Source organism: Muricoccus vinaceus, from assembly GCF_042433125.1.
Taxonomy (GTDB): Bacteria; Pseudomonadota; Alphaproteobacteria; order Acetobacterales; family Acetobacteraceae; genus Roseomonas; species Roseomonas vinacea.
On record NZ_JBHLVZ010000115.1, the window covers coordinates 1 to 44,940 of the forward strand.

Annotated in this window: 37 protein-coding genes and 2 pseudogenes; 14 read left to right on the forward strand and 25 right to left on the reverse strand. The window is 69.2% G+C overall.

Going from position 1 to position 44,940, the window contains the following annotated elements:
- Nucleotides 1-155: 155 nt before the first annotated feature.
- From ACFFIC_RS29280 to ACFFIC_RS29295, 4 genes are all read right to left on the reverse strand, one after another.
- Entirely contained in the window at nucleotides 156-563 is a 408-nt protein-coding gene (locus ACFFIC_RS29280) for a DUF3489 domain-containing protein (RefSeq protein WP_377057140.1), read from the reverse strand.
- 429 nt (nucleotides 564-992) lie between these two features.
- Nucleotides 993-1,982 (reverse strand): Bug family tripartite tricarboxylate transporter substrate binding protein, encoded by a 990-nt coding sequence (locus ACFFIC_RS29285; RefSeq protein WP_377057142.1) that lies wholly within the window; start codon nucleotides 1,980-1,982, stop codon nucleotides 993-995.
- On the reverse strand, nucleotides 1,979-3,565 hold the full coding sequence (locus ACFFIC_RS29290; protein WP_377057144.1) for a hydantoinase B/oxoprolinase family protein: 1,587 nt from the start codon (nucleotides 3,563-3,565) through the stop codon (nucleotides 1,979-1,981). The genes ACFFIC_RS29285 and ACFFIC_RS29290 overlap by 4 nt, the downstream gene beginning before the upstream one ends.
- The gene (locus ACFFIC_RS29295; protein WP_377057146.1) at nucleotides 3,562-5,577 is read right to left on the reverse strand and encodes a hydantoinase/oxoprolinase family protein; all 2,016 of its coding nucleotides are present in this window, start codon (nucleotides 5,575-5,577) and stop codon (nucleotides 3,562-3,564) included. The genes ACFFIC_RS29290 and ACFFIC_RS29295 overlap by 4 nt, the downstream gene beginning before the upstream one ends.
- 686 nt (nucleotides 5,578-6,263) lie before the next feature.
- On the opposite strand from ACFFIC_RS29295, the gene ACFFIC_RS29300 reads away from it, so the two are divergent.
- The 3 genes from ACFFIC_RS29300 (at nucleotide 6,264) to ACFFIC_RS29310 (ending at nucleotide 9,307) form a co-directional block, all read left to right on the forward strand.
- Nucleotides 6,264-7,247 carry a Bug family tripartite tricarboxylate transporter substrate binding protein gene (locus ACFFIC_RS29300; RefSeq protein WP_377057148.1) on the forward strand — a complete coding sequence of 328 codons (984 nt, stop codon included), beginning with the start codon at nucleotides 6,264-6,266 and terminating at the stop codon, nucleotides 7,245-7,247.
- Complete coding sequence (locus tag ACFFIC_RS29305; protein ID WP_377057150.1) at nucleotides 7,244-8,110, forward strand: amidohydrolase family protein; 867 nt, start codon at nucleotides 7,244-7,246, stop codon at nucleotides 8,108-8,110. The genes ACFFIC_RS29300 and ACFFIC_RS29305 overlap by 4 nt, the downstream gene beginning before the upstream one ends.
- Nucleotides 8,111-8,383: 273 nt before the next feature.
- Nucleotides 8,384-9,307, forward strand: a complete 924-nt coding sequence (locus ACFFIC_RS29310; RefSeq protein ID WP_377057190.1) for a tripartite tricarboxylate transporter substrate binding protein — start codon at nucleotides 8,384-8,386, stop codon at nucleotides 9,305-9,307.
- A 71-nt stretch (nucleotides 9,308-9,378) separates the two neighbouring features.
- On the opposite strand, the gene ACFFIC_RS29315 is transcribed toward ACFFIC_RS29310, so the two are convergent.
- The 12 genes from ACFFIC_RS29315 to ACFFIC_RS29370 all read right to left on the reverse strand — a co-directional run bounded on the left by ACFFIC_RS29315 (nucleotide 9,379) and on the right by ACFFIC_RS29370 (nucleotide 21,472).
- Nucleotides 9,379-10,179: an alpha/beta fold hydrolase gene (locus ACFFIC_RS29315; protein WP_377057152.1), complete on the reverse strand. Its 801-nt coding sequence runs from the start codon at nucleotides 10,177-10,179 to the stop codon at nucleotides 9,379-9,381.
- An 11-nt stretch (nucleotides 10,180-10,190) separates the two neighbouring features.
- Nucleotides 10,191-10,979: an SDR family oxidoreductase gene (locus ACFFIC_RS29320; RefSeq protein ID WP_377057154.1), complete on the reverse strand. Its 789-nt coding sequence runs from the start codon at nucleotides 10,977-10,979 to the stop codon at nucleotides 10,191-10,193.
- 541 nt (nucleotides 10,980-11,520) lie between these two features.
- Complete coding sequence (locus ACFFIC_RS29325; RefSeq protein WP_377057156.1) at nucleotides 11,521-13,065, reverse strand: class I adenylate-forming enzyme family protein; 1,545 nt, start codon at nucleotides 13,063-13,065, stop codon at nucleotides 11,521-11,523.
- A gap of 14 nt (nucleotides 13,066-13,079) precedes the next feature.
- Entirely contained in the window at nucleotides 13,080-14,135 is a 1,056-nt protein-coding gene (locus ACFFIC_RS29330; protein ID WP_377057157.1) for a mandelate racemase/muconate lactonizing enzyme family protein, read from the reverse strand.
- A 2-nt stretch (nucleotides 14,136-14,137) separates the two neighbouring features.
- Nucleotides 14,138-15,115: a Bug family tripartite tricarboxylate transporter substrate binding protein gene (locus ACFFIC_RS29335; protein ID WP_377057158.1), complete on the reverse strand. Its 978-nt coding sequence runs from the start codon at nucleotides 15,113-15,115 to the stop codon at nucleotides 14,138-14,140.
- On the reverse strand, nucleotides 15,105-16,262 hold the full coding sequence (locus ACFFIC_RS29340; protein WP_377057159.1) for an acyl-CoA dehydrogenase family protein: 1,158 nt from the start codon (nucleotides 16,260-16,262) through the stop codon (nucleotides 15,105-15,107). Before ACFFIC_RS29340 ends, ACFFIC_RS29335 begins: the two co-directional genes overlap by 11 nt.
- A gap of 7 nt (nucleotides 16,263-16,269) precedes the next feature.
- The gene (locus ACFFIC_RS29345; protein WP_377057160.1) at nucleotides 16,270-17,247 is read right to left on the reverse strand and encodes a Bug family tripartite tricarboxylate transporter substrate binding protein; all 978 of its coding nucleotides are present in this window, start codon (nucleotides 17,245-17,247) and stop codon (nucleotides 16,270-16,272) included.
- Complete coding sequence (locus tag ACFFIC_RS29350) at nucleotides 17,240-18,031, reverse strand: citryl-CoA lyase (RefSeq protein WP_377057161.1); 792 nt, start codon at nucleotides 18,029-18,031, stop codon at nucleotides 17,240-17,242. Before ACFFIC_RS29350 ends, ACFFIC_RS29345 begins: the two co-directional genes overlap by 8 nt.
- Nucleotides 18,028-19,197 carry an acyl-CoA dehydrogenase family protein gene (locus tag ACFFIC_RS29355; protein WP_377057162.1) on the reverse strand — a complete coding sequence of 390 codons (1,170 nt, stop codon included), beginning with the start codon at nucleotides 19,195-19,197 and terminating at the stop codon, nucleotides 18,028-18,030. Before ACFFIC_RS29355 ends, ACFFIC_RS29350 begins: the two co-directional genes overlap by 4 nt.
- Nucleotides 19,190-20,020 (reverse strand): p-hydroxycinnamoyl CoA hydratase/lyase, encoded by an 831-nt coding sequence (locus tag ACFFIC_RS29360; RefSeq protein WP_377057163.1) that lies wholly within the window; start codon nucleotides 20,018-20,020, stop codon nucleotides 19,190-19,192. Before ACFFIC_RS29360 ends, ACFFIC_RS29355 begins: the two co-directional genes overlap by 8 nt.
- 11 nt (nucleotides 20,021-20,031) lie before the next feature.
- On the reverse strand, nucleotides 20,032-20,490 hold the full coding sequence (locus ACFFIC_RS29365; RefSeq protein ID WP_377057164.1) for a MaoC family dehydratase: 459 nt from the start codon (nucleotides 20,488-20,490) through the stop codon (nucleotides 20,032-20,034).
- 4 nt (nucleotides 20,491-20,494) lie between these two features.
- Nucleotides 20,495-21,472, reverse strand: a complete 978-nt coding sequence (locus tag ACFFIC_RS29370) for a Bug family tripartite tricarboxylate transporter substrate binding protein (protein WP_377057165.1) — start codon at nucleotides 21,470-21,472, stop codon at nucleotides 20,495-20,497.
- A 116-nt stretch (nucleotides 21,473-21,588) separates the two neighbouring features.
- Here ACFFIC_RS29370 and ACFFIC_RS29375 point away from each other — a divergent pair, with 116 nt between their 5' ends.
- Together ACFFIC_RS29375 and ACFFIC_RS29380 are read left to right on the forward strand one after the other, a co-directional pair.
- A complete protein-coding gene (locus ACFFIC_RS29375; protein ID WP_377057166.1) occupies nucleotides 21,589-22,509 on the forward strand; it encodes a LysR family transcriptional regulator in 921 nt (306 codons plus the stop codon).
- 94 nt (nucleotides 22,510-22,603) lie between these two features.
- Nucleotides 22,604-23,779 (forward strand): CaiB/BaiF CoA transferase family protein, encoded by a 1,176-nt coding sequence (locus ACFFIC_RS29380; protein ID WP_377057167.1) that lies wholly within the window; start codon nucleotides 22,604-22,606, stop codon nucleotides 23,777-23,779.
- An 893-nt stretch (nucleotides 23,780-24,672) separates the two neighbouring features.
- On the opposite strand, the gene ACFFIC_RS29385 is transcribed toward ACFFIC_RS29380, so the two are convergent.
- Nucleotides 24,673-27,261: an ATP-binding protein gene (locus ACFFIC_RS29385; RefSeq protein WP_377057168.1), complete on the reverse strand. Its 2,589-nt coding sequence runs from the start codon at nucleotides 27,259-27,261 to the stop codon at nucleotides 24,673-24,675.
- A 535-nt stretch (nucleotides 27,262-27,796) separates the two neighbouring features.
- Between ACFFIC_RS29385 and ACFFIC_RS29390 the strand changes: the two genes are divergently transcribed.
- The 3 genes and pseudogenes from ACFFIC_RS29390 (at nucleotide 27,797) to ACFFIC_RS29400 (ending at nucleotide 31,721) form a co-directional block, all read left to right on the forward strand.
- On the forward strand, nucleotides 27,797-28,588 hold the full coding sequence (locus ACFFIC_RS29390) for an alpha/beta fold hydrolase (RefSeq protein WP_377057170.1): 792 nt from the start codon (nucleotides 27,797-27,799) through the stop codon (nucleotides 28,586-28,588).
- Nucleotides 28,589-28,778: 190 nt separating this feature from the next.
- Nucleotides 28,779-30,395, forward strand: coding sequence for a GMC family oxidoreductase (locus ACFFIC_RS29395; RefSeq protein WP_377057172.1), 1,617 nt, complete (start codon nucleotides 28,779-28,781; stop codon nucleotides 30,393-30,395).
- Between the two features lie 358 nt (nucleotides 30,396-30,753).
- Nucleotides 30,754-31,721 (forward strand): annotated as a pseudogene (locus ACFFIC_RS29400) (benzoate/H(+) symporter BenE family transporter).
- Nucleotides 31,722-31,738: 17 nt separating this feature from the next.
- On the opposite strand, the gene ACFFIC_RS29405 reads toward ACFFIC_RS29400, so the two are convergent.
- Together ACFFIC_RS29405 and ACFFIC_RS29410 are read right to left on the reverse strand one after the other, a co-directional pair.
- Nucleotides 31,739-32,527, reverse strand: a complete 789-nt coding sequence (locus ACFFIC_RS29405) for an SDR family oxidoreductase (RefSeq protein WP_377057174.1) — start codon at nucleotides 32,525-32,527, stop codon at nucleotides 31,739-31,741.
- On the reverse strand, nucleotides 32,527-32,853 hold the full coding sequence (locus tag ACFFIC_RS29410; protein WP_377057176.1) for a nuclear transport factor 2 family protein: 327 nt from the start codon (nucleotides 32,851-32,853) through the stop codon (nucleotides 32,527-32,529). Before ACFFIC_RS29410 ends, ACFFIC_RS29405 begins: the two co-directional genes overlap by 1 nt.
- 102 nt (nucleotides 32,854-32,955) lie before the next feature.
- Here ACFFIC_RS29410 and ACFFIC_RS29415 point away from each other — a divergent pair, with 102 nt between their 5' ends.
- The gene (locus ACFFIC_RS29415; RefSeq protein WP_377057178.1) at nucleotides 32,956-33,327 is read left to right on the forward strand and encodes a winged helix-turn-helix transcriptional regulator; all 372 of its coding nucleotides are present in this window, start codon (nucleotides 32,956-32,958) and stop codon (nucleotides 33,325-33,327) included.
- A 484-nt stretch (nucleotides 33,328-33,811) separates the two neighbouring features.
- Nucleotides 33,812-34,249 carry a hypothetical protein gene (locus ACFFIC_RS29420; protein ID WP_377057180.1) on the forward strand — a complete coding sequence of 146 codons (438 nt, stop codon included), beginning with the start codon at nucleotides 33,812-33,814 and terminating at the stop codon, nucleotides 34,247-34,249.
- 2 nt (nucleotides 34,250-34,251) lie between these two features.
- Here the strand turns inward: ACFFIC_RS29420 and tnpC are convergent.
- The 4 genes and pseudogenes from tnpC to ACFFIC_RS29440 all read right to left on the reverse strand — a co-directional run bounded on the left by tnpC (nucleotide 34,252) and on the right by ACFFIC_RS29440 (nucleotide 37,010).
- Nucleotides 34,252-35,808: pseudogene (tnpC, locus tag ACFFIC_RS29425) on the reverse strand (IS66 family transposase).
- Nucleotides 35,809-35,830: 22 nt separating this feature from the next.
- A complete protein-coding gene (gene tnpB / locus ACFFIC_RS29430; RefSeq protein WP_377057181.1) occupies nucleotides 35,831-36,148 on the reverse strand; it encodes an IS66 family insertion sequence element accessory protein TnpB in 318 nt (105 codons plus the stop codon).
- Between the two features lie 23 nt (nucleotides 36,149-36,171).
- Entirely contained in the window at nucleotides 36,172-36,633 is a 462-nt protein-coding gene (tnpA, locus tag ACFFIC_RS29435) for an IS66-like element accessory protein TnpA (RefSeq protein ID WP_377057182.1), read from the reverse strand.
- An 80-nt stretch (nucleotides 36,634-36,713) separates the two neighbouring features.
- Nucleotides 36,714-37,010, reverse strand: a complete 297-nt coding sequence (locus ACFFIC_RS29440; RefSeq protein WP_377057183.1) for a DinB/UmuC family translesion DNA polymerase — start codon at nucleotides 37,008-37,010, stop codon at nucleotides 36,714-36,716.
- Between the two features lie 236 nt (nucleotides 37,011-37,246).
- Between ACFFIC_RS29440 and ACFFIC_RS29445 the strand changes: the two genes are divergently transcribed.
- Nucleotides 37,247-37,507: a hypothetical protein gene (locus ACFFIC_RS29445; RefSeq protein ID WP_377057184.1), complete on the forward strand. Its 261-nt coding sequence runs from the start codon at nucleotides 37,247-37,249 to the stop codon at nucleotides 37,505-37,507.
- 19 nt (nucleotides 37,508-37,526) lie between these two features.
- On the opposite strand, the gene ACFFIC_RS29450 is transcribed toward ACFFIC_RS29445, so the two are convergent.
- Entirely contained in the window at nucleotides 37,527-38,855 is a 1,329-nt protein-coding gene (locus tag ACFFIC_RS29450) for a hypothetical protein (protein WP_377057185.1), read from the reverse strand.
- An 856-nt stretch (nucleotides 38,856-39,711) separates the two neighbouring features.
- Here ACFFIC_RS29450 and ACFFIC_RS29455 point away from each other — a divergent pair.
- Complete coding sequence (locus ACFFIC_RS29455) at nucleotides 39,712-40,062, forward strand: DDE-type integrase/transposase/recombinase (RefSeq protein WP_377057186.1); 351 nt, start codon at nucleotides 39,712-39,714, stop codon at nucleotides 40,060-40,062.
- A gap of 404 nt (nucleotides 40,063-40,466) precedes the next feature.
- Nucleotides 40,467-41,990 carry an ABC transporter substrate-binding protein gene (locus ACFFIC_RS29460; RefSeq protein ID WP_377057187.1) on the forward strand — a complete coding sequence of 508 codons (1,524 nt, stop codon included), beginning with the start codon at nucleotides 40,467-40,469 and terminating at the stop codon, nucleotides 41,988-41,990.
- Here the strand turns inward: ACFFIC_RS29460 and ACFFIC_RS29465 are convergent.
- Nucleotides 41,977-43,032: a DmpA family aminopeptidase gene (locus tag ACFFIC_RS29465; protein WP_377057188.1), complete on the reverse strand. Its 1,056-nt coding sequence runs from the start codon at nucleotides 43,030-43,032 to the stop codon at nucleotides 41,977-41,979. The two genes, ACFFIC_RS29460 and ACFFIC_RS29465, sit on opposite strands and share 14 nt — an antisense overlap.
- Nucleotides 43,033-43,363: 331 nt before the next feature.
- Between ACFFIC_RS29465 and ACFFIC_RS29470 the strand changes: the two genes are divergently transcribed.
- Nucleotides 43,364-44,473, forward strand: a complete 1,110-nt coding sequence (locus ACFFIC_RS29470; protein ID WP_377057189.1) for a D-alanyl-D-alanine carboxypeptidase family protein — start codon at nucleotides 43,364-43,366, stop codon at nucleotides 44,471-44,473.
- The last annotated feature ends 467 nt before the right edge of the window (nucleotides 44,474-44,940 follow it).

Below are 44,940 nucleotides of genomic sequence, written 5' to 3' on the forward strand. Positions count from 1 at the left end.
CGCTGCTTCATCAACAGCGTCGAATCAGAACCCGCGAGTCCGTGCAAGCCTGAAGTGCTCTAGCCCGAGGCCTGAGTGCCCCTGTTCGGCGGTGGAGACCCGGTACAATGCCACTGCATAGCGGGGCTGAGCGGACGAGCGGCGCAGGGCAGCCATCAGCCCTGCTCCACGGCAGCGATGCGGTAGACGCTGTAGCTGCCCTTTGCGCCCTGAGACCCCGGCCCGACCTGTCGCACCCGCTCCAGCACCTCGACCGCATGGCCCTTCTTCTTCAGCCCTGCGAGAAAGCCTCGGACCGTGTGCTGGGCCCAGCCGGTCGCCTCGATGACCTGAACGATGGTGGTCCCCTCAGGGCGACGCAGGAGGGTGAGGACAGCCTGTTGCTTGGTGCCCTCTCGCGGGCGGCAAGGGGCGGAGGGCTCGCAAGGCGGATAAGCCGCGCCAACCCGGCTCAGAGCGGCCCTGAGCGCCTCCATGGCCCCCGGCAGGGCCGAGCGCTCCACGCCTGCGTCCCAGACCACCAGCAGGGTCGTGGCGGCCGCACGGAGCGAGGTGTGCCTCAATCCTTGAGCAGAAGGGTCGGTCGGCGCCTCCTGGCCTGCTGGTGCGGCGACGGAGACCGACTGCCCTTCGCTGCCCTCCTGCGCGTCCGCAGCAACCCCTCCACCCACTGCCAGGTTCGGAGACGCTTCTGCAAGTTGTATCGGGTAGATGGGCAGCGGCGGTGAGGATCCCCGCCTGTGTGGGGGAGAGCGGCTTCGTCATCGTAAGGTCCCTGGATCGGACCTGATGATCAGGTCCTAAGACCCGAAGCCCTGCCGCGTCCCGGTCAGGGTGCACGGAGCCAAAGTGGCCCCGCGCTGCTGTGCTTCGCTCTGTTCGGTAGCAAAGCCAAGCTGATTGTGAGTAGACCTAGCATTCAGGAAAGATCGGCTCGCACGGATGCCTGAGTGGCTGTCTCCCGTTCAACTCAGGCCCACCTTTTGCTCCAACTATTCCTCCACCTCCACGTTCGCGTCGCGCACCACCTCAGACCAGCGCTGCATGTCGGCGCGCCAGACCGCATTGAACTCGGCGGCGGAGGCCGGCGCGGGGGTGGCGCTGATGGTACGCAAGCGGGCCTGCCCCTCTGGCGAGGCGATGGCCTTCGCGATCACGTCGGAAAGCTGCTGCACGGTGCGGGGGTTCATCCGGGCCGGCCCGAAGATGCCCACCCAACTCGTCACCACGAAGTCGGGAACGCCTGCCTCCGCCATGGTCGGCACGTCTGGCAGCGACGGCAGCCGGCTGCCGCTGGTGACGGCCAGAGCTCGCAGCGAGCCGCCCTGGATCTGGCCGAAGACGTTGGGCAGGTTATCGAACATCACCTGGATGCGCCCGGCCTGCAGGTCCAGCACTGCCGGAGCGCTGCCGCGGTAGGGCACATGGGTCATGGCCAAGCCCGAGCGAAGGCGAAACATTTCCCCGGTCAGGTGGATAGAGGTGCCGGCGCCCTGAGAGCCGAAGTTGATGCCGCTGGGCTGAGTCCGCCCCCAGGCGATGAATTCCTGCACGTTGTGCGCCGGCGAATTCGTGCCAATCACCATCACATTGGGGAACTCGGCGATGCGCCCGATCGCCGTGAAGTCCCGCGCCGTGTCGAACGGCAGGTTGCGGCGGATGGCGGGCGTGACGCCGTGCGAGCCCGCCCCGCCGACCAGCAGCACCGAGCCATCCGGCGACGCCTTGGACACGTAGTCCGAGGCGATGGTGCCGCCCGCGCCCGGGCGGTTCTCCACGATGGCGTTGATGCCGAGCTGCTCACGCAGGGCATCGGTCACGATGCGGCTGTTCACATCGAAGGAGCCGCCGGGCGCATAGCCGACGATCACACGCACCGTGCGCGTGGGGTCGAGCTGCGCCGCGGCCGGCTGTGCGAGCGCCGCGAGCACGAACCCCGGGGTCAGCACGTTGAGAATCAGCGATGCGAAGGCGCGTCTCATGTCGGGGCTCCCCAGCCTCCGGCGCCGGCCGTGCCCATCAGCAGCCGGTCGCCCGTGTTCAACACCGTGGTCAGCTTCGACCGCACTTCCTCCCGCGCGCCGTTGGCGCGGATGATCAGGGCTTCCGCCACCCGGCCGTCCTGTCCGCCGGCGCTGCCCCTTGCCGCATGATAGTGCCGTTCCCCCCGGAAGGTGAGGGTCAGCGGGCCGCGCAGGACCTCGTAGTCCCGGTCGATGCCCGCCCCACCCGGATGCTGCCCGGCCCCGCCGGAGCCGCGCCGCACGCGATAGTGGTGGACGCGGACCGGCGCGTCTGTTTCCATCGCCTCTACCGGCAGGTTCATGGTGTTGCCGACATCGGTGGAAACGCCGTTCACGCCTGGACCGTGCATGGATCCGCCGCTGCCTCCGGAAAGGATCTCCGTAACCACCCACGCCGATCCGTCCGCCCGTCGGCCCGAAAGCGCCATCACCGTGGAGCAGCCGGAGTTCGCGGCGGGAATGCGGTCCGGCAGCGCCTCGGCTAGGGCGCCGAGGATGGCGTTGGTCACCAGCTTCACCGTGCCCGTGCGGGCGTTCAGCGCGGCCGGCATGCGCGGGTTGAGGAGCGACCCTTCGGGCAGGACCACTGTCAGCGGGTGGGAACAGCCGCCATTATTCGGGATGTTCGGCCCCGTCACTGCGCGCAGAGCGAAGAAGCAGCCCGCCATGACGCCGGCCGGGGCGGCGTTGACGGGGCCGCGCACCTGCGGGGCGGTGCCAGTGAAGTCGAAGCGCATCTCGTCGCCATTCACCGTCACGCGCACCCGGATCGGCACGGGAAGGTCCAGCTCCACCCCATCATTGTCCAGCGCGTCCTCATAGGTCCAGCTGCCGTCCGGAATGGCACGGATGGCGGCGCGGGTGGCGGCCTCTGCCCGACGCACCAGCTCCGCCATCATGGCGGCGAGCGCGGCGGCGCCGTAGCGCGTGGCCAGCTCCCCCATCCGCGTCGCGGCCAAGTCGCAGCAGGCAATCTGGGCGTCCAGGTCCCAGGCGAAGGCTTCGGGCGTGCGGGTGTTGAGGGCGATAATGCGCATGACCTGTGCATCCGTGACGCCATCCCGCCGCAGCCGCAGGGGCGGCAGGCGCAGCCCTTCTTGAAAAATCTCGGTGGCGGTAGTGGGGAGCGAGCCTGGGGTCATGCCGCCGAGGTCCTGGTGGTGCACGATGGCACCGGCCAGGGCGATCACCCGCCCCTCCGCGAAGACCGGCACCATCACCGAGACGTCCGGGATATGCGTACCGCCGTCATAAGGGTCGTTCATCAGGTGAACGTCGCCGGGGCGCATCCCTTCCACGGGAAATTCCCTGAGCATGCGCCGCACCGCCGGCATCAGTGCGCCGAGCAGGAGCGGCAGGGAAATGGATTGCGCGATCAGCGTGCCGTCCGGCAGGAAGAGGCTGGCCGAGGCGTCGTTCGCCTCCCGCACGATGGGGGACACGGCGGAGCGGAGCATCACCGCCTGCATTTCCTCGGCGATGGCCTCCAGGCGGCGGCGGACAATCTCAACCGTCGCGGGGTCAAGGCGCTCGGCGTTCACAGGGGCCGCTCCATCAGCAGGTGGGCAGGATAGGCGGTGACGCGCCAACTGGCGGGCACGACCACCGTTGTGTCGTCCTGCTCAATGATGGCGGGGCCCTGAAGGATCTCTCCGGGGCGCAGCGCGGCGCGAGGCACCACCGCCACCTCCTCGGCCAGACCCGCGATCACGGCCATGCGGCGGGTGCGGACGGCATCGCCGCCGGCCGCGACGCGGGGCGGGACCGGGATCACGCGCAAGCGCTGCACAGCGCGGAGGGCAACCAGCCGCACCGGGGCCTCGCGGGCATGGCCATAGGTCGCGCGGTGCAGGGCGATAAAGCCGTCGCGGATCGCCGCGCGGGGCTCCGCGGCGCCGTGGGGCAGCGGCACCTCTAGGCTGTGACCCTGGCCGACGAAGCTGGCGCTCGCGGTCAGCATCGTTTCCGCCCTGTCGGGATCGGCGCCATCCGCCTCCATAGCGGCCCGGGTCTCGGCCACCAGCGCGGCGATCGCGGCGCAAAGCTCCTCCTCCGGCAGCTCGTCCAGCAGACGGCCGAAGCCCCGCGCCGCGTCATGCTCCAGCGGCGCGTCCAGCAGGCCCGTGGCGGCCAACACGCCGGGGGCCGCGGGAATGACGATGCGGGTCTGGCCGAGATCCTCCGCGATGGCATAGGCATGCAGCCCGCCGCCGCCGCCCGCGGCCACTAGGGGCAGCTCCCGCGGGTCCACCCCGCGCGCCACCGTCACGGCGCGCACCGCTTCCGCCATGGTGGCGTTGATGATGCGGTGAATGGCGACCGCGGCCTCGCGCAGGCCCATCGCCAGCGGCCCCGCCACCTCGCGCTCGATCGCCGCGGCCGCCGCATCGGCGTCCAGGGGTAGCTCCCCCGCGGCGAAGCGGGCGGGGTCCACCAGCCCCAGCACCACGGAGGCGTCTAGCACCGCCGGGCACGTCCCGCCGCGGCCGTAGCAGGCGGGACCGGGCGCCGCACCGGCCGAGCGCGGCCCGACCCGGAGCCCGCCCGCATCGTCGATCCACGCGATGGAGCCGCCACCCGCCGCGATGGCCAGCACGTCGGCCGTGGGCACGCGCACGGGAAAGGTGCCGATCATGCCGTCCATCCGCAGCGCTGGCGCGCCGCCGCGGATCACCGCCACATCCGCGCTGGTGCCGCCAACATCGATCGAGACGCCCTCGGTGAAGCCCGCCTCCCACAGCACCGCCGCCGCGCCGATCGCGGCGGCCGAGGGGCCAGAAAGTGTGAGGCGGATCGGCTTGTCCCGGGCGGCGGCGGCGCCAAGCAGCCCACCGCGGGAATGCATGACCTGCAGCGGCACGCCCAGGCCCACCGCGCCGATGATCGTCTCGATGCGGCCAAGGTAGTCACTCATCACCGGCTTCAGCGCAGCATCGAATGCGGTGGCGCAGGTCCGCTCGTATTCGCGCGGCGCGGGATCCACCTCGGAGGAAAGGGAAACGGCCATGCCAGGAAGGGTGGCCTGTACGATCTCCCGGGCGCGCCGTTCGTGAACCGGATCCAGGAATGCGAACAGGAAGCAGATCGCCACGGCCTTGGCGCCCTCTGCCTCCAGCGCTTTTGCGGCTCTCGCCACCTCTGCCTCGTCCAGAGGCTCCCACACCGTGCCGTCGGCGCCAATTCGCTCCGTCACCTCGATCCGGCGCGCGGCCGGGATCAGTGCCACCGGCGTCTGCGGGCCGAAAAGCAGGTCGTAGTTGGATGCCCGCGTCATGCGGCCGAGCTCGATGACGTCGCCGAAGCCGCGCGTGGTAATGAGCCCGACCGGGGCGGCCGTGTTCTCCAGGATAGCGTTGGTGGCGACCGTGGTGCCATGAAGGAAGCGGCGCACGTCCTCGGCCCCACCATCTCCAAGCAGGCGCTGGAGCGCCTGGCCTACTGCCCGAGCGGGGTCGTCCGGTGTGCTCGGCACCTTCAAAGAGCGGAGTGAGCCATCCATGCCGCGCAACACAGCATCCGTGAAGGTGCCGCCGATATCAATTCCAATGTCCACGCCGTCCGACCCCTTCGCCCTTCGGTGGCGTGCTCAATTCAAGCTCACGCTGCCCTCGCGCGCAACCTTGCCCCGTTTTGCTATTCCGGCCAGCACAGAAGGGGCGAAGTTAGCCTGGCCCGTGGCTTACATGCGAACTCCTTGCTCGCCCAAGCCGCGCCTCACCGACGACTCCGTGACGCTCCACCCCGGCGTGCAACCGCCTGTGTGGGGGAGAGCGGCTTCGTTATCGCCAGGTCCCTGGGACGGACCCGACCAGCCGGGTCCTACGCCCCAAAGCCCCGCCGGAAGTCGGTCAGGGTGGCATGGTGGAAGCTGTCCCTTCCATCTCACGCTTCGCTCCAATTGAAGATGGAGCCAAGTGAAGATCGGCTCCGCCCACAATGTCAGTGCTCATCCAAGGTCTGCTCCTAACGAGCCAGTGCGTCATTCCACTCCTACAGTCCAGCGCAACTGCCAAGATGTGCGGTTTGCAAGCTGGTGTTAGCCAAGGACCAGATAGGTGGGGCGCGACCGTTTGTTGCAGTTGCTGTCCTCATTGCCTGATTGGATGCACCCGCGTCCCAACTCGCACCGCTGCGTCAGCTGATTGGTAGGGCTTTCGGTAGGCAGGAACAGCAAGCTATCGTCGAACTCAGCCCAGCAAAAACGGGCGCCCCTGCTAATGGGAAGGACGAAGACCAGGAATGCTGAACCGTCGTCACACACTGGCGCTGGCGGGTCTATCCGTCGGCGCCACAATGCCACGGACGGCGTTCGCCGCCTGGCCTGATCGCCCATTGCGCGTTGTTGTGCCCTACGCTGCGGGCGGAAACATCGATGTTGTGAGCCGCTTGCTTGCGCCATCGCTTTCAGAACGTTTCGGCCAGCCAGTAGTGGTGGACAACCGTCCCGGCGCTGGAGGCAGCCTTGGTGCCGAACAGGTCGCTCGCGCAGCTCCCGATGGCTATACGCTGCTCGCCGGCTCCAACGGTCCGATTACGGTGAACCCGCTGGTGCAGGCACGCCTGCCCTACGAACCACTTCGTGATTTCACACCGATCGCACTGGTGAATGCCGTGCCATTGGTGCTGATGGTAACCAACGGTACCACCGCCACCAACATCCAAGAGGCCGTGGCGCTGTCGAAGGCACAAGCAGGCGTCTTCACAACCGGGACGCCGGGCGCCGGCAGCACGGCTCATCTAACGCTTGAGCTGTTCAACAGCGCCACAGGCGCCACGCTGGTGCATGTCCCCTACCGTGGTGGCGGCGCCATTGTGCCGGACTTCATGTCCGGCAACATCCGCGCGATGTTTACGGAACTCTCGACTGCCCTGCCACTGCACAAGGATAAGAAGGGCCGGATTCTTGCTATCGCATCAGCACACCGATCAACACTCCTGCCAGAGGTTCCCACCTTCATTGAGGCCGGAGTGCCCGACTTCGTTGCAGCCAGTTATTGCGGGTTGCTAGCCCCACGTGCCACGCCTGCATCGGTTGTCACTGCGCTGCAAGACGCCATCGTGGCCACCACATCCAGTTCCGACATACGGGCGAAGCTAGAGGCTCTTGGCTCCGAGATGGCCTCCGGTACCGAGCAGACGCCAGCGGGCTTTACTGCCTTCCTGCAGCGGCAAGCGGCCGACGCACGGCGCGCTGCCGAGCTCGCAGGACTCAAGCCGGAATGAGCGGCCCGGATCAACGTGTCCCGCCCGGTGCCTGGGATTGTCACTGCCATGTTTTCGGCCCTGCCAAACACTTCCCCTATGCGGAGCCGCGCTCCTACACGCCAGATGACGCACCACTCGAAGCGTATCTTGCCCTGCTGGACCGTCTGGGTCTGGAACGTGGCGTCATTGTTCAGTCGAGCGCCTATGACCGTGACAACCGCGCCACCCTCGATGCGCTTCGCCGCGCCCCCGATCGCCGGAGGGGCATCGGCGTTGGCGGCGCGGAGCTGACGCCCACCATTCTACGTGAACGGCACAAGGCAGGCATCCGAGGCCTGCGCGCAAACGAGTATCGCCGGGCAGGCCAAGCGGCCTACTATGGTGGAGTCAGGCTTGATGAAGTTGAACCTTTCTCTCCTGTGCTGGCGGAGCTGGGCTGGCATCTTCAGCTCTGGATCGACGCCGCGGACCTGCCGGACCTCATGCCGCGCCTCGCCCGCATGAGGATCCCGGTCGTGGTGGACCACATGGGCCGATTGCACCACAGCCGCGGCACGAGTGATCCGGGTTTTCAGGCGCTGAGACGGGGCGTGGCCGAGGGGCAACTCTGGGCGAAGGTCTCCGGCACCTATCGTCTGGGTGCAACCGCACCGGACTATGCGGAGGCACGCCCGTTCCATGAGGCCCTGGTCGCCGCCAACCCCGATCAACTCGTCTGGGTCACGGACTGCCCTCATCCTCGCCCGGAAGGCGGTGCACCCAATGCTGCACGGCTGCTGCAGGTCTTCCTAAGCTGGACGCCAGAGCCGGCCCGGCAACGCATTCTCGTCCGTGACGCCGAGGCTCTCTACGAATTTCCACCCATCACACGGAACAGATAATCGCCAACGCTTCCGCAAGCAGCCAACCTTCAGCAGGTTCTGGCGCACCGTGTTCCTAGCGGCTGCCGGTGGGTTCAGAGGTGCCTCGCCAATTGCAGCGGGTGCTGGGCAGCGGCGCTCAGGATCTGAGCCTGGGTGGGTGAGAGCGGCTTTGCCCATGACTTGTTTGAGACTTGCGGGGCGGCCACTCTCCATCGAACGACAAGATTTTTGGAGAGGCGTGCAATGATCGACAGGCGTGGCCTGCTAGGGGCATCCCTGGCGTGTGGTGTGATGCGGACAGCTTTGGCTCAACCCGTTTGGCCGGACCGGCCGGTGCGTGTGGTGGTGCCGTTTCCACCTGGCGGGTCCAACGATATCGTCGCGCGCCTTCTCTGCGAGACGCTTCGGGAGCGTACGGGGCAGCCTTGGCTTGTGGAGAACCGCTCTGGCGCCGGTGGCAACATCGGGAGCGACGCCGTGGCCAAGTCGGCGCCGGACGGCACGACTTTGCTGCTGACCGCGCCAGGGCCGCTAACCATCAACAACGCGCTGTTCCCTAGCATGCCCTACCTTGCCGCGCGCGATTTCGTGCCCCTCGCCCTTATTGCCTCCGTGCCGATCGTGCTGATGACGGGGCCTGATCTCGCAGCGGGCGACGTGAAGGCGCTGATCGCCTTAGCCAAGGCGCGGCCAGGCCAGATCGCCTTCGGCTCCTCGGGCAATGGCACCACCAATCATCTAGCCGGCGAGTTGTTCCGCAGCATGGCTGGGATTGACATTGTGCATGTGCCGTATCGAGGAGCTGCGCCCGCGATGACGGATCTGGTGGGCGGCCAGATCGGGATGCTGTTCGACAACCTGCCCGCGGTGCTGCCGCAGGTTCGGGACGGGCGGGTGCGCGCCCTGGCTGTTGCGGGAGCCAAGCGGGCCGAAGCCCTTCCCAGCGTTCCCACCATGGCGGAAGCGGGGCTGCCGGGCTTCCAGGCTGAGGCTTGGTTCGGGATAGTCGGTCCGACCGGCATGGCGCCGGCTCTTTGTGGTCGCTTGACGGCTTTGGTCTCGGAGGCGCTGTCCGATCCGGGGCTGCGGACGAAGCTGGCCTCCACTGGGGCCGAACCCGGATCGCTGGTCGGGGATGCCTTCGGGGCATTCCTTGCGCGGGAGCGGGAGACGTGGTCGCAGGTAATCGAGTCGTCGGGTGCTCGGGCAGGGTGATACCACAGACCAGAACCCCGTTGCTCGGGTGACGGCAGGCAGCCAGCCCGCAGGGGAAGAGCCCCTATCGCTCATTCTCCGAAAATGAAGTCTCGCACCAACATGGCGGTTCGGTCGGGATCGGAGGCGGCGACGTGGTAGGAATCGCTCTCCAATACCACCAGGAGTGAGTGCGAGATGCGCTCCTGCCAAGCGCGCACCTCTTCCACGGAGCCGAGGCCGCTGCCAGTGGTTGTGACGACGAGTGTGCGGGCTTGGATGTGTTCCACCTCGGCGGTCACGTCCACGGTGGGCACCATCTGCAGGAAGCCATCCAGCGTCGAGGCAGCGGTCTGAGACATCAGATCTTCCCACCATTGTAGCTGCGCCGGGCTCATACGGGTGCCCAGGCGGCCAGCGTTGGAGCCTCGCACCCAGGGACGCACGCCCTCAGCAGCGATCTGGGCGCGCCAGCCCGGGGTGCGTGCGGCCATGTTGGTGAGGGACGCCGGCCCACCAAGGACAGCGAGTCGATCTACCAGCTCGGGGTGCCGGGCAGCCGTGGCCAGGGCAATGGTGCCGCCGATCTTGCCACCAGCGAGATGCACGCGCGGCGCGCCGAGATGGAAGATGAGGGCGGCAACGTCCGCGACGAGGCTATCGAGATGCCAGGGATGGTCGGCTGGCAGGGCAGGCGAGCGGCCGTAGCCGCGCAGGTCCATCCGCACCACGCGCGCCCGGCGGGCGAGGTAGGGAACGAAGGCGCGGAACGCCTCCCCGCTTTCGGCCAAACCATGCAGCATCAGGACAGTGGGAGAGGGTGCCCAAGGATCGGTGAAGTCGTCCACGGTGTAATGGATGGACACGCCGGGAGCGGTCTCAAGCAGGGGCATGGAGGCGTTCCTCAGATGCAGCGTGTGCCGCCGCCGTCGACGTCGATCATCGTGCCGGTTATGTAGCCGGCGCGGTCGGAGCACAAGAAAGCGACGAGGCCCGCCACCTCCTCCGGCGTCCCGAGGCGGCGGAGCGCAGTGCTCTCGATCGCAGCCTGGTTCTCGGCATCCGCGCTACGGCCTGTCTCGGCGGCGCCTTGGGCGGTCAGCGTGTCCCAGCGTGGAGTCTGGATAGGGCCAGGATTTACACCGGTGACGAGCACGTTGTCACCGGCGCATTCCTGCGCCAGTGCATGGGTGAAGGCGAGCAGGGAGGCGTTGACAGAACTTCCGACGATGTAGTTCGCGCGGGGTTGGTGACCAGAGCGGCCGATGATGTTAATCACGCGCCCCCAGCGCCGCTTCCGCATCGCGGGCGTCAGTGCGCGCGCGCAGCGCGCATAGCCCATGAGCTTTAGGTTGATCGACTTCGCCCAGGTAGCGTCCGGAGTTTCACCGATTCGCCCCATCGGTGTGGCGCCGGCATTGTTCACGAGGATGTCCACCTCTCCAAGCTCATCAATGGCCTGCTGCATCGCCGCGTCCACCGCTTCAGCGCTGGAGAGGTCGGCGGCAATCGGGATGACGGTTGCGCCAGTCTCGGCGGCCAGAGCGCTTGCCGCTTCCCCAAGGCGAGCGGCATCGCGGGCCACAATCGCGACGGACACCCCTTCCCTTCCAAGCTCCCGCGCAATGGATCGGCCAATACCGAGCGAACCGCCGGTTACCACGGCTCGACGGCCGCGCAGGGCGAGGTCCATCGCGCCTTCCTCCTTTTGGTAGGGCCGCACAGTTCCTGTGCCAGGGTAGGGTGTCAATTGTTGGAGATCACAAGCACCGCATCTGGCAGCCCGGCCCTGAGCATAATCCGGAAGACCGTGCTGCGGGCAGCCGCGGGCAGATTTGCAGGCGCCTCCGCCAGACGGGCTGGGTGTTGGACGGCCGAGGTGAGGATCTGCGCCTGTGTGGGGGGGAGCGGCTTCGTCATCGTCAGTCCCTGGATCGGACCCGAGCAGCCGGGTCCTACAACCCAGAGCCCTGACGAGCGGGGGTCCGGGTGGCGGGTGAAGGTGTAAGCTTGCCCTCGCGCCACTGACGCTTCGCTCTGGGCCGGGATGAAGCCAAGTGTTTCATCTCCACGGGCCGGAGAACCTGTCTCCCGCTCCGACCCTTTGAACAGGCAGGGGTAGGTGGGCAACGCAGCATCAGCGCGGGATCGGCTACGCGGGCGGGCAGGCGAGGTGTGGTGGCCCGCGAACCAAGGGAGCAGTCCTCGATCAAGTCCCACGATCCGACCAGCACTCAGATGATCCTCTTTCCCGTTTCCGGCCAGTGCGCGCGGCGCAGCGCCTTCTTGTCCACCTTCCCGTGCGGCAGGCGGGGAAGGTGCGGCACGAACTCCACGTGGCGCGGTTTCTTGTAGGACGCAATGCGGGCGCGCACGTGTTCGATCAGCCCTGCCGCGTCCAGCGCCGCGGTCGGGCACAGGACGACATAGGCCATCACTGCCTCGCCCCAGCGCTCGTCGGGCACGCCGATTACCGCGCATTCCGCCACGCCGGCATGGCTGAGGCAGGCCTCCTCCACCTCGCGGCTGTGCACGTTCTCCCCACCGGAAACGATCACGTCCTTCTTGCGGTCCAGCAGGTGCAGGTAGCCGTCGGCGTCAATCCGGCCGATATCGCCGGTGCGCAGCCAGCCGCCGGGCGTGAAGGCGGCCTCGGTCTGCGCGGGGTTCCGCCAGTAGCCGGACATGGCGCCAGGGGAGCGGAGCAGCACCTCGCCCTCCTCCGCGTCGTCCCCTGCGTCGTCCACGATCCGCAGTTCCGTCCCGTGATAGGGCTGGCCGGCGGAGGCGAGGCGGGCGGCTTCCCCCGATCCCTCCGGCGCGTCCAGTTCCTGCTGGAAGGGCAGCAGGATGGAGGAGGCGACGTGCTCCGTCATGCCGTAGAGCTGATGGAAAATGGGCCCGAAGGCTGCGACGGCCCGCCGCAGTTCTCTCACCGGCACGGGGGCGGAGCCGTAATGGATGCGCTTCAAGGAGGAGAGGTCGTGGTGCTCCCGCGCGGGGTGCTCCACCAGGGTCTTCACCATCACGGGCGCCAAGTGCGCGGCGGTGGCGCGCTCCTCCTCGATTGCACGGAACACCGCCTCCGGGTCGAAGCGCGGCAGTAGCACGCAGGAGCCGCCCATATACTGCACGGAGAGCCACTCGATCTTCGCGCCTACGTGGAAAAGAGGCATGGTGACGAGCACGCGGTCGGTCGGGCGCAGCCCGGCCTCGCAGGCGATGGCGCGGGCGGAGTGCAGCATCGCGCCCTGCGCCAGCACTGCGCCCTTCGGCGTGCCCGTAGTGCCGGAGGTGTAGATGATGAAGGCGGGGTCCTCCGGCGCCGAGGCTGGGTCCTCTCCCTCCTCCGCACCGGCCAGAAGCGCCTCGTAGTCCACCGCGCCCGGCTGCACGGCACCGATCGAGACCAGCAGGGAGGGGCGCGCGGGCAGGGCCGCGACGGCGGCCGCGTAGCCGTCCTCGAAGAGGAGCGCAGCGGGACCGGCGTCCGCCACGATGGCCGCCAGCTCCGGCGCAGCAAGCCGCCAGTTCAAGGGGACGAGGATGAAGCCGCCCAGCTCCGCCGCGCCGTAGGCCTCTAGCATCTCCGCGCGGTTCTGGGACAGCACGCCCACCCGGTCCCCCGGGCGCACGCCCTTTGCGGCCAGGGCCGCGCGCAAGCGGCGCATCCGCGCCAGGTGCTCCGCATGGGTCCAGTTCCGCCCCTCATTCATCAGCGCCGGCCGGCGGGCGTGGAGGGCGGCGTTGCGCCGGAGGAGATCGGCGAGGGTTCGCATGATGTGTCCTTGCCTCAGGGATGCAGCCGGGCAATCGCCGCCCAATCGGCGCGGTCGACGGCGCGTCCGGCGGGAAGCGCCACGCGGCCGCCGCGCAGCACGGGTGGCTCGCGTGTCAGCGGGCGCTCGAAGAGAAGAAAGGTGGAGGTTTCGGCCGACGGCCCGGCGGGCAGGCGCGTGGCGAGGCGCCAAGTCGCGCCCGCGCCGAGATCGCTCTCCCCAAACAACCCGATCCCGACCTCCGCGCCGAGCACCGCCGCGCGGGCGGCGATCGCCTCCGTCAGGCCCGGACCCACGCGGCCGGGCTTCACACCGAAGGCCCGCGCACCCCGCGCGAGGAAGAGGTCCGCGTCTCCCTCCGACCACACCGCCGCGTCCACAAGGATCGGCGTGGCGCAGGCGGCCTGCAGCCGGTTGAAGGAGTCGTCCGGGCGAAGGGTCGCCGGGTCCTCCACATGGGTCAGCCCCGCCTCCCCCAGCGCCGCGACGTGACGAAGCAGTTCGGGGCTTTCGGGGTAGAGCCCGTTCATGTCCAGCGTCAGCGCCACATCCGGCCCCACAGCGGCGCGCACGGCGCGGATCGTCCCCAGGTCGCGCGCGAAGCCTCGCCCGCCTTTCAGCTTCAGCGCGCGGAAGCCGTGCGCCGCCATGGCGGCCTCCGCTTCCCGCGCCATGGCCGCAGGCTCCTTCAGCGTGATCGTCCAGGAGAGCGGGATCTCGCCGCCCGGCCCGTCCTCCTCCAGCAGGTCGCGGATCGCGGCATCGGCCATCGCCTTCGCCGTCGCGTTCTCCGGCACGCGCGCCAGGGCGTGCCGGACGGCGCCGGGTGCGGAGAGGTCCAGCCCGATGAGGCGCGGCAGCACCACCTCCTCCAGCGTGGCGGAGAGGGAGCGGAGCGTATGGCCGGACCAAGTGGGCTTGACCGTGCCCTCGGCGGCCCCTTCCCGCCCGTCCTCGGCCCGCAGGCGAAGGACCAGCAGGTCCGCCGCCACCTCCGCGACATCCGACCACTCGACCGGCGCCCGGTAGGGCAGGCGCACGGGATGCAGGGACCAGCCGGCGAGGCGCATGACTAGTCGATCATCGCGCCGGAGGCCTCGACCACCCGTGACCAGCGGATGGAGTCCTCGCGCAGGAAGCGGGCGAATTCGGCGGGCGGGAGATGCCGGGTCTCCGCCCCGCCGCGGGCCAGGGCATCCCGCACGCGCGGATCGGCCTGCGCCGCCGCGGTGGCCTCCGAAAGCCGTACCGCGACGGGTTCCGGCAGCCCGGTCGGGCCGAACAGCCCGTACCAGGCCACCGCCTCATATCCCGGGTAGCCGCTCTCGGCCACCGTCGGCAGGGCGGGCGCGAGAGGGGAACGGCGCGCGCCCGTCACCGCCAGCGCGCGCAGCCGGCCCGTCTCGGCATGGGGCAGCACGGCGGGGGCGGTGAAGGCCATCACCGTCACTCGCTTGGCCAACAGGTCGTTCAGCGCGGCGGGGCCGCCGGGATAGGGCACGTGCATCATGTCGATGCGCGCCATCGTTTTCAGCAGCTCCACCGCCAGGTGCCCGCTGCTGCCATTGCCGCCGGAGGCGTAAGCGATGCGGCTAGGCCTCGCGCGCGCTGCCGCCACCAGCCCCTCCAGGCTGTCCACGCCGAGGGAGGGGTGGACCACGATGACGTTCGGCGCCTCCGCCGCCAGCGCCACCGGGGCGGTGTCGCGCAGCGGGTCGTGCGGCATGCGCTTGTAGAGGTGCGGGTTGATCGTGTGCGTCGGGCTGGCGCCGAGCAGCAGCGTGTGGCCATCCGCCGCCGCGCGCACCACCATGTCCGTGCCCAGCGTGCCGTTGGCGCCGGGGCGGTTGTCCACCACGAAGGGCTTGCCGAAGGCGCGGGACAGCTCCGGCACCAGCAGCCGCGCGACGAGGTCCGCCGTGCCCGCCGCGGGGAAGGGCACGATCACCGTCACCGGCCGGTCCGGCCAGGACTGCGCGCGGGCCACGGCCGGCGCGGCTAGCAGGGGCAGCGCGAGCACCGCCCGGCGGGAGAGGCCCTCACGCGGCATAGCGGCCCTCCAGCAGTTCGCGGGCGATGGTGTTGCGGTGAATCTCCGTGGTGCCGTATCCCACGGACATGCCGCGCACGTCGCGGAAGTAGCGCTCGAAGGGGAACTCCTCGGAAAGGCCGTAGCCGCCGCAGAGCTGCATCGCCGTGTTCGTCACGCGCACCGACATCTCGTTGACGAAGGTCTTGGCGACGGAGGCGTCCATCGGCGTCGCCGCCCCCGCATCGATCCGCCGCGCCGCCCGCCAGAGCAGGGCGCGCCCGGCCTCCAGGTCCATCGCCATGTCCGCTAAGCGCCATTGCAGGCCCTGGAATTCCGCGAGCGACTTCCCGAACTGCCTGCGGTCCTTCAAATAGGCCGTCGCCCCGTCCAGCGCCGCGCCTGCCACGCCGAGGCAGACGGTGGGATTCCCCGCGATCCGATCCGCGTCCAGCACCTTGAACAGGTGGCGCATCCCGCCCGCCGGCACGATCACGTTCTCCGCGGGAATGCGGCAGGCGTCGAAGGTCAAGCCGGCCATGCCCGTGGCGCGCAGCCCGATCAGGTCCAGGTGGTTGCCGATGGTGAAGCCGGGCGTGCCGCGCTCCACCAGCACAGCGCCCACGCCGCGCATCCCCGGATCGTCGGAGAGGCGCACGAGGACGAGGAAAAGGTCCGCAACCTGGGCGCAGGAACACCATGTCTTGGCGCCGTCGATCACGTAGGAATCGCTGTCCTTCCGCGCCCGGGTCCGCACGGCGGCCACGTCCGAACCCGCCTCCGGCTCGCTCATGCTCCAGGCCGCCAGCGCCTCTCCCTTCACGAAGCGGGGCAGCCAGCGGCGTTTCTGCTCCTCCGTGCCGAGGTGCAGGATGCTGCGCGGCGTCGCGCCATCGGTGGTGCTGAGCAGGATAGCGGTGTTGGCGCAGGCGCGCGCCACCTGCTCCATCACGACCACCGTGTCGAACAGGGAGAGGCCGGCGCCGCCATATTCCTCGGGGATGAAGGTGCCGCAGAAGCCGTGCTCCGCCAGCACGCGCAGATTTTCCACGGGGGGCTCGTAGTCGCGGTCGGCCTTGGCGGCGCAGGGGCGGAAATGCTCCTCCGCCATGGCGCGCGCCGTCTCCTGGATCAGGCGTTGGTCGTCGTTCAGCTCGGGCTCTCTCACGGGCGCCTCACTCCGGCTTCGCGCCGGTGTCGCGGACCACCCCGGCCCACATGCGGCTCTCCTCCGCCACGTGGCGGGCGAAGGGCTCCGGCCCGGGCGGCACGGGTTCGACGCCGAGCGTCGCGAAGCGCGAGCGCACCTCCTCATTCTCCAGCGCGCCGCGCAGGGTGGCCTGCAGCCGAGCCATGGCGGGCTCCGGCGTGCCGGCGGGCGCGACCAGGCCGTACCAGGTGGTCATGCCGAAGCCCGGCACGGTGCGGGCCACCGGCGGCCAGTCCGGGAAGGCCTTGACCCCTTCCGCCGGGCTCACGCCCAGCACGCGCAGCCGCCCCGCCTCGATCTGCGGCACCGCGGAGGTGAGGCCGACGAAGCCGAGCTGCACCTCGCCGGTCGCGATGGCCTGCATGGCCGGCGCCACGCCGCGATAGGGCACGGCGACGATGCGCGTGCCCGTCAGGCTCTTGAACCACTCCATCGCCAGCCCGTGCACGCTGCCGGGCCCGAGCGAGGCGTAGGAAAGCCCGTCCGGCTTCGCCTTCAGCACTGCGATCAGCTCCGCCACGTTCCGCGCGGGCACGGAAGGATGCGCGGCGAGCGCGAAGGGCACGGCGCAGAGCAGCCCGATCGGCCGCAAATCCTTCGCGATGTCGTAGGGCACGCTGGGATACAGCGCGGGATTGATGGTGGAGGTGTTGGTAACGAGCCCGATCGTGTGCCCATCGGGTGCCGCGCGCGCCACCGCCTCCGTGCCCACCATCTCCGAGGCGCCGGGCCGGTTCTCGATGGCGATGGGCTGCCCGAGCGTGTCCTGCATGGCCTTCGCGACCAGCCGCGCGGCCACGTCCGTGCCCCCGCCCGGTGTATAGGGAACGATGAGCCGGATCGGCCGGATCGGTGTCCACTCCGGTGCCCGGGCCTGGGCCCGCGCCACCGCCGGCGCCAGCAGCAGGGCGCCGAGCGCCCGGCGGGTGATTGCGCTACGCATCCCCACTCTCCTCCCCGGCGGCGTTGCTCGCCGTCTCATCCTCCACGCGCAGCCAGATCTCGCGCGCCATGGGGTGACGGATCTCCTCCGCGATATGGCCGACGAGGCCGACGGCCCGCCCGATCACCGCCAGCCCGCGGCAGAGCCGCCAGTCCAGCCCCATGTCCGACGCCACCGCCCCGATCGCGCCCGTGGCGTTCACCGGCAGCGACTTGCCCGAGGCCGCCTCCGCCGCGCGCGAGAGGGCCCGCATCAGCGCGACATGCCGCCCGGCAATGCCGTGCTCCTCCGCCAGGGCGAAGAGAACGGGCGTGCGGGGATCGATCGGCTTGTGGAGGGGATGGCCGATGCCGGGGATGGTGGCCTTGCGCCCGAAGCGCTCCGCCACGATGTCCCTCGCCATCGCATCCAGGTCGGCATCACCGGGCGTGCCGCGCAGAGCATCCTGGACCAGCTTCGCCGCACCCTCCGCCGTGCCGGCAAAGGTGGTGCCCATGCCGCAGAGCCCCGCCGCGACCGCCGCCTGCAAGGATTCCGGCGCGCCGAGATAGGTCAGCCGCGTGGCGATCGCCATCGGCGTCATCCCGTGCTCCACCAGCACCACCAGCAGCGCGTCGAAGACCTTCGATTCTCCGGGCGTCGGCTCCCGCCCCGTGATCTCCAGCCAGGCCATGTCGGAGAGTGAGATCTTGCCCAGCAGGTCGCGGCAGAGGTCGCGTCCTTGCACCAGGATCCGGTCCGGCGTGCTGCGCCCCATGCCGGAACGGAGAGGTGTCTGTTTCATGCGCGCCCCGCGTAGAGATCGAGCACCTGGCGGGCGATGGCGTCGCGCATCACCTCCGCAGGGCCCTCAGTGATGGTGAAGGACCGTGCCTCCCGCCACATGCGCTCGATCGGTAGCGCGGTGGTCAGGCCCGATCCGCCGTGGATCTGCAGGCAGCGATCGGCGGCGCGCAGGGCGCATTCCGTGCCTTCCACCTTCGCCAGCCAGGAGGGCAGGCGCGCATCCGCCCCCGCATCCATCGCCGCCGCTGCGCGCAGGGTCAGCGCGCGGGCGGATTGCAACTCCCGGTAGGTGTCGGCCAGCATGAAGCGCACGGATTGGCGGTCGGCCAGCGGCGCGCCGAAGGTGGTGCGCGCCCGCGCCTGGGCCGCGCCCATCTCCAGGCAGCGCTCCGCCACGCCGCAGGACCGCGCGCCATGCCGCATCACGCGGCCATGGGTGATCCAGGCCTGGCCGAGGCGGAAGCCGTCGCCCTCCTCCCCCACCCGGTCCTCGGCCGGCACGCGCACCCCGTCCAGCACCACCTCGCAGGGCCGGTCGCCGGAGACGGTCGGCTCGCCCGCGCCCACGCTCGCGCCGAGCGCGCGGAGATCGACCAGGAAAAGAGAGAGGCCGCGCGCCCCCTTCGCGGGATCGGTGCGCGCCACCACCTGAGCGAAATCCGCCTTTTCGGCGCCGGTGATGAAGCGCTTCGTTCCGGTAATGAGGTAGCCACCCCCGTCCCGCACGGCGCGCGTCCGCATGGCGCCGGGGTCGGACCCTGCATCGGCCTCGGTCTGGGCGAAGCAGGGCACACGCTCCCCGTGCAGCACCGGGTCCAGCCAGCGCGCGCGCTGCTCTCCGCGCAGCCCCGCCAGCACGGCGCCGACCAGCGGGCCGAACACGAAGGACTCCCGCGCGGGAAGCGCCGCGGCGCGCCCCAGCTCCTCCCAGAACACGGTCTGCACCAGATGGGACAGGCCCGGCCCGCCCGCCTCCTCCGGCACGTCCAGTGCGTGCAGGCCCAGCGCGGCGGCCTCGTCCCGCAGACGCTCCTTCACCGCCATCGGCACGCCGCCGGGGTGCTGCGCCTCCAGCGGGATCAGCCGCTCATCCACGAAGTGGCGCATCGTGTCGCGCAACAGGCGCGCCTCCTCCGCCTCGGGCGGCACGGCCACGTCAAGCACCGGCGGGCCTCCCGCCCAGGCCGGGCTTGAAGGCCTTATCGAGGAAGCCCTGCGCCCCCTTCTCCCGCCAGCTCCCGCTTTGGCGGTGCGTCAGCTCGTGGTACTTGGCGCTGACATAGTCCTGCGCCGCATCGTGTGACATCTCCTGCGCCAGCCAAAAGGATTCTTTTGTCGCCCGCAGCGCGAAGGAATCCTTAGAGGCGATCTCCCGCGCCAGGGCCAGGGTCTCCTCCCGCAGCCGCGCGGCGGGCACGGCGAGGTTCACCAGCCCCATCCGCTCCGCCACCCGCCCGTCGAAGGGGCGGCCGGTCATGGCGTGCAGCAGCCCGTCCTTCGGCCGCGCCAGCCGCGTGAGTGAGCGGGTCACGGGCCCCGCGGGGAACATGCCGAAATTGATCTCCGACACGCCGAAGGTTGCCTCCTCCGCCGCCATCGCCAGGTCGCAGGATTCGACGAGGTTCACTCCGCCGCCGAAGGTGTAGCCGTTCACCATGGCGATCACCGGCTTGGGCAGGCGCCGCAGCGTGCGGGCGCGCCACTCATAGGTCAGGCGGTCGATGCGGTCGTACTCGTCCGGCCGGTCCTTCAGCCCGACGAGGAACTCCTTGATGTCCATCCCCCCGCAGAAGGCCTCCCCCGCGCCGGTGAGGACGATCACGCGCGTCTCCGCGTCGTAGCGCAGCCATTCCAGCGCTGCCGCCGCCTCCTCGTTCATGCGGGGGTTCATGGCGTTACGCTTGGCCGGGCGGTTGAGGGTGAGGAATGTGACGCCCCCCTCCTCCCGGCTCACGGCGATCGTTTCCCAGGCGGGGATCTCGGACATGCTGGGCTCCGTCATGCGAAGGCGAGGAGGATGCTGCGGCCGACCAGGGCGGGCTTCGCCGCGCCCTCCAGTTCCACCACCACGTCGATCTCGATGCGCGTGCCCCCGCCGGCGGCAGGCTCGACCGCGGCCAGGGTGCCGCGCAGGCGCAGCCGGTCCCCGGCGCGCACGGGGGCGGTGAAGCGCAGCCGCTCCATCCCGTAGTTGAACCAGCGCGCGGCGCACCGGACCTGCAGCCCTTCCTGCAGCATCGACGTCGTCATCGACAGCGTCAGGAAGCCCTGGGCGATCACGCCACCGAAGGAGGTCTCCTTTGCCGCGCGCGCGGGATCGGTGTGGATCCAGTGGTCGTCGCCGCTCAGCCCGGCGAAAGCCGCGATCTGCGCCTCCGTCACCGCGCGCCAGGGACCGGGCCCGATCGGGTCGCCGATATGGGCCGCGAGGTCAGCCGGGTTCTCCACGCTCAGCACCGGCCTAATCCAGCCGCAATTCCATGGCGCGCAGGCGGCCGGCCATGCGCGGCACATCCTCCCTCAGCACGGCCGCGAAGGCCTCCCGCCCGCCGGGCATGGGCACCAGCCCCTGCGCTTCCACGAAGCGCGCCTGCCATTCCGGCGCGGCGACCGCGGCGGCGAAGGCGGCGGAGAGGCGGTCCAGCACGGGCGCGGGCGTCTCTGCCGGCGCGGCCACGGCGAACCAGGCGCGGGAGAGAAGGGCGGGGAAGCCCGCCTCCACGACCGTGGGCACCTCCGGCAGCGTTGGTTGCCGCTTCTCGTCCAGCACCGCCAGCGCCCGCAGCGCCCCGGCCCGCACCTGCGGCAGGCCCTGCGCCTGGGAGGCAAACAGGATCTGGATCTGGTCGGCCAGCAGCGCCGGCACCGTCTCCGCCACGCCGCGGAATGGCACGTGGACGATGTCGATGCCCGCCGCCATGCGGAAGGCCTCCGCCTCCACATGCGGCGGCGAGCCCGGACCGAAGGAGCCGTAGTTCAGCGCCCCCGGCCTCGCCTTAGCCAGCGCCACGAGATCGGCCACCGAGCGCACGGGGAGCGTGGCGGGGACGAGAAGGCACTCCACCGTCGCCGCCAGCAGGGAGACCGGCGCGAAGTCCTTCGCGGGGTCGTAGGGCAGCTTGGAGAAGACGTGCTGGTTGACCGTGAAGGCTGCATCCGAGGCCAGGAGCAGCGTGTAGCCATCCGGCGCCGCCCGAGCCACGGCCTGGGCCGCCACCACCTGGCTGCCACCGGGCCGCGGGTCCACCACCACGGGCTGGCCGAGCGCGGCGGAAAGGGCCGGGCCCAGCCCGCGCGCCAGCCCGTCCGCCAGCCCGCCGGCGGGGAAGGAGAGGACGAGGCGGATGGGGCGGCTGGGAAAGTCCTGCGCCCGCACCACGGACGGCGCCGCCAGAAGGGCGGGCATGATGGCGCAGATCGCCCGTCGGCCGAGGGCCATGGCGCGCTTCCTCCTCCGTGGCGCTGCCGTGCTTCCGGCGCACCTGTTAGGGGAAAGCTAGGCCCGGACGGTGCCGCGCTTGCACCCATCGTTCCGCCATGCTCACCATGAACGCCATGAATATCCGGAACCTGGACCTCAACCTCCTCCTGGTCTTCGAGGCGGTGGCGCAGACCCGCAGCATGACGGCGGCCGGCCGCCGCCTCGGCCAGGCGCAGCCCACCGTCAGCCACGCCCTGGCCCGGCTGCGGCGCCTCTGCGGCGACCCACTCTTCGTCCGCACCCGCAGCGGGGTGGAGCCCACCCCCTATGCCCAGCGCCTGATCGGCCCCGTCACCCACGCGCTGGACACGGTGCGGGCGGGCTTCGCGCGGGAAGGTCCCTTCAACCCCGTTACCAGCGAGCGGGTCTTCACCGTCCTCCTTTCTGATGTCGGGCAGGCGGCCTTCCTGCCGCCCCTGGCCCGGCGGCTGGCCACGGAGGCGCCTGGCGCCGCCCTCGTCGCGGCGGAGATCCCCCGCTCTGCCTACCGGGAGGCGCTGGAATCCGGCCGGGCGGAGCTGGCCATCGGCGGCCTCGGCTTCCTGCAGACGGGCTTCTACCGACGCCGCCTCTTCACGGACCGCTACGTCTGCTGCGTCTGCGCCGCCAGCCGCATCGCGCGGGAAGGATTGACGCTGGACGACTACGTGGCCGGCCGCCATGTCGGCGTCATCTCGCCCGGCCTGCCGGATGACGGGGTGGACCACGCCCTGCTCTCCACCGGGCGGGGGCGGCGCTTCGCGGTGAAGGTGCCGCACTTCCTCGTCGCGCCCACCCTCGTGCCCGGGACGGAGCTGATCGCCACCGTTCCGTCCCGCGCCCTGCGCGGCCTGGAGGCGAAGGGGATAACCGTGCTGGACCCGCCCCTGCCCACCCCGCCCATCGAGGTCGCCCTCTACTGGCACGAGCGGCTGCACGGGGACGAGGGCAGCCGCTGGCTGCGCGGGGTGGTGGTGGACCTCCTGGCGGACAGCCCGGCCCGCGGTGTGGCCTGACATTCACGCCGTGCATCCTGACCATGCGCGGCACGGTCTCCCCCGCCCCGCCGGAAAGTCCGATCCTGCCCGGAAACAGGGTGGGAGGAAGGGCGTGCGGCTGCTCGAGGATGTGCGCGTGCTCGATCTCGGCAGCTTCATCACGGCGCCGCTCGCCGCGATGCTGCTGGCCGAGTTCGGGGCGGACGTGATCAAGGTGGAGCGCCCGGGCGGAGACCCCTTCCGCGCCTTCGGCAAGGGCACCTATAGCCCGCAGTTCCAGGCCCATAACCGCCACAAGCGGTCCGCCGTGATCGACTACGCCACCCCCGATGGCCTGGCGGCGCTGGATGCCCTGGTGAGGCAGGCCGACGTGCTGGTCATCAACACCCGCCCGGGCGTGGCGGAGCGCGCGGGCGTCGGCTGGGACCGGCTGCGGGACATCAACCCGCGCCTGATCTGGTGTGGCATCACCGGCTTCGGGCCGGACGGCCCCGCCGCGGGCCGCGCGGCCTTCGACAATGTCGGGCAGGCGGCCTCCGGCTGGATGTCCCGCCACCGCGCGACCGACGACCCGCGCGTGGTCGGCCCCGCCATCTCGGACGCCGCGACCGGCCTCTACGCCACCCTCGGCATCCTTGCCGCGCTGCACCACCGCAACAGGACAGGGCAGGGCCGCCGCCTGGACCTCTCCATGCTGGAGGCCACCATCGCGCTCGGCACCGAACCGCTGAGCCAGTTCCTCGCCACCGGCAGGCCTGTGCCCGTATTCCAGCGCGCGGCCATGTCGCAGGCCTATACCGTCGCCTGCGCCGATGGCCGTCGGATCGGCCTGCACCTCTCCTCGCCCGACAAGTTCTGGCACGAGCTCTGCCGCGCCGTCGGCAGGCCGGAGTGGATCGAGGCCTATCCCCGGCGCATGGACCGGGTGGGCGCCTACGAGACCATCGCCACACGCCTGAACGAGGTCTTCGCCACCCGCCCATGCGCCGAGTGGCTCTCCCTCCTCGGCCGCCACGACATCCCCTTCGCCGCCGAGAACACGCTGGAGGAGCTGGAGAGCGACCCGCAAGTGGCGCATCTCGGCCTCTTCGGCCAGGCCGAGCACCCGGTCCACGGCTCTGTCCGCATGCCGCTGCGCCCCGTGCGGGCCGACGGGTCCCGCGAGATTACCCTGCGGCCGCCGCCGGAACTTGGGGAGCACACCGAGGAGGTGCTCCGCTCCGCAGGTGTCGGCGACAGCGTGATTGCTGTCGTGGTCGGCCGGGCTTCGGCCGGCCCAGGGGAGTGATGTCAGTGCAGGGCAGGCGCAAGCCGTACACTCTCAGGGTTCTCTCGACAGGTTCAGCCCAGAGAATGTTTGCGCCCAGTTCCTCTCGCTGCTCCAACTCTCCACGAGACAACTTTTCTCTGGTGAGTTGGGATCGCGTTTCTCCGTGTGTTCCGGCTGCATTTTCCGCATCCAGCTTGATACTTCGAGTGCGGAACGAAAGCTGTTTTCTCTCTCCAGAGAGGCCTTTGTCTCCAAGGCTTGGGACTTAGGCGATTTGGTCTACAAGCTTTAGAGCACTGTGATCAGGCTATTTTCCTCCGCAGCGTCCGTGCAAAGTTGGTGTTGCTGTCGCCCAGGCGATTGCGGTTCCAGCATAAGCGGATGCTTCAACCCCGAGCCCTGGCGCTGCGATCTTCGCGCCTAACAACGGCGTGGTTGCTTCGTTCTCTACGTCCTCACCGGGAAGGGGCAGCCAGCGACAGGGGCCGAGTTCGACCACTTCTTCCATCGCAGCCTCAACCGCGGGGAATACGGCTGGTTCATTTGCAAGGCGTGCCATCACGAGTTGACGCATGACAGCTACCTCGCCCGCTTCCGGCGGGTGCCGGAATTCCGCAGCTTCCAGGCGGCGGTTCTCACCATGCGGCGCCGGGCGCAGATGCACCCCAACGTCGCAGGCCCGTAGCTCAACCCCAACCCTGGCCTTCCCCCGTGGGAGGCACACAGAGCCCCATGACCTCACTCGATGTCATGGGGCTTTCTGCGTCCCTGCGCTTGAAGTGGGGATGGACAAGAAGAGCCTATCGTCCCGGATGTCTGCTTTGCGCTCAATCCGGAGGTTCACCCATGTGCTGCGCTATCCCGAAAGCGGCTATCCTGCTCAGAGGGACAAATCGCACCGCGGCGCAGCATCATGACCGCAGCGCGATGGCCAAGGCCTCGGTGACCATCTCCTCCTCGCCGAGGTTGGCGCCGCAGGCCGCCATGCATTCCAACTCGTCGGGAGTCAGATGCTGGCGTAGTATCGCTAGCAGCCGATCATGAACTGCCTGCGAGCCGAAGCTCCGCAAGATGCCCCTCTGCGCATGGCGAAACCGAACATGGCCGAAGAGGCGGCCAGCGACGGCGAGGCTGCCGTCTTCCGCCGCGATCAGCGCAAGCCTCTCGAGGTTGGCTGCCACTTCGTGCGGCAACGCCATGAGCCTGGCTGCCGCCAGCCTTTCCCTGACGATCGGGCGTGCTCGGGCGATGTCTCCCTCGGCCAGTCTGTAGGATGCTACGGCGCCGGCGATATGCTGCACCCAGGCGGAACGGGCCTGCACCGGTCCGAGCGAGGCCAGCGCCTCCTGCGCAACCGCGATGGCCTCTCCCATCCGGCCCGCGGCGCAGTAGAGCTCGGCCATGCTCCCCAGCGTCAGGGCGACGTCGCGCGGGCTGCGGAGGCGCCGGGCGATGGAGAGCGCATCCTCCAGGTCCGCGCGGGCCGCGGCAGGCTGGTCGCCGCGCATGCGGGCGACGGCCCGGGCCCTGAGGCAGGAGACGAGGGCCTTGCTCTTCTTCCCGCCGCGCAACGTATCCTCGGCCTCCTCGAGTAGGGGACCGGCAGCAGCAAGGTCCCCGGTAAGGATGTGCTGCCAGGCTTGGCGCCATAGGGCTCGCCCAAGGTCGATCCGGCTGCCGGCAGCACGGAACAGCGCAACCGCCCGGCGCGCGGCGTCCAAAGCCTCGGCGCCCCTGGAAGCCACCCATCCGCAGCGACCCAGCCACAACCGGCCCGCGACCTCGGGCGGGGTCGCCTCGTCGATCCTGGAGATCGCCAAGTCGAACCATTCATGCAGCTCGCCCGTCAGCGAGAGCTCGGCCCAGACATGCTCCGTATAGCTCGTCAGCTCGACGCCGAGGCGCCCGTCGCCGTCCGGCCCGAAGGCCCAGGACAGGCCCGCCCGCAGGTTCTCGATCTCCGGCGCGTAGATGGCGAACCAGTCCTCGTCGGGCATGAACGGCCAGTCCGCCTCCGCCCGTCCATAGGCCTTCACCAGCCACCGCGCGAGGCTGCGCCGCGCCTCGGCCAACTCGGGCGCGGAGAGGCGTTCGGCGGCGTAGTACCGTGTCGAGTCCAGCAATCGGTACCGCGCCTGCACGCCCGTCAGGTCCGCCTGGACCAGCGACTTGTCCACCAGGGACGCGATCAGGCCGCAGACCGCGTCCTCTCCACCCGCACAATCCGCCAGGAAGGCGGCGGAGCCTGCCGTCCAGGTGCCACCGAGGACGGACAGCCGCAGCAGCAGCGCGCTCTCTAGCGGCTCGAGCAGGTTGAAGCTCCAGTTGATCGCGGCCCTCAGGGTTTGCCGCCGAGCCAGCGCCGTCCGCCGCCCGGCGGTGAGCAGCTCGAAGTGCCGCTCCAGCCTCTCACGAAGCTCCTTCAGGGTCATGGCCTGCAGCGCCGGGGCAGCAAGCTCGATAGCGAGCGGGATGCCGTCCAGCCGTTGGCAGATCCGCATGATCTCGCCGGCATCGGCATCGTCCGGCACGAAGGCGCCGAGCGCTGCCGAGGCACGCTCGACGAACAGCTCGCTGGCAGGGTAGTCCGCGAGCCGCTCCGCGGTGATCGCGACATCGCGCGCTGCCGCGCCCAGTGGCTGTAGCCGGTGGAGCCGCTCCCCCTCGGCACGCAGAGGCTCGCGGCTCGTCGCGAGGATCACGATGCCGGGGCAGCCTCGCAGGATTGCCTCGGCGGCGTCGGCTGCGGCACGCAGCATGTGCTCGCAGCCATCGAGCACGAGCAGCCCGCGCCGGCCGGCCAGCGCGGCGATCACGACACGAAGCGCGTCGCCGCCGCCCACATCGACGTCGAGCGCAGAGGCGATCGTCGCCACGACGAGGCGAGGGTCCTCCAACGGTCCGAGATCGGCGAACCAGACGCCGTCCGGGCAGGACCGCCGGATGCGGTCGGCGGCGGCGAGGGCGAGCCGCGTCTTGCCCACGCCGCCAGCCCCGACGACCGTGACGAGGTGCGCCTCGAGGAAGCACGCCTCCACCCTGTCGAGGTCGCCATTGCGACCGATGAGCTTCGTCAAAGGCCGGGGAAGGTCCCCCGGCCACGGCGCGGGGTTTGCCGGCTCCTGAGTCCCCGCCGGAGCCGGCCGCAGGGAGGAAGGCAAGGGCAAGACCCGTCGCCCATCCCCGGCAGGGATCTCGATGACGGGCGCGACAAACCGGTACCCCCTCCCCGACAGCGTCGCGATGATGCCGCTGCCGAGAAGCTTGCGCAGGCCGGCGACATGGACGGTCAGGTTTCCCTCCTCCACGACACGGCCGGGCCAGACCAGTTCCAGGAGCTCGTGCTTCGGAACGACGCGGTCCCGTCGCTCTACGAGGGCGAGGAGCAGGTCAAAGGCGCGCCCACGGATTGGTACCTCCCGATCCTCTGCGGCGAGGATGCGGCGATCCGGGACAAGGTGAAAGGACCCGAAGGCAAAGGCTTTCGCTATCCCGGACATGTCACCTCCCCTCCGTCTGGAAGAATTTGGAATCCGTCGCTCGGCCACGCCGTGTGGCCGCCGCCATCGTTCCGTTGAACAACAGGATAGCCAAGCGAACGCGGCTGACCCAGCCTCGCCCGGGGATGTCGTGAAGTGCGGCCTGAAAGCCCTCCTCTCGGCAAGGCTTCAGGCGCCCGCGGCGTTGGGCCGCCTGCCCATCGAGACGGCGGAGCACCCGCTCCGGGCGAGCGCCCGCGTTCGAAAAGTTTGGAAAATTTCGGTACCGCCACAAGGACCCTGTGCCGCCGAAACGCGATCTTCCGCACGGCCCTCGCCCGATGGCGGGCGGTCCAGGCATGGGAGATGCGGCCTTGGACACCCAACCCGAGCCCCGCGGAGGGTGCGGAGAATGCGCCATGCCCGCGGGAGAGCTCCGGGCAGCGCACAGCGCTCGCGCGGGTGCCATGCGTCCTGACCTCCTCGCCTCCCGCTGGGCTGACGGCGCCGGCCACTGACCGCCGGTCTCTCGCCCCCTCAGAAAGGAAACCTTGCCATGCCCACCACCCGTCGCGACCTCGTCGCCTCGACCGCTGCGGCCACCATCGCCGGTGCCGCCCAGGCGCAGCCCGCCAGCCCGGGTCCCGGCCCCCAGCCCGCCCGGAACGTCGTGCTCGTGCACGGCGCCTTCGCCGACGGCTCGGGCTGGCGCCGCGTCTATGACGAGCTCACCTCCCGCGGCTACCGCGTCAGCATCGTCCAGAACCCGCTCACCTCGCTCGCCGACGACGTCGCCGCCACCCGCCGGATCCTGGACCGCCAGGACGGGTCCGCCATCCTCGTCGGCCATAGCTGGGGCGGTACGGTCATTACGGAGGCGGGTGTCCACCCGAAGGTCGCCGGCCTGGTCTACATCTCCGCCCTCTCGCCTGATGCCGGAGAGACCACCGCGCAGCAGTATGGCGGCTTCGTCACCCCGCCCGAGTTCGTTATCGACACGCACGGCGACGGCTTCGGCTTCGTGAAGGCCGAGAACTTCAAGGCCGGCTTCGCCGCCGATGCCGGCAACGCCGATGCCGCCTTCATGCGCGATTCCCAGGTGCCGATCGCCATGTCGGCCTTCGGCACGAGGCTGACCCAGGCTGCGTGGCGCAGCCGGCCGAGCTGGGCGGTGATCGCGACCGAGGACAAGGCCTTCGACCTCCGCATGCTGCGACATATGGCAAACCGCATCGGTGCCAAGGTCACGGAGGTCGCGGCCAGCCACGCCGTCTTCATGACCCAGCCGAGTGCTGTCGCCGACGTCATCGAAGAGGCGGCGCAGAAGTCTGCGGGCGCGGCGCGCTGAGCAGGACGACACCAAACCCGTAACAGCCGGTGCCGGGCCGATCCCGGCATCGATCGCGGCGCCGTGCCGCCCCGCTCCGGCAAGGTGCCCGCGACGCGGCCGATTGGAGGACGACGGGCGCTTGCGCCTCGTCGGCCCGTTCGCGCCGTGCCCGATCGATACCGCACGGCGCGAGAAGGATTGTTCACGCATGACTAACGCTGCTTTTGCTGAAGACCACGACTTCTCCATCCGGGCGCGCGACAACCAGGCGCGGCTGACAGCCGGGCTGCAGCGCCATTACGACTTCATCGTCTGCGGCGCCGGTGCCTCCGGCTCGGTGGTCGCGCGGCGGCTGGCCGAGAACCCGGACGTGCAGGTGCTGTTGCTCGAAGCGGGCGGCAGCGACGAGGCGGATGCCGTGCTCAACCCCGCCCTGTGGCCCACCAACCTTGGCGGCGAACGGGACTGGGGCTTCCAGGCAGAGCCCAACCCCCACCTGAACGGGCGACAGCTGTCCCTGTCGATGGGCAAGGTCCTCGGTGGCGGATCGAGCATCAACGTGATGGTGTGGGCACGCGGCCATCGCAGCGACTGGGATTTCTTCGCCGCGGAATCGGGCGACCCAGCCTGGGGCTACGAGAACGTCCTCGACATTTATCGCCGCATCGAGAACTGGCAGGGTACCCCCGACCCGCAGTACCGCGGGACGGGCGGGCCGGTCTGGGTGCAGCCCGCCGCCGATCCGAGCCCGGTCGCGCGCGCGATGCTCGACGCCGCGGGCGAGATCGGCATTCCCAGCTTCGAGCATCCGAACGGCCGCATGATGGAGGGAGAGGGCGGCGCCGCCATCAGCGACATGCTGGTCCGCGACGGCCGCCGCCACTCGCTCTACCGCGCCTATCTCCGGCCATGGCTCGATCGCCCGAACCTGACGTTGCTGACCGGCGCCCTGGTGCGCCGCATCGTCCTCGACAGGCGCCGCGCGGCCGGCGTGGAGTTTCTGCACAATGGGGAGGTCACGACCGTGGGCGCCCGCGTCGAGGTCGTGCTGTCGCTCGGCGCGGTCCAGACGCCGAAGGTGCTGATGCATTCCGGCATCGGCGACCGCGAGGAGCTGGGGCGGGTCGGCATCCCCGTGCTGCAGCACCTGCCCGGCGTCGGCCGGAACTTCCAGGACCACGTCTCCTTCGGCTGCACATGGGAGTACGCGGAGCCGATCGCGCCCCGGAACAGCGGCAGCGAGGCCACCCTGTACTGGAAGAGCCGGCCCGAGCTCGACGCGCCGGACCTGCTCTTCTGCCAGGTCGAGTTCCCCGTCCCGAGCGACCGGACGGCGGCGCGCGGCGCGCCGGCGCACGGGTGGACGATGTTCGCCGGCCTCGCGCGGCCGGCCAGCCGCGGCCGCCTGCGCCTGGGGAGCGCGGATCCGTTGGCAGCCGTCGCCATCGAGGCGGACTTCCTCTCCGATCCGGCGGACATGACGACGGCGAGGACCTGCGTCGAGCTCTGCCGCGCGCTGGGCAACGCCCCGGCCTTCCGCCCCTTCGTGCGAGGGGAGGCCATGCCGGGCGACCTGAAGGGCGACGCGCTCGACCTCTACATCCGCGATGCCGCCGTTACCTACTGGCACCAGAGTTGTACGGCAAAGATGGGACGGGACAGGATGTCGGTCGTGGACGCCACGCTCAAGGTCTATGGCGTGATTGGCCTGCGGGTGGCGGACGCCTCGGTCATGCCGCGGGTGACGACCGGGAATACCCAGGCGCCCTGTGCGATCATCGGTGAGCGGGCGGCCGGGATGATCCGCCGGGAGCACGGCGCGTAGCCGTCCCGGTCCCGGTCTCCGGTACTGCGGGCGGAAGCCTCGCGCGCGCTGCCGGCCGCCGCCACTTTCATCGAGGCGCGGCCGGTGGGCATATTCTAGGCGCCGGCTGCCCCCGCGCAGCCGGCGTCGGCCGAATTGCGCGCGTCCGGCAGCCGAGGAGAGCCACCTGCTGCGTAGCCTACCCCCTGCCCAGGCCTGGTCCTCGGCGCTGATCGCCGCCCTTGTGGGCTTCGGCGGCACCGTCGTGCTCGTGGTCCAGGCCATGCGTGTGCTGGGGGCTTCCGTCAGGTAGACCCCGTCGGCCGTGACCGCCCTCTGTCCCGCCATCGCCGGCGCGGCGCTGTCCCTGAGGTCGCGCATGCCGATCGTCCCGGCATGGTCGACGCCGGGGGCGGCGCTGCTCGCGGCCTTGACGCAGGGCCTCTCCTGGCCTGTTGCGGTCGGCGCGTTCTGTCGGCGGCGCTCATGACAGTCGTACTCAGCGCCGTGCCCGTGCTGGGACGGTGGGCGGAGCGCATCCCGTCCTCCATCGCCTCTGCCATGCTGGCCGGCGCGCTCCTGCCGTTCTGCCTGGCCCGCTTCAGGCTTGGCGCGACCCAGCCGCCGATGGTCGCCCTGCTCGTCGGCGTCTTCGTCGTCGCGCGGCGGCGGATTTGCTTGCACGCCCTCCGGCTCGTGCTGACCACCGGCATGCTGCTCGCCCTCCCACGCGGCGAGGTGGCGCCGCTGCTGCCGGGTGCCACGCTCGGCACCCTGTCCCCCGTGGCTCCGGTCTTAGACATGCAGGTCATCGCCAGCGTCAGCCTGCCGCTCTTTCTCGTGACACTGGTCTCGCAGAACCTTCCCGGGCTGGTGGTGCTTCGTGCCGCTGGCTACGCGCCAGGGCCGGGGCCGCTGCTGGTGGGGACCGGCGTGGCCTCGCTGCTCGCGGCACGCTTCGGGGCGCACGCGGTCAACCTGGCCGCCATCGCTGCTGCGATCTGCACGGCCCGTGAGGCGCATCCGGACGCGGCGAAGTGCTGGATCGTCGGCATGATCTACGCGGCTGTCTATCTCCTGCTCGCGACCTTCTCGCCGCTGCTGGTTCGCTTCCTCCTGGCATTGCCGCAGGAGGTGATCGCGGTGCTGACCGGCCTCGCGCTCATCCCGGCGCTGATCGGGACGATTGAAGCGATGCTGGCGACGCGGGAGGACCGCGATCTCGCCATCCTCACCTTCCTGGCGACAGGATCGGGCCTCACCCTCTTCGGGCTGGGGTCCGCCGTCTGGGGTCTGGTGGCCGGCTTCGTCGCGCTGGGCGCCGGCGTGCTGCTGCGGTGGGCCTGAGGCGCCGCCGCGCGGCGCTACACCGTCGGGATGGTCCCACCGTCGATGACGTATTCTCCGCCGTGGATGGCCGAGGCGCGGCCGGAGGCGAGGAAGACGATCAGCTCCGCCACCTCCTCGGGCCGGGCGGGGCGGCCGAGAGGGATGCCGCCGAGCGCCTCCAGGATAGCCTGGCGGGCCGTTTCCGGCGTGCCCCCGCTGCTGGCCGCGAGCCGCTGCACGAGCGCATCCGCCGCTTCCGTGTAGATCCAGCCGGGCGAGACGACGTTGACCCGCACCCCCTTCGGCCCGACCTCCTTCGAGAGTGCCTTGCTGTAGGTCGTCAGCGCGGCCTTCGCGGCAGCGTAGGCGGTCGTGGAATCGGGAAGCGGCAGCCGGCGCTGGATGGAGGCGACGTGGATGACCACTCCTGAACCGCGGTCGATCATCTGCGGCAGGAGCAGCCGGTCCAGCCGGACCGCGGGCATCAGGTTCAGGTCGAGCTCGGCCCGCCAGTGATCCTCCGTCAGGACGGCGAAGCCCCCGCCCGGTCCCGTGGAGCCGCCGAGGACATGCACCAGCGCGTCGATACGGCCGAGCCGCTCCATGGCGGCGTCCGCGAGCGCACGGGTTCCGTCGGCGCTTGTGAGGTCGGCCTCCAGAAATTCGACGCCTGCGAGATCCTCGGGGCGGCGCCTCGCCGCCGTCATCACGCGGGCCCCCGCCTCCAGGAAACGCTGGACGGTCGCGCGGCCCGCTCCCTTGCTACCCGCGGTGACGAGGACGCGCTGCCCTTCGAACTCGGCAGGGTCGCTGTGCGGCCGCATCAGGCGATCTCCAGCCCTGCGATCGCGTCGCCCTGGAGCCTGAAGCGGAACGTAAAGTGGACCGGGCTACCGGGGAAATTGCCGGCGGTCAGGCCGTCCACGACGATGCGGCCATCCTGTTCACGGCATGTCTCGGGGCTGAAGACGGCGCCGCTGGCAATGGTCGCCGATTCGATCCAGCGCCTGATCTCGTCCCGTCCCATATGGTGCCCGCCATCGTCACGCACCACCGCGTCCCGGGCGAATGGCGCCAGCATGCCGTCGGCATCGAGCTGGGAATTGGCCGCGACATAGGCGGCAATCGGTGTTGGCAGTTCGATGGTCATGGCATTTCTCCGGAGATTGTTGCCCCGGCGGGAAGCTGCTTCTAGGATCCCCGTATGACAAGAACGGACGAGAAAGTAAGGGACTTACCTCGGAGTAAGCGTGTGTCCTACACGGCGGAAACGGCCGCGCAGGGCGTGCAGAACGTCGTCAGAGCGCTCGAGGGGCGCTGGAAGCTCGTGATCCTGTTCCAGCTCTTCGGCGGACAGGTGCGGCGCTTCTCCGATCTCGAACGGGCCATTCCCGGCGTGTCACAGAAGATGCTGATCCAGCAGCTGCGTCAGCTTGAGGGCGACGGCGTCGTCGCACGGGTCGTCCATCATCAGGTGCCCCCGAAAGTGGAGTACCACTTGACTGAGTGGGGACAGTCGCTCTGCCCGGCGCTTGATGCCCTGCTCATATGGGCTGAAAGCGCGCCGCCTGAGCTTCGCTCCCGGCTTGTGGAGGTAATGCGGTCTCATGAGCCGGATGCTTGACGAGATGGCCACGCCAAACTGTCTCGTAAGCGTTGCCTTGATGCGGGCGGTGATAATTGTCGTCCCGGGCCATACATAATCGACTTCCAACATCTCGCCGCGCTTCGTCGTCGCGCTTCGCTCCTGCAACCTTGGAGAAGAGTTTGGAGCAGCAGGGACGGTCGGCCTACGACCTTTAACAGGTGACCCAGATAATCACCGGCGGATCTCTGCACCAGGTCAGGCGGCTTGGTTCTTCTGGTACCACCGCCTTCAAGTGTTGCTGGAGCACCGTGAAACCCGTTGCCACCTCCGCTTTGGTGCATGCTCAGCTCCGAAGCGGCCGTTCTGCTTTCGGCCAGACCCGGTCATCCATGCGTTGCCGCTTACCCAAAGTAACCGTCGTCCCGGCCCCACGGTGAGCGTTGGGTGACGTGCGTCTTGATTGGTTTTTCGGGCGGAGGCTGGCGAGGTAACCTCGGCGCGTCGAGGGGTTGAGGTTGAGATGGCGGTCGAGGACGATCTGCTGGCGCGACTGCGCAAGATCGAGGCGCTGATAGCCGGCGCGGGGACGGCTGGCGAGCGGGAGGTGGCCGGCGCCGCGCTGGAGCGGGTCAAGACGCGGCTGGCGGAGCAGGCGCATCGGGATCCGCCGGTCGAGTTGCAGTTCTCCATGCCGGATGCCTGGTCGCGCCAACTCTTCGTGGCGCTGTGCCGGCGCTACGGCCTCAAGCCCTACCGCTACCCGCGGCAGAAGCGCACGACGGTGATGCTGCGGGTGCCGCGCGGGTTCAACGATACGGTGCTCTGGCCGGAGTTCGTCGAGCTTGATCGGGCGCTTGTTGCGCACCTGCAGGAGGTGACGAGCCGGATCATCCGTGGCGCGGTGCATGCCGACACGAGCGAGGCGGAGGAGTTGCCGGCGGCGCTGCCGGGCCGATAGCCCTATGCCGCGGCTGCGGTGCCGGCTTGGCGCCAGTTCCAGGGCAGCAGACTGGCAAGCTCCGTCGAGCGCACCTCGCCACGGACCATCCGCTCCAGCACGTCGGTCAGCCAGGCCTGCGGGTTGACGCCGTTGATGATGGCGGTGCGGATCAGCGTCGTGGCGATGGCCCAGTTCTCCCCGCCGCCCTCGCTGCCGGCGAACAACGCGGCCTTGCGGGTGACGACGACGGGACGGATCTCCCGCTCCACGCTGTTGGTGTCGAGCTCGAGCACGCCGTTGTCGAGGAACCGGCAGAGGCCGTCCCAGTGCCGCAGGCCATAGCGGATTGCCGCAGCGAGCGCGGAGCCCTGGCTGACCCGCCCGAGTTGCGCGTCGAGCCAGAGGTGGAGATCGCCGACAAGCGGCGCGCTGCGGTCCTGCCGGATGGCCTGGCGTTCCTCGGCAGACCTGCCACGGATCCCGTGCTCGATGGCGTAGAGCGCGCCGATGCGCAGCAGGGCCTCGGCGGCGATCGGCGAAGCGGTGTGGGTGTGGACCTTGTGGAAGCGCCGGCGCAGATGCGCCCAGCAGAAGGCGAGCGCGACCGCGCCGTCGCTGCGCCGGTCCGCCAGTGCCCGGAAGCCGCCGTAGCCGTCCACCTGCAGCGTGCCCCGGAAGGCGGCGAGGTGCTCAGCGGGCCGGGTGCCCCTGCGGTCCGGGGCGTAGACATAGGCGACCGCCGGCGGCCCGGTGCCGCCCGAGGCGCGGTCATCGGCGGCGTAGGCCCAGATCCGCCCGTCGCGCGTCCGACCCCGGCCGGGAGCCAGCGTGGGCAGCGGCGTGTCGTCGGCGAAGACCCGCGCATGGCCGACGACATGGGCGAGGACCAGCCCGTGCAGCGGCCGGAGCCACCAGCAGGCTTGGCGCACCCAGTCGCAAAGCGTCGCCCGGTCGAGCTGGATGCCGCCACGGGCCAGGATCTAGCACTGGCGGTAGAGCGGCAGCCCATCGCCGTACTTCGACACCAAGACGTGCGCCAGCAATGCCTCGGTCGGCAGGCCGCCGGCGACGATCCGCGCCGGCGCGGGCGCCTGGTGCACGCCCTCGGCGCAGCGGCGGCAGGCATAGCGGGGCCGAACGGTGACGCGGACCCGCAGCTGGGCAGGCACGACATCGAGCCGCTCGGCGCGATCCTCGCCGACCTTGTGCATCTCGCGCCGGCAGCAGGGGCAGGCGCGGCCGGCGATGTCGATCACCGTCTCGATGCGCTCCAGATGCGCCGGCAGCGCGCCGCAGTTGCGGCGGCGCTCGGAGGCGGGTTTGCGCTCCGACGCCGGGGCATCGGCACCACTTGTCGGCGGAGGCGGCGGTGATGCGCCGAAGGTCAGGGCGAGTTGTCCCGGATCAATGCGCTCGACGCTCTGGCCGAAGTGCGCTCGCCGCAGGTCGTGGATGATCTGCTCGAGGTGCGCGATGCGTGCCTCGGCCGCGGCAAGCGCGGTGCGCAGTTCCTCCAGGTCAGGGGGCGCGGCATCGGACACGGCGAAATCGTCGCCGACGTTCTCGCGTCGCTCCAAGCGAAAGCGACGCCGCACGCGATCACACCGCCGTCGGCCGCCAGGCCGGCTGCACCCGTCGCCACTCGAGGCCCTCGAGCAGCAGGGACATCTGCGCCGGCGACAGGACCACCTTGCCGGTCGGCGTTACCGGCCAGGGGAAGGCGCCCTGCTCGATGCGCTTGATCAGCAGGCACAAACCGACGCCGTCGTGCCAGAGGCACTTCACCAGCCGCCCCTTGCGGCCACGGAAGGCGTAGAGCGAGCCGTCGAACGGATCGGCGCCGAGCGACTGCTGGACCAGCGCGGCCAGACTGTCCATGCCGCGCCGCATGTCGGTGACGCCGCAGGCGAGGAACACCCGGGCTCCAGGCTGAGGCCCGATCATCGGCCGCGCAGCACCGCCAGCACCCGCCGCAGCGCGTCGGCACCGACGTCCTCGTCGAGCCGCAGCACCGTCCCGCAGGGCAGCACCACCTCCATGCGCGCAGGCGCCTGTGCCGGGGGCTCCGGGGCAGACAGCGGCGGCATTGGCACATCCTCCGCCATGGCAACCTGTGCGAAGGCGGGCAGCGGCATCGGCACGGCGCCGAGCTCGCCGCTCATCACCTGCCGTCGCCACGTGTAGAAAAGGCTCGAGGTGAGGCCCCAGCGCCGGATCACCTCGGTCGGTCTCGCACCGGGCTGCATCGCCTCGACAACAATCCGGCGTTTTTGGTCCGCCGACCAACTCCGCCGCCCCTCGCCACGCGTGACCACCTCGATCACCTCGTCGGGCCGTGCCTTGCGAGCAGTCCTACAACCAGTCCTATGACCGGTCTCGGCCCCCTCCGCCTCGATCTCCAAAGCCACCTCCGCCGCATGCTGCCACGCGACACGGCATCATCAGCAGGGCGTTTCGCAAGGTGAGGTCAGGACGACGGTTACTACCCAAAGTCCAAGTTGACTTGATCCGCGCGCTCTCCGTCGGCGCTGTCGAAGCCGGAGACGGTGACGCCGAGGAGGCGCACCGCTTTGGCCGGCGGGAAGAAGCCCTCCAGCAGATCCCGCGAGATCCGCGCGAGCGCCGCCCGGCTGCTGACCGGCACCGACGAGGTCCGGCTGCGGGTGAGCTGCTGGACGTCGGCGAACTTCACCTTGATGGTCACGGTGCGCCCGAAGGTGCCGGTTGTCTCGCACCATCCCCAGACCTCCTCCGCGAGCGCCGCGATCCCTTGCTCCACCTCCTGAGCGCACCAACAAGCAGGCGCTGTGGAATGCTTTCTGCGAGGCGCATGCGATCCACGGTGGGCGTGCCGCTGTTTGCTGAGGGACCTGACGGCGCGGTCGAGCTGTTCCAGCACGGCCGGGACGGTCGCCCCATGCTGCGGCGCTCGGTGGCGATGGATGAGCTCCTGGCCACCACCCTGGAGCGGGTGCTGGCCGCGCCGGCTGGCGACGCCGAAGGTGTGCTTTCCTTATGCACCGCCTCAATGAGGCGGGACGGGTGGTGTCGCTTTACGTCGGCAAGGCGCGACGCTCCGAGCGCGAAGGCAGCATGTCGGCCAACCTGACGGTCATTCCTAGCAACGGCAGCAAGCTCGGCCGCTGGGGCTACGGCTATGCCTATCACCTCGGCGACCTCAGCGCCGCCCGGCCACCTCACCGCGCCTGCGACAGCCGGCGCGCTTCCGGTGCACAGCTTAGGGGCTGGGATCTCCCGGCAAAACTGCGCCGGTAAGCACCGGTCTCACTCAAGGTCACGATCCATCCTCGGAGGGTGGGACGTGTCGCCGGAGGGTGAGCGCGAGGAGCACACCAGGTTTGCGGGCCAGACCGCCCTCCATGACCGGAATGAAGTTGGCGCGCAGCTCGAGTAGCCCCTCCGCTTTGGCTTCGTCGGGCTCCTGACCAACCCACACCAGACGACCGTTCCCAAGATCCTCCAGCGGGGAGCCAAACCGCTCCTCCAACATGTTGCGCACATCGTTGTGGTTCAGGTTGGGTAGGAAGCGCACCTCAGTCACTTCTCTCACGCGTCCCGACGGAGCGTCCTCCAAGTCGCCTTCTGCTACCGCAAGGCAAGAGCCGTATAAGTCTTCGGGGGCAAGTGGCAGCGAGAAGGCGAGAAGATCGGCGACAACTCCGGCCGAGCAGTCTGGCTGCCCCACGCCCCGCACGGCCGCACTTGGCAACTGGTCGAAAAAGGCTCCAGCGAAAGGCACTGGGTGAGATTGGAGGGCTAAATCCTGCGCCTCGCTCACAGGCATGCCGATGCGCAGTCCAGACAAGCTGGCGGTGGGGAGAGTAGGAGGTCCAGAAGATCGCGCCAAGGCAGCTGCTGCGCGAGAGCCTAGGCGGCTAAAGACATGCAGAGGCTGGCCTGTCACAGATTCAACGACCGCCGACAAGATCTCTGCTGTGACGGGAGGCCCGTCACTCTCGCGCACCTGCGGCAGCACGCCAGTAAGAGCGAACGTGACTGTAATCCTGCCATGCCCAGCCCAGCGCCCAAGCGACGCAAGACCCACGTTTTGAAGGAGCTGTGCGGCGCTGTTGGCGTCAGTAGCAGGAACGATTGCGACGGCGTCGGCATTGCTGAAGCGAAGGCTGAAGCGCTGATCAGGATTGATCGGATTACGAAGAGCAAGGCGACGGAGACCTCCGCTTTCTATCGGAATGCCGCCATTCTCTTCACGATAGGTGAAGATCTCGGTGTCGATGCTCAAGGTGAAAGTCTGATCAAGATCGAAACTCTCGAAGCTCGACCGCAGCCGGCGGGCGGCCAGCACAGTGAGATAGCGGCGCTCGGCCACCGGATCTCGCACCCGGTGCGTTGAGGGAGGACGGTTAGCGACGGCAGTCTCGGCAAGGATACGGAAGTCGGGTTCGGAGCCGGACATGCGATGGTAGGCGAACAGGACATCCTGCTCGGTGATCTCGGTCGCTCCTGCAGGCGTGGCAGCGGAACCCATGCCGGATTCCTCGCGCTGAGTGCTGTGCGCCGGGCCAACCGACAGCGGAGTGACAAACGGCAGAGCCCAAAGTGCAGCGCTGACGAGGAGGTGGCAAAAGGGGCGGGTGCTCATGCTCGAGGGCTCCTTGACCAAGGGTCTATTCTCAAGGCGGTTTGGCCCGAGTGAGGAACGCATAGGTTAGGCGGATAAAACGACCGAGGCTCGCAGGCAGGTGGCCCACGGCCAGCACGCCAAGCTGGGTCGGCGGCCGTGGTGGTCAGGAGGGGGCTGGCTCGGCGACCATGCTCAGGATCGTTTCCAAGGGGTGGTGGAGCCGATACGACGAGGTGCGGCAGTGGGGCACGCGCGTGTTACCGCAGCATAGGCCGCGCTGAACCCCATAAGGGATAACGTGCGACGAACGGTGCTGCGTCCATTGGCGAGGCTGCTCCTGGCTACTGCGACGCGCTCCTTGCGGAAAGCCGCGACTACGGCAAGACCATCTCTGGCAAACGCTGTGCCCGCCGCTGTGTCGAAGCGCAGATCCGTCGATCCAGCGGTGATTGTCACCTTGGCGTTCCGGCGTAAGACGAGACCAATCCGAAGCGCAACCAAGTTGCGCCCGCGCGGCCGGTGCGCGACAACCAGTACGCTGTCCGGGGTCGGTGTCGCAACCGCTTGAGTGAAGGCGTAACAGACTTTCCCGCTGGCCTCCCGGTGCGTGGCAGCACCCCGGGATTGATAGCTTCCCAGAAGCTGCTGGGCAAAGGCAGATGTCGTGGCGAGCAAGGCTGCAGCGCAGAGCAGAATCCGAGTCATGGGGAGGGACGTAATCGACTCACCGCCAATAGTCTAATCCAACCTTACCAGCCCGCATGTCCACACGTGCGTCGGTTCTGTCAGTTCTCGCGCCAGAGGAGGGCTGGGTAGGCGGGCATGGGGTTTGCGGGTAGGGGCCCGGGGAATCACGAGGCCTCCGGAACCGGGAATGGACTGCGTGGGGTGCGGCCCTGAAAGCACATCGGAGCATCACCATGGACGGTCACCGCCCTACCCGCGGGCGATCCACTCGACGCTGGGCCGCTATGTGAAGCACCGCACCAGCCGCTTCAGGAAGAACGGACCGGAGCAAGATCATAGCGGCATCAAAGGTCGAATCCGATGTATGCGCGGCTTCAAGAGCCTCAGCTCGGCCGCACGGTTCTGTCGAGGCTACGATGAACTGCGTAACCACCTCCATCCCAGCACTCGCCACCGCCAGCATGTTCCCGCCGACCGCCGACGCTTCCTTCACATCCGTTATGCGACGACCGCACTCGCCATACTGCAGGCCGGGTAGGGCCGACACGCCGCTGCGCCCTTCCAGTGCCTGCCTTGGCGTAAGCGCTGACAGAACCCGCAGCCCAAGCGGCAGATAGCAGCAAGGGGTGGGAAGCGGTTGTTGAGAGTCGTCGGAAGGACGTCTACCACCTGCGACACCGGCCATAAAGCAGCGTGCCCGGGCGTGCGCTTACGGGTAAAGCCTGTCCATACCGGGTCTAACCTGTTTGATTTTAAATCGTTTCCCCACACTAGGTCAGTACCTTCCACTGTGGCTGCCGTTTTTTGGCTGGCTGGCTCACTTGCGCCAGGGCAGCCTTCCTGGCGATCATTCGTGTGTTTCAGGGAGAGGCATAGGGAATGGTATTGGCACGACGCGGCCTGTTACAGGCCCCTCTCCTCTTGGGCGTCGCCTTGCCCGCAATGGCCCAGACGCCGGCGGGCGTCCTCGTCATCGCCAAGCAGATCAGCGACCTCACCAGCGTAGACCCGGCCGAAAGCTTCGAGTGGAGTGGCGCCGAGGTGTGCGGCAACGTCTACCAGAAGCTCGTCACCACCCCGAACGACAATCCTGCCCAGCTCACCGGCGAGTTAGCCGAGAGCTGGGCGGTGTCCGACGACGGACGGACCTTCACCTTCCGCATGCGCCAGGGCTCCCGCTTCGCATCCGGCAATCCTGTCTCGGCTGAGGACGCGGCTTGGTCGCTCCAGCGCGCCGTCATCATGAACAAGTCGCCTGCCTTCATCATCAACCAGTTCGGCTTCACGAAGGACAATGTGGCCGAGCGCATCCGCGCCACCGATCTCCGCACACTTGTGCTGCAGCTGGAGGAGCCGACCGCGCCCAGCTTCCTCCTCTTCTGTCTCTCCGCCGTGGTCGGCAGCGTGATCGAGAAAGCCGCCGCCACCGCTCAGGCGCGCGGCGATGATCTCGGCAATGCCTGGCTGAAGGCCAACACCGCCGGCTCCGGTCCCTACGCGCTCCGCAGCTGGCGGGCGAACGAGAGCATCGTGCTGGAAGCCAATCCTCACGCCACCCGCGCGCCGGCCACACGCCGCGTCATCACGCGCCACGTCGCCGATCCCGCGGTCCAGCTTCTCGGCCTCCAGCGCGGTGACTTCGACATCGCCCGCAACCTCCTTGCTGAGCAGATCAGTCAGGTCTCGCAGGACCAGCGCCTCCGGCTCCATGCCCAGCGCCGGGCCAGCGTGATGTATCTCTCGCTCAACCAGAAGGTCCCGCAGCTCGCCCGGCCAGAGGTGCGGCAAGCCATCAAGATGGCCATCGACTACGAAGGCATTCAGCGCGGCCTCGTTCCTAATACCTATGCGGTCAACCAGAGCTTCCTTCCTCAAGGCTTTCCGGGCGCTCTCGCTGACACACCGTTCCGCCAGGACATCGACGGCGCGAGAGCGCTGATGTCGCGGGCGGGCTTGGCCGGCGGCTTCGATGCCAGCTTCGACTTCACGGCCGAGGCGCCCTTCATGGACATCGCCCAGGCCATCCAGGCCAACCTCGCCCGCATCGGCATCCGCCTGCGCATGAACCCCGGCGACAGCCGGCAGGTCGTCAGCCGGACTCGTGCCCGCCAGCACGATATCGCGCAGGTGCAGTGGGGTAGTGACTACTTCGACCCCAATACGAACGCCGAGGCTTTCCTCATCAACACCGACAACAGTGACGATGCCCGCAACAAGACCTTGGCCTGGCGCGCCAGCTGGCACATCCCCGAGATCAGCGCCCGCACCCTCGCTGCCCGCAAGGAACCCGACGCCGCCAGGCGCAACGCGATGTACGAGACGCTGCAGAGAGAGGGGCGAGAGAGCAGCCCATTCGTCATGCTCTTCCAGCTCATCGAGAACTCTGTGACCCGCGCCTCGGTCACGGGCCTCGACACCGGGCCGATGAGCGACCGCTACCGCTATGCCGGAATTACGAAGGCATAGCGGCCAGTACGTCCCGCAACGCCGCCCGATGGTGCCCGCGGAAGCCTGTCATGGGCTCCGCGGCCACTAGAGCGTCCATCACCGCCTCTGCCGCGGTCTCCGCAGCCGCGCGGAACAGCGTATCCAACTCGGCCTCTGCCAGAACACGCCGTGTCAGGATCGGTTCAAGCGGCTCGTGCGGTCGCCGCTCCGCCGTCGAGAACGCCAGCGCCAGGTCACCGCTTCCGTGCCCCCAGAAGGAGCCAGTCCAGGCGATGCCCGCCCCGGCCCGCGCGGCGACGCGCCGCAACTGTCGGTGCTCCAGCGGTACGTCCGTCGCGATCACCACGATCACGGATCCCCGTTCCGGGCTCCCCATCCCGGCTGGAACCCGCCGTCCGTCCGGCAGCCGCAGGTCGCCTGCTCGTCCGTAGTTGGCCAGCACCAAGGCGCCCAGGTGAAAATGATCGTCACCGATCCGCAGCCGGCGGGATGAGGTGCCGACCCCACCCTTCAGGCCGAAGCAGCTCATGCCGGTCCCGGCGCCCACAGCGCCCGAGACCACGTCTTCGCTGGCCATCTGGATCGCTGCAGCCGCGTCATCCGGCCTGACCGCCAGCGCCTGGATGTCGTTTAGGTATCCGTCATTGCACTCCATCACGACAGGGTTGACCGTCGAGGTCTCGCGCCCAATCCGCGGCTCCTCCACCAGTGCGTGGCGGATCAGAGCCTCCGTACAGGCAGCCACCCCGAAGGTGTTCGTGAGCAGGAGCGGCGTCTCCAACTCGCCGAGTTCCTGAACCTGCATCAGCCCCACGCTCTTGCCGAAACCGTTCATGACCGCCACCGCCGCCGGCACCTTCTCGCGGAACAGGTTGCCCCCGTGCGGAAGAATTGCGGTCACACCCGTCCGGATGTGGCTGCTAGGCCGTAGGCTGGTATGGCCCACTCTGACGCCGGGTACGTCGGTGATTGTGTTCCGGGCTCCTGCGGGAAGATCTCCCCAGCCGAGGTCGGCATCTCTGGCTCGCAAGTCAGGCCTCTCCATCCGCTCATCTCGCATTGATACACCCGATTAGCGGCGGCCAGGGCAAGCTTGGGCCCATATCTCCGGCTAGAGGTGACCTTCGAGTTCAAGAGAGCGGGCAGGGTATCCTATCATCCAGATAGCCGTAGAGGGTGGACAGCCGACATAGCCGGCGATCACCTCGACGAGCGCTTCACGCCCATCGAAGGTACCTCCAGACGCCGTGGCAGCCAGTGCCGCTTTGTCCCCGCACGGACGGCCGCGCAAGCGCTCCGCCGTCCTGGATTTCTCCGGGCGAGTACCAAGTCTGGTCGCAACCCGTTAACAGCCACGAGGCATACCAGCCCAGTCAACCTGGAGCTGGATCATGCGGGCCCGCACGCCCATGCGCGCCGTTGCCCGCGCACTCTCCCTTCTCGCCGCAGGACTCGTTGCGCCTGCCGCTGCGCGGGAGGTCGCACCGGCGCCGGGCGCGATCGGAGCAGGGGGACGCGAGCGCCCCGGATGGGCAGGCGGCCCATCGGCCGTCGTCCCCCAGCTTTCGGCCACGACATGGACGAGCTTTGCGCGCACCACTGCCGTCCCGCCGCCTTCCGCTGCGGCGGACCGGGCAGCACGCGTACCGGCCGTTGCTTCGATAACAACTTCACCCGCACGACCGCAGGCCCTCTCGGGCGCCGTTGGCCGTGCCCGCGCGGAGATCGTGATAGACTTGGCAACCGGCCGGGTGCTGCACGAGGCCGATGCGGACATCCCGGCGCGACCCGCCTCGCTTGCCAAGCTGATGACGCTGGAGTTGCTCTTCAGCGCTATGGAGGGGGGCGTTATTGGCGAGGCGACGCTTATCCCGGTTTCGCAGCGCGCCGCGGCGATGCCGCCGACCCGCCTTGGGTTGGCCGCCGGCAGCAGCATCCCGGCACGTGAGGCGGCATTCTGCCTCGCCGTGCACTCCTGCAATGACGTTGCCGCCGCCGTCGCCGAGCACCTGGCCGGAAGCGAGGACCTCTTCGCCGCTGCCATGACGGACAGGGCGCAGCGGCTCGGCCTGCGCTCGACCACCTTTGGAAACGCCTCCGGTCTGCCTGACCCGCGGAACCGCTCCACCGCGCGCGACCTCGCGCTGCTGGGAGCCGGGATCATGGCGCGGCATCCGCGCATGTTGCAGGTGCTCGGAACGGCCCGGTGGGGGTATGGGGAGGCAAGCTTCCGCAACACATCCCGGCTCATTGGGACGCACGCCCTCATTCACGGAGGCAAGACAGGCTATGTCCGCGAAAGCGGGTACAACATGCTTGCCTTCGCCGGGGCGCCGGACGGGCGACGCGTGCTCGCCGTCGTTCTCGGCGGAGCGACGGCAGACGAGCGGGACGCCCGGGTTTCAGCACTGGTGGAGGCCGGCATCGCAGCAGCAACTCGCCCGGTTGGCGCCCCCCGCCACGCAGTCCTCCAGGCCGGCCACCTGTCTGCTGCCCGGTGACCCACCGGCAACTACACCCGGGCTTCCAGCCTTGGACAAGCTGCCTGCCTTTCAGCCGCCCTTGTTCCCGTTCTTCTCATAACGCGCGTGCAGGTGCAGGGCAAAAACTGCACCCTTCCGTCGGTGTGGCCCGTCGTCAAAGCCGTTCCTCTCGGCCAAATTCAGCCATCCGCACCGGCACGATAGGAGTCTGCAACGAGTGGAGACCGGACAATCGTCGTGGTGCATGAATCTCGATTTATGCACCACGAGGGAAAGGTATTGCGCGCCAGAGCATGTCCCGACGTTTGCCACGGGGTCGCCGTGTTGCATGGCTCGCGGGTGTGGGCGAACTGCGCCCTGCCCGGATCGGGGCTCATGTGACGCGGACGTACTCCGGGCGCCCGAGCTCGAGCATGCGATTCAAAGCCAAGGACAAAACCTCCTGATCTGGCGGAGGCAGATGACGGCGCAGGCGAGGGTTGTCA

Bases quoted from the DNA above. Each gene is read 5' to 3' on its own strand.
- ACFFIC_RS29285 (WP_377057142.1), bottom strand. From the start codon at position 1,982: ATGAGACGCGCCTTCGCATCGCTGATTCTCAACGTGCTGACCCCGGGG.
- ACFFIC_RS29300 (WP_377057148.1), top strand. From the start codon at position 6,264: ATGCTGAACCGTCGTCACACACTGGCGCTGGCGGGTCTATCCGTCGGC.
- ACFFIC_RS29305 (WP_377057150.1), top strand. From the start codon at position 7,244: ATGAGCGGCCCGGATCAACGTGTCCCGCCCGGTGCCTGGGATTGTCAC.
- ACFFIC_RS29310 (WP_377057190.1), top strand. From the start codon at position 8,384: ATGCGGACAGCTTTGGCTCAACCCGTTTGGCCGGACCGGCCGGTGCGT.
- ACFFIC_RS29315 (WP_377057152.1), bottom strand. From the start codon at position 10,179: ATGCCCCTGCTTGAGACCGCTCCCGGCGTGTCCATCCATTACACCGTG.
- ACFFIC_RS29320 (WP_377057154.1), bottom strand. From the start codon at position 10,979: ATGGACCTCGCCCTGCGCGGCCGTCGAGCCGTGGTAACCGGCGGTTCG.
- ACFFIC_RS29325 (WP_377057156.1), bottom strand. From the start codon at position 13,065: ATGCGAACCCTCGCCGATCTCCTCCGGCGCAACGCCGCCCTCCACGCC.
- ACFFIC_RS29330 (WP_377057157.1), bottom strand. From the start codon at position 14,135: ATGCGCCTCGCCGGCTGGTCCCTGCATCCCGTGCGCCTGCCCTACCGG.
- ACFFIC_RS29335 (WP_377057158.1), bottom strand. From the start codon at position 15,115: ATGCCGCGTGAGGGCCTCTCCCGCCGGGCGGTGCTCGCGCTGCCCCTG.
- ACFFIC_RS29345 (WP_377057160.1), bottom strand. From the start codon at position 17,247: ATGCGTAGCGCAATCACCCGCCGGGCGCTCGGCGCCCTGCTGCTGGCG.
- ACFFIC_RS29350 (WP_377057161.1), bottom strand. From the start codon at position 18,031: ATGAAACAGACACCTCTCCGTTCCGGCATGGGGCGCAGCACGCCGGAC.
- ACFFIC_RS29360 (WP_377057163.1), bottom strand. From the start codon at position 20,020: ATGTCCGAGATCCCCGCCTGGGAAACGATCGCCGTGAGCCGGGAGGAG.
- ACFFIC_RS29370 (WP_377057165.1), bottom strand. From the start codon at position 21,472: ATGGCCCTCGGCCGACGGGCGATCTGCGCCATCATGCCCGCCCTTCTG.
- ACFFIC_RS29375 (WP_377057166.1), top strand. From the start codon at position 21,589: ATGAATATCCGGAACCTGGACCTCAACCTCCTCCTGGTCTTCGAGGCG.
- ACFFIC_RS29385 (WP_377057168.1), bottom strand. From the start codon at position 27,261: ATGTCCGGGATAGCGAAAGCCTTTGCCTTCGGGTCCTTTCACCTTGTC.
- ACFFIC_RS29390 (WP_377057170.1), top strand. From the start codon at position 27,797: ATGCCCACCACCCGTCGCGACCTCGTCGCCTCGACCGCTGCGGCCACC.
- ACFFIC_RS29395 (WP_377057172.1), top strand. From the start codon at position 28,779: ATGACTAACGCTGCTTTTGCTGAAGACCACGACTTCTCCATCCGGGCG.
- ACFFIC_RS29405 (WP_377057174.1), bottom strand. From the start codon at position 32,527: ATGCGGCCGCACAGCGACCCTGCCGAGTTCGAAGGGCAGCGCGTCCTC.
- ACFFIC_RS29410 (WP_377057176.1), bottom strand. From the start codon at position 32,853: ATGACCATCGAACTGCCAACACCGATTGCCGCCTATGTCGCGGCCAAT.
- ACFFIC_RS29420 (WP_377057180.1), top strand. From the start codon at position 33,812: ATGGCGGTCGAGGACGATCTGCTGGCGCGACTGCGCAAGATCGAGGCG.
- ACFFIC_RS29445 (WP_377057184.1), top strand. From the start codon at position 37,247: ATGCACCGCCTCAATGAGGCGGGACGGGTGGTGTCGCTTTACGTCGGC.
- ACFFIC_RS29450 (WP_377057185.1), bottom strand. From the start codon at position 38,855: ATGAGCACCCGCCCCTTTTGCCACCTCCTCGTCAGCGCTGCACTTTGG.
- ACFFIC_RS29455 (WP_377057186.1), top strand. From the start codon at position 39,712: ATGGACTGCGTGGGGTGCGGCCCTGAAAGCACATCGGAGCATCACCAT.
- ACFFIC_RS29460 (WP_377057187.1), top strand. From the start codon at position 40,467: ATGGCCCAGACGCCGGCGGGCGTCCTCGTCATCGCCAAGCAGATCAGC.
- ACFFIC_RS29465 (WP_377057188.1), bottom strand. From the start codon at position 43,032: ATGCGAGATGAGCGGATGGAGAGGCCTGACTTGCGAGCCAGAGATGCC.
- ACFFIC_RS29470 (WP_377057189.1), top strand. From the start codon at position 43,364: ATGCGGGCCCGCACGCCCATGCGCGCCGTTGCCCGCGCACTCTCCCTT.